This window comes from Arenibacter certesii DSM 19833, assembly GCF_000429545.1.
GTDB lineage: Bacteria > Bacteroidota > Bacteroidia > Flavobacteriales > Flavobacteriaceae > Arenibacter > Arenibacter certesii.
The window spans coordinates 57,672-115,342 of sequence record NZ_AUCB01000008.1 but is presented as its reverse complement, the minus strand read 5'-3'; the positions used below and the strand labels follow the sequence as shown (position 1 = coordinate 115,342).

Annotated in this window: 50 protein-coding genes (2 of these 50 cut by a window edge); 24 read left to right on the top strand and 26 right to left on the bottom strand. The window is 37.0% G+C overall.

Features of this window, described 5'->3' with window-relative positions:
- The 3 genes in view from G466_RS0105000 to G466_RS0104990 are tightly spaced (each overlapping or abutting the next) and all read left to right on the top strand, a layout consistent with a single transcriptional unit that may run on beyond the window.
- Positions 1–789: the final stretch of a M1 family metallopeptidase gene (locus G466_RS0105000; RefSeq protein ID WP_229797173.1), read on the top strand. Its footprint begins 1,320 nt before the window's first position; the window shows 789 of its 2,109 coding nt (coding positions 1,321–2,109); the start codon falls outside the window, past its left edge; the stop codon is at positions 787–789.
- Positions 786–1,697 (top strand): patatin-like phospholipase family protein, encoded by a 912-nt coding sequence (locus G466_RS0104995; protein ID WP_026812670.1) that lies wholly within the window; start codon positions 786–788, stop codon positions 1,695–1,697. Before G466_RS0105000 ends, G466_RS0104995 begins: the two co-directional genes overlap by 4 nt.
- The gene (locus tag G466_RS0104990) at positions 1,694–2,611 is read left to right on the top strand and encodes a patatin-like phospholipase family protein (protein WP_026812669.1); all 918 of its coding nucleotides are present in this window, start codon (positions 1,694–1,696) and stop codon (positions 2,609–2,611) included. The genes G466_RS0104995 and G466_RS0104990 overlap by 4 nt, the downstream gene beginning before the upstream one ends.
- A 235-nt stretch (positions 2,612–2,846) precedes the next feature.
- On the opposite strand, the gene G466_RS0104985 is transcribed toward G466_RS0104990, so the two are convergent.
- The 3 genes from G466_RS0104985 to G466_RS0104975 form a co-directional block, all read right to left on the bottom strand.
- Positions 2,847–3,365, bottom strand: coding sequence for a DUF7935 family protein (locus G466_RS0104985; protein WP_026812668.1), 519 nt, complete (start codon positions 3,363–3,365; stop codon positions 2,847–2,849).
- A gap of 155 nt (positions 3,366–3,520) precedes the next feature.
- Positions 3,521–4,327 (bottom strand): OmpA family protein, encoded by an 807-nt coding sequence (locus G466_RS0104980; RefSeq protein WP_026812667.1) that lies wholly within the window; start codon positions 4,325–4,327, stop codon positions 3,521–3,523.
- Positions 4,328–4,553: 226 nt separating this feature from the next.
- Positions 4,554–5,828: an amidohydrolase gene (locus G466_RS0104975; RefSeq protein WP_026812666.1), complete on the bottom strand. Its 1,275-nt coding sequence runs from the start codon at positions 5,826–5,828 to the stop codon at positions 4,554–4,556.
- 328 nt (positions 5,829–6,156) lie between these two features.
- Between G466_RS0104975 and G466_RS0104970 the strand changes: the two genes are divergently transcribed.
- Positions 6,157–8,478, top strand: coding sequence for an ATP-dependent helicase (locus G466_RS0104970; protein ID WP_026812665.1), 2,322 nt, complete (start codon positions 6,157–6,159; stop codon positions 8,476–8,478).
- Between the two features lie 41 nt (positions 8,479–8,519).
- On the opposite strand, the gene G466_RS0104965 is transcribed toward G466_RS0104970, so the two are convergent.
- Positions 8,520–9,365: an alpha/beta hydrolase gene (locus tag G466_RS0104965; protein ID WP_026812664.1), complete on the bottom strand. Its 846-nt coding sequence runs from the start codon at positions 9,363–9,365 to the stop codon at positions 8,520–8,522.
- Positions 9,366–9,413: 48 nt separating this feature from the next.
- Between G466_RS0104965 and G466_RS0104960 the strand changes: the two genes are divergently transcribed.
- A complete protein-coding gene (locus tag G466_RS0104960) occupies positions 9,414–10,034 on the top strand; it encodes an L-threonylcarbamoyladenylate synthase (protein ID WP_026812663.1) in 621 nt (206 codons plus the stop codon).
- 248 nt (positions 10,035–10,282) lie between these two features.
- On the opposite strand, the gene G466_RS0104955 is transcribed toward G466_RS0104960, so the two are convergent.
- From G466_RS0104955 to G466_RS0104945, 3 genes are all read right to left on the bottom strand, one after another.
- A complete protein-coding gene (locus G466_RS0104955) occupies positions 10,283–11,131 on the bottom strand; it encodes an OmpA/MotB family protein (RefSeq protein ID WP_026812662.1) in 849 nt (282 codons plus the stop codon).
- Positions 11,132–11,231: 100 nt separating this feature from the next.
- Positions 11,232–12,236, bottom strand: coding sequence for a glycosyltransferase family 2 protein (locus G466_RS0104950; RefSeq protein ID WP_026812661.1), 1,005 nt, complete (start codon positions 12,234–12,236; stop codon positions 11,232–11,234).
- A gap of 157 nt (positions 12,237–12,393) precedes the next feature.
- The gene (locus tag G466_RS0104945) at positions 12,394–12,840 is read right to left on the bottom strand and encodes a type I restriction enzyme HsdR N-terminal domain-containing protein (RefSeq protein WP_026812660.1); all 447 of its coding nucleotides are present in this window, start codon (positions 12,838–12,840) and stop codon (positions 12,394–12,396) included.
- 26 nt (positions 12,841–12,866) lie between these two features.
- Here G466_RS0104945 and holA point away from each other — a divergent pair, with 26 nt between their 5' ends.
- Positions 12,867–13,868, top strand: a complete 1,002-nt coding sequence (gene holA / locus G466_RS0104940; RefSeq protein ID WP_026812659.1) for a DNA polymerase III subunit delta — start codon at positions 12,867–12,869, stop codon at positions 13,866–13,868.
- A gap of 9 nt (positions 13,869–13,877) precedes the next feature.
- Here holA and G466_RS0104935 read toward each other — a convergent pair whose 3' ends face one another.
- The 5 genes from G466_RS0104935 to uvrA all read right to left on the bottom strand — a co-directional run bounded on the left by G466_RS0104935 (position 13,878) and on the right by uvrA (position 23,444).
- Positions 13,878–14,240, bottom strand: coding sequence for a DoxX family protein (locus G466_RS0104935; RefSeq protein ID WP_026812658.1), 363 nt, complete (start codon positions 14,238–14,240; stop codon positions 13,878–13,880).
- Between the two features lie 131 nt (positions 14,241–14,371).
- On the bottom strand, positions 14,372–16,783 hold the full coding sequence (locus G466_RS0104930; protein WP_026812657.1) for an alpha-ketoacid dehydrogenase subunit alpha/beta: 2,412 nt from the start codon (positions 16,781–16,783) through the stop codon (positions 14,372–14,374).
- A 170-nt stretch (positions 16,784–16,953) separates the two neighbouring features.
- Positions 16,954–19,800 (bottom strand): gluzincin family metallopeptidase, encoded by a 2,847-nt coding sequence (locus G466_RS0104925; RefSeq protein ID WP_026812656.1) that lies wholly within the window; start codon positions 19,798–19,800, stop codon positions 16,954–16,956.
- A 12-nt stretch (positions 19,801–19,812) separates the two neighbouring features.
- A complete protein-coding gene (locus G466_RS0104920) occupies positions 19,813–20,499 on the bottom strand; it encodes an LOG family protein (RefSeq protein WP_026812655.1) in 687 nt (228 codons plus the stop codon).
- Between the two features lie 110 nt (positions 20,500–20,609).
- Positions 20,610–23,444 carry an excinuclease ABC subunit UvrA gene (uvrA, locus tag G466_RS0104915; protein ID WP_026812654.1) on the bottom strand — a complete coding sequence of 945 codons (2,835 nt, stop codon included), beginning with the start codon at positions 23,442–23,444 and terminating at the stop codon, positions 20,610–20,612.
- A gap of 121 nt (positions 23,445–23,565) precedes the next feature.
- Between uvrA and G466_RS0104910 the strand changes: the two genes are divergently transcribed.
- Positions 23,566–24,093 carry a hypothetical protein gene (locus G466_RS0104910; RefSeq protein WP_026812653.1) on the top strand — a complete coding sequence of 176 codons (528 nt, stop codon included), beginning with the start codon at positions 23,566–23,568 and terminating at the stop codon, positions 24,091–24,093.
- Positions 24,094–24,226: 133 nt separating this feature from the next.
- Here the strand turns inward: G466_RS0104910 and G466_RS21455 are convergent, their stop codons facing one another.
- Complete coding sequence (locus G466_RS21455) at positions 24,227–24,940, bottom strand: TIGR03915 family putative DNA repair protein (protein ID WP_051315527.1); 714 nt, start codon at positions 24,938–24,940, stop codon at positions 24,227–24,229.
- A gap of 2 nt (positions 24,941–24,942) precedes the next feature.
- On the bottom strand, positions 24,943–25,119 hold the full coding sequence (locus G466_RS23760; RefSeq protein ID WP_157373808.1) for a hypothetical protein: 177 nt from the start codon (positions 25,117–25,119) through the stop codon (positions 24,943–24,945).
- A 171-nt stretch (positions 25,120–25,290) separates the two neighbouring features.
- On the opposite strand from G466_RS23760, the gene G466_RS0104895 reads away from it, so the two are divergent.
- The 3 genes from G466_RS0104895 (at position 25,291) to G466_RS0104880 (ending at position 29,277) form a co-directional block, all read left to right on the top strand.
- On the top strand, positions 25,291–26,058 hold the full coding sequence (locus G466_RS0104895) for an XRE family transcriptional regulator (RefSeq protein ID WP_026812652.1): 768 nt from the start codon (positions 25,291–25,293) through the stop codon (positions 26,056–26,058).
- Positions 26,059–26,584: 526 nt separating this feature from the next.
- A complete protein-coding gene (locus G466_RS0104885; protein WP_026812651.1) occupies positions 26,585–28,573 on the top strand; it encodes a histidine kinase dimerization/phosphoacceptor domain -containing protein in 1,989 nt (662 codons plus the stop codon).
- A 23-nt stretch (positions 28,574–28,596) separates the two neighbouring features.
- Complete coding sequence (locus G466_RS0104880) at positions 28,597–29,277, top strand: metal-dependent hydrolase (RefSeq protein ID WP_026812650.1); 681 nt, start codon at positions 28,597–28,599, stop codon at positions 29,275–29,277.
- On the opposite strand, the gene G466_RS0104875 is transcribed toward G466_RS0104880, so the two are convergent.
- Positions 29,278–30,072: an SDR family oxidoreductase gene (locus G466_RS0104875; protein ID WP_026812649.1), complete on the bottom strand. Its 795-nt coding sequence runs from the start codon at positions 30,070–30,072 to the stop codon at positions 29,278–29,280. It lies immediately after the preceding gene.
- 48 nt (positions 30,073–30,120) lie between these two features.
- On the opposite strand from G466_RS0104875, the gene G466_RS0104870 reads away from it, so the two are divergent.
- The 3 genes from G466_RS0104870 to G466_RS0104860 are packed head-to-tail and all read left to right on the top strand — an operon-like array spanning position 30,121 to position 33,204.
- Complete coding sequence (locus tag G466_RS0104870) at positions 30,121–31,173, top strand: o-succinylbenzoate synthase (protein ID WP_026812648.1); 1,053 nt, start codon at positions 30,121–30,123, stop codon at positions 31,171–31,173.
- On the top strand, positions 31,137–32,123 hold the full coding sequence (locus G466_RS0104865; RefSeq protein ID WP_308427495.1) for a CPBP family intramembrane glutamic endopeptidase: 987 nt from the start codon (positions 31,137–31,139) through the stop codon (positions 32,121–32,123). Before G466_RS0104870 ends, G466_RS0104865 begins: the two co-directional genes overlap by 37 nt.
- Positions 32,107–33,204 carry an AMP-binding protein gene (locus G466_RS0104860; RefSeq protein WP_026812646.1) on the top strand — a complete coding sequence of 366 codons (1,098 nt, stop codon included), beginning with the start codon at positions 32,107–32,109 and terminating at the stop codon, positions 33,202–33,204. The genes G466_RS0104865 and G466_RS0104860 overlap by 17 nt, the downstream gene beginning before the upstream one ends.
- A gap of 292 nt (positions 33,205–33,496) precedes the next feature.
- Here G466_RS0104860 and G466_RS0104855 read toward each other — a convergent pair whose 3' ends face one another.
- Positions 33,497–35,125, bottom strand: a complete 1,629-nt coding sequence (locus G466_RS0104855; protein WP_026812645.1) for an acyl-CoA carboxylase subunit beta — start codon at positions 35,123–35,125, stop codon at positions 33,497–33,499.
- A 228-nt stretch (positions 35,126–35,353) separates the two neighbouring features.
- Here G466_RS0104855 and G466_RS0104850 point away from each other — a divergent pair, with 228 nt between their 5' ends.
- The 3 genes from G466_RS0104850 to ettA all read left to right on the top strand — a co-directional run bounded on the left by G466_RS0104850 (position 35,354) and on the right by ettA (position 38,603).
- Positions 35,354–36,328, top strand: coding sequence for a Gfo/Idh/MocA family protein (locus G466_RS0104850; RefSeq protein WP_026812644.1), 975 nt, complete (start codon positions 35,354–35,356; stop codon positions 36,326–36,328).
- Positions 36,329–36,409: 81 nt separating this feature from the next.
- Positions 36,410–36,592, top strand: coding sequence for a CAL67264 family membrane protein (locus G466_RS0104845; RefSeq protein WP_026809274.1), 183 nt, complete (start codon positions 36,410–36,412; stop codon positions 36,590–36,592).
- 319 nt (positions 36,593–36,911) lie between these two features.
- Positions 36,912–38,603: an energy-dependent translational throttle protein EttA gene (ettA, locus tag G466_RS0104840; protein ID WP_026812643.1), complete on the top strand. Its 1,692-nt coding sequence runs from the start codon at positions 36,912–36,914 to the stop codon at positions 38,601–38,603.
- A 76-nt stretch (positions 38,604–38,679) separates the two neighbouring features.
- Here the strand turns inward: ettA and G466_RS0104835 are convergent, their stop codons facing one another.
- A complete protein-coding gene (locus G466_RS0104835; protein WP_026812642.1) occupies positions 38,680–39,480 on the bottom strand; it encodes an MBL fold metallo-hydrolase in 801 nt (266 codons plus the stop codon).
- Between the two features lie 12 nt (positions 39,481–39,492).
- Positions 39,493–39,966 (bottom strand): GNAT family N-acetyltransferase, encoded by a 474-nt coding sequence (locus tag G466_RS0104830; RefSeq protein ID WP_026812641.1) that lies wholly within the window; start codon positions 39,964–39,966, stop codon positions 39,493–39,495.
- A 164-nt stretch (positions 39,967–40,130) separates the two neighbouring features.
- Here G466_RS0104830 and G466_RS0104825 point away from each other — a divergent pair, with 164 nt between their 5' ends.
- The gene (locus G466_RS0104825) at positions 40,131–41,018 is read left to right on the top strand and encodes a hypothetical protein (protein WP_026812640.1); all 888 of its coding nucleotides are present in this window, start codon (positions 40,131–40,133) and stop codon (positions 41,016–41,018) included.
- A 72-nt stretch (positions 41,019–41,090) separates the two neighbouring features.
- On the opposite strand, the gene fumC is transcribed toward G466_RS0104825, so the two are convergent.
- The 3 genes from fumC to G466_RS0104805 all read right to left on the bottom strand — a co-directional run bounded on the left by fumC (position 41,091) and on the right by G466_RS0104805 (position 45,416).
- Positions 41,091–42,491 carry a class II fumarate hydratase gene (gene fumC, locus G466_RS0104820; protein WP_026812639.1) on the bottom strand — a complete coding sequence of 467 codons (1,401 nt, stop codon included), beginning with the start codon at positions 42,489–42,491 and terminating at the stop codon, positions 41,091–41,093.
- Positions 42,492–42,658: 167 nt separating this feature from the next.
- Positions 42,659–43,108, bottom strand: coding sequence for a thiol-disulfide oxidoreductase DCC family protein (locus G466_RS0104815; protein ID WP_229797175.1), 450 nt, complete (start codon positions 43,106–43,108; stop codon positions 42,659–42,661).
- A 130-nt stretch (positions 43,109–43,238) separates the two neighbouring features.
- Positions 43,239–45,416 (bottom strand): endonuclease MutS2, encoded by a 2,178-nt coding sequence (locus G466_RS0104805; RefSeq protein WP_026812637.1) that lies wholly within the window; start codon positions 45,414–45,416, stop codon positions 43,239–43,241.
- 324 nt (positions 45,417–45,740) lie between these two features.
- On the opposite strand from G466_RS0104805, the gene G466_RS0104800 reads away from it, so the two are divergent.
- Complete coding sequence (locus tag G466_RS0104800; protein WP_026812636.1) at positions 45,741–46,790, top strand: DUF6340 family protein; 1,050 nt, start codon at positions 45,741–45,743, stop codon at positions 46,788–46,790.
- A 66-nt stretch (positions 46,791–46,856) separates the two neighbouring features.
- On the opposite strand, the gene G466_RS0104795 is transcribed toward G466_RS0104800, so the two are convergent.
- The 4 genes from G466_RS0104795 to G466_RS0104780 are packed head-to-tail and all read right to left on the bottom strand — an operon-like array spanning position 46,857 to position 51,949.
- A complete protein-coding gene (locus G466_RS0104795; RefSeq protein ID WP_026812635.1) occupies positions 46,857–48,677 on the bottom strand; it encodes an ABC transporter ATP-binding protein in 1,821 nt (606 codons plus the stop codon).
- Positions 48,677–50,386, bottom strand: a complete 1,710-nt coding sequence (locus G466_RS0104790) for a phospho-sugar mutase (protein WP_026812634.1) — start codon at positions 50,384–50,386, stop codon at positions 48,677–48,679. The genes G466_RS0104795 and G466_RS0104790 overlap by 1 nt, the downstream gene beginning before the upstream one ends.
- A gap of 43 nt (positions 50,387–50,429) precedes the next feature.
- Positions 50,430–51,389 (bottom strand): glycosyltransferase family 2 protein, encoded by a 960-nt coding sequence (locus tag G466_RS0104785; protein ID WP_026812633.1) that lies wholly within the window; start codon positions 51,387–51,389, stop codon positions 50,430–50,432.
- Between the two features lie 35 nt (positions 51,390–51,424).
- A complete protein-coding gene (locus G466_RS0104780; protein WP_026812632.1) occupies positions 51,425–51,949 on the bottom strand; it encodes a DUF4199 domain-containing protein in 525 nt (174 codons plus the stop codon).
- A 168-nt stretch (positions 51,950–52,117) separates the two neighbouring features.
- Here G466_RS0104780 and G466_RS0104775 point away from each other — a divergent pair, with 168 nt between their 5' ends.
- From G466_RS0104775 to mtaB, 3 genes are all read left to right on the top strand, one after another.
- On the top strand, positions 52,118–52,369 hold the full coding sequence (locus G466_RS0104775) for a type B 50S ribosomal protein L31 (protein WP_026812631.1): 252 nt from the start codon (positions 52,118–52,120) through the stop codon (positions 52,367–52,369).
- 68 nt (positions 52,370–52,437) lie between these two features.
- The gene (locus tag G466_RS0104770; protein WP_026812630.1) at positions 52,438–53,613 is read left to right on the top strand and encodes a GlmU family protein; all 1,176 of its coding nucleotides are present in this window, start codon (positions 52,438–52,440) and stop codon (positions 53,611–53,613) included.
- Positions 53,614–53,940: 327 nt separating this feature from the next.
- A complete protein-coding gene (gene mtaB / locus G466_RS0104765; RefSeq protein ID WP_084418741.1) occupies positions 53,941–55,275 on the top strand; it encodes a tRNA (N(6)-L-threonylcarbamoyladenosine(37)-C(2))-methylthiotransferase MtaB in 1,335 nt (444 codons plus the stop codon).
- 111 nt (positions 55,276–55,386) lie between these two features.
- Here mtaB and G466_RS0104760 read toward each other — a convergent pair whose 3' ends face one another.
- On the bottom strand, positions 55,387–55,680 hold the full coding sequence (locus tag G466_RS0104760) for an N-acetyltransferase (protein ID WP_026812628.1): 294 nt from the start codon (positions 55,678–55,680) through the stop codon (positions 55,387–55,389).
- 157 nt (positions 55,681–55,837) lie between these two features.
- Between G466_RS0104760 and G466_RS0104755 the strand changes: the two genes are divergently transcribed.
- The 3 genes from G466_RS0104755 to cls all read left to right on the top strand — a co-directional run.
- On the top strand, positions 55,838–56,500 hold the full coding sequence (locus tag G466_RS0104755) for an alpha/beta fold hydrolase (RefSeq protein ID WP_026812627.1): 663 nt from the start codon (positions 55,838–55,840) through the stop codon (positions 56,498–56,500).
- 116 nt (positions 56,501–56,616) lie between these two features.
- On the top strand, positions 56,617–57,582 hold the full coding sequence (locus tag G466_RS0104750; RefSeq protein ID WP_026812626.1) for a lytic transglycosylase domain-containing protein: 966 nt from the start codon (positions 56,617–56,619) through the stop codon (positions 57,580–57,582).
- Positions 57,583–57,671 carry the beginning of a cardiolipin synthase gene (gene cls, locus G466_RS0104745; RefSeq protein ID WP_026812625.1) on the top strand. It continues 1,375 nt past the right edge of the window, so the window shows 89 of its 1,464 coding nt (coding positions 1–89); it begins with the start codon at positions 57,583–57,585; its stop codon lies beyond the right edge, outside the window.

Genomic DNA, 57,671 nt, shown 5'->3' with positions numbered 1-57,671 from the left:
TGGTTAAACGGTACGGAATTTCCCTATCCTGAAGCCAAGGATATATTGATTTCCGAATCCAAAGTGTTAAGAGATTTCTTTACACTTCAAGATGAGTTAGCAACTTCAAAAGTGCAAAAGGAGTCCGTTATACTCAAATATTGGAACCAAGCTGAATCGGTACAACTAAAAGCTAAAATAATCTCTACCTATTATGAACTCTTGACCGAAGAGTTTATTAAAGCAGCAATTGAAACAGGTGACGTTACCATTAGACAAGCCATTGCAATTGCGGCCGTACAGATTCCAATGGGATTAAAAGAGGAATTTGAATCCCTTTTAGAAGATAAAAGTTACCTTACTTTAGAGCATATATTGTATAAATTATGGATATATTTCCCAGAGGATAGAGCGAATTACTTAAAAAGAACCAAAAATATCTTTGGCTTTTCCGATAAAAATATTCGGATATTGTGGCTGACTTTAGCCTTGGTAACCAAGGATTACGAAACTCAGAAAAGCAGGAGTTACTATGAGGAGCTCAGTGGTTACACTGATGCAAGCTACCCTTTTGATGTACGACAGAATGCTTTTGGAATGTTGCAGGAGGTGATTGGGTTTTCTGATAAAAATCTATTGGATTTGATAGAAGCGGCACAACATCACTCTTGGCAATTTAAACAGTTTTCCCGGAGACTGATTGACCAGCTTTTGTTAGAGGATGGAATGAAAAAGAGAATGGAAAGTTTAAAGGGAAAACTAAAGGGCGAGGAATTGCGTTATGTTAATAATAAATTAATAGAGGAATGAGAGCAATGATAATTTCGGGTGGTGGTAGTAAAGGTGCTTTTGCAGGTGGCGTGGCTCAGTATCTTATAGAGGAAATGAATCTAAACTATGATCTGTTTCTTGGAACTTCTACCGGAAGTTTATTAATTTCACATCTTGCCCTTGATAAGATTGAAAAGATAAAACAGGTTTACACTTCGGTAGATCAAAATCAAATCTTTAGTAATTGTCCATTTGTAATCACTAAAAAACATGGAATAGAAACCATTGCGATTAGTCATTATAACGTAATGAAAAACTTTTTAAAGGGGAGTAAAACCTTTGGAGAAAGTCATAATTTATTAAAATTGATAAAACACACGCTTTCGGTAAGTGAATTTGAGGAATTAAAGCGGAAAGCCCTAGATATTGTAGTTACCGTTTCTAACCTATCTTTAAATCAGGTAGAATACAAGTCCATTAAGGATTATACCTATGAGGAATTTTGTGATTGGATTTGGATATCCTGTAATTATACGCCATTTATGAGCTTGGTTAAGCGAAATGGTTGTGAATATGCAGATGGTGGTTTGGGCTGTATGGTACCGATAGAAGAGGCTATAAAAAGAGGAGCAAAAGTAGTAGATGCAATTATATTGCAGACTGAGATTACCCAACTTAATAGAATGCCTTCTAAAAATGCTTTTTCACTGCTTACCAATATGTTTGCTTTTATGTTAGATAGGATAGAACAACAGAACATTAGAATAGGCAAGTTTTCTGCTACCCACAATGATGCAATAATTAATTTTTATTACACGCCTACGGTACTCACTACCAACTCTCTTATTTTTGAAAAAGAAAGAATGACACTGTGGTGGGAAAGTGGCTTTAATTTTGCCAAATATAAAAATGCAGAAACCAATCAAATAGAAACCGCAATAGTATGAGGGCATTGGTAATTAGTGGGGGAGGGAGTAAAGGCGCTTTTGCTGGGGGAGTGGCACAGTATCTTATGGAAGTAGAGAAACGGGAATATGATATCTTAGTGGGTACCTCTACCGGAAGTCTGCTGATTCCCCAATTGGCATTGGACAAAATTGATAAACTTCATGATTTGTATACCAATGTTAATCAGCGCTCCATTTTTAGTCTTAACCCTTTTGTGGTACGGAAAAAGGAGGGTAGGGAGTATGTATCCATAAATTACCTGACCTCTATTCTTCAGTTTGTAAAAAAAAGAAGGACTTTTGGCGAAAGCAAAGCACTGCGCAGGACCATTAAAAAAAACTTCTCCCTCCAAGAATTCGACGCTATTAAAAGAACAGGAAAGGAAGTAGTGGTCACCGTATCCAACTTGTCTAAAAACAGGGTGGAATATAAATCAATAAAAGACTTTACCTATGCCGAATTCTGCGACTGGATATGGATATCTTGCAATTATATTCCTTTTATGTCCTTGGTGAAAAAGGATGGATTTGAATATGGTGATGGTGGTTTGGGTTGTGTAGTTCCAATAAGGGAAGCTATAAGACGAGGTGCAACGGAAATCGATGCCATTGTATTGGAATCAGAAAATATGGAACATAATAAAGTATTGGGTAAAAATCCGTTCTCCTTAATGTTGAGTATTTATGGTTTTGTACTGGATCAAATAGAATATCACGATATTTCCGAAGGTGTATTAGCAGCAAAACATCGTGGCGTTCAATTAAATCTGTATTATACGCCTACTAGGTTAACAGAAAACTCTCTGATCTTTAATAAAAAATTAATGACCAAATGGTGGCAACAAGGATATAGTTACGCCGAGGATAAATTTTCTAGCTCCCCAGAAAAAGATTTAAGTCCAACAGGGAAATAGAATTATCTAAACACTATAGTTATATCGCACTAAGCTTAAAGTGGGATAAAAATAAAAATTCGCACTTGTATAGCTAAGGGGTTTAATGCTGCTGTTCATTCTCCTGTAGCGATATCGTAAAAGTGTGCTAGAAGAACTATGCTCACTTAATTCTACTTCTTCTCATCTGCTCAATTGATTTAGATATAAGTCAAGTTATATTCTAATTTTAGTATGCTCGTACCAATAAGTAAGTCTACCATAGATCACTAATTTCCTTTTTTACATAGGAAAGTGCAGTAGCAGAGGGTGAAGCCTTGTCCATGCTAGCATTTAAAATATCCTCTCTAAATTTATCGGCAGTATCAGATTCGCTCATACCTGCTTTGCGAATAATCTGAATAGTAGCGCTTTTGGCAGCTTTTATAATGTTCCAACATTCATCGGTCATGTATATCTGTTGGGAAAGATTATGATCAAATTCGTTTTCTATGCTCTTAATCAATAAGTTTTCATAATCGTTCTTGTTGTTGGAGGTTGGGGAAACACGTACTACTAAACTTGGAATGGAGATTCTTTCTAGGAACAAAGCCATTCTTTCGTAGGCCTGTAAGCGTATGGGAAGTGTTTTGGTTTGTGAATCTTTATGTAATAAGTATCTTCTTCTGCCGTCTTCATTTTTGGTATGTAGTCTAAAAAAGTAAAATGCTACTACGCCTGTCACCACAGCTGGTAAGAGATACGCAAAGAGTTGCAAAATATCAACTTCGTTCATAATTATTTAAGTGTTTTTGGTTTGTAGTTGATTAAACGGGTTAATCTCTAAAAAATTATGGCCCACTCAAATAATTTGCGGGCCATAATTTTGATTCTTAGTTGTGCTTTCAGGAATTTAATGTCTTCTGAAATTCTTTGAAATAAGGTTATTACCTATTTCATGGTATCTTTTACCATTTGATAGAACTCATAAAATTTTGGTTGAACGATGATTTCTGTGGCGGTTTCAATGCTATACAGTCCTAGTTCTGATTTGCCGGTTGCCCGGATTCTCTTAGGTTCTACTTCGTATTTGTCTTCCAAAACGTATGCAACTGTAGCAGCCTGCTGGGTAGCTATCTGCCAGTTGTTGTTTTTCTTTCCATCTGAATTAACTAAATTACTGTTGGTAACAACTTCTATATCCATGGTAGGATTCGCTTTTAATATATTACCAATCTTACTTATTATAGTCTCTGCCGAAGGAGATACCTTTCCACTTTTAGATTGACCTCCAAAAAGGAAATCATTATCTAAACTTACTGTAATGGCACCTTTGCTCATGGTAATTTTAGGATCTGGGCCTAAAGTTTGTTTGAATAAGGTAAAAACAGCCAAGTTTATGGAGTCCCTACTCGTTAAGGCATCTTTTATCGTACTCAATTGCCCTTCTTTTTCCCGTAGACTAGTCAAAGTGCTGTTAATGTTTTCAGATCGTCTGGTAGAGGCTTCTGTGAAATTGTTTAAGTTTTGCAAGAGACTATTATTGGTAGATTTTAATTCCTCTACTTGCGCTTCGTATGAAGCTGCTTTAGCAAAATTAATCCTTTCTTGACGCCTAGCTTCGGACAATGCATTTTCGGCTTCGCGCAAACGCAATTCAAGATCTTCTACTTCCTGTATTAACTCCCTTCTGTTTTGGGCCTGTGTAATTGTAATCGTAAGCAATAAGACTACGGCTGTAACTATATTCTTTTTCATATATAATATAAAATTTATTTTTTTATTGAAAAGAGCAAATTTAACCAAATACTTTAATTATAAGGGTTAATTTAAAACTAGAAATAGTATCGATGCTCCTAGTTTCCATTAGGGTAGTTAAGTTGGTTGATTAATGAACTCTGGGAGCTATAGGGATCAAAAGGAAAAAGAAACTTACTTTCGGTATCCTTGCCTCTTTTTTAATTATGGATTAATCTGAAATTTATTATTGATTCAAAAAGTCCAAACTCATTTCTGTCATAGCCCTTACGCCAAGTAGCAAACCACTGTCATCTATCATAAAATCGGGGGTGTGGTGGGGAAAGGATTCTTTTGATCCGGGCGTCATACCACCCAAAAAGAAAAAGAAACCTGGCACTTCTTTCTGATAGTAGGAGAAATCTTCGGCTCCAGTTACCGCTTTTTGAGTTTGTACGTTGGTGTTGCCAGCTACCCTATTAAGGGTGGGGAGCATTATATTCACCAAGTCAGGGTCATTATAGGTAATTTCCGTGGCTTCTTTAATTTCTATGGTAGCTTCTCCACCATAAGCCTTAGCAATTGCAGGGACCATTTCCTTCATTCTGCGATTTATTAGCTCTTTCATATCGTAATCCAATGTTCTGATAGTGCCTATCATTTCGGCAGTTTCGGGGATAATATTAAATCTTACCCCTGAGTTAATTTTACCTACGGTTATAACAGCAGCCTCATTTGTAAGTTCTGCTTCCCTACTTATAATGGTCTGTAATCCATCAATTATCTTGGCACTTATCAATATGGGATCTATTCCCGCCCAAGGTTGGGAACCATGACTTTGTTTGCCTTTCACATTAATCTCAAAGCTTTGAGCGGCGGCCATAGTGCCTCCAGATTTATATCGGATAACTCCAACTGGGGTCTGGGAATTAATGTGCAATCCAAATATGGCGTCAACATCTGGATTTTTAAGTACACCCTCTTTCACCATCAATAAGGCACCACCTTCTTCTCCTGGTGGAGGACCTTCCTCTGCGGGTTGAAAAATGAACTTTACAGTGCCTTTAATCTTGTCCTTATTCTTGGACAGAATCTCCGCTACACCCATTAAGATAGCAGTATGGGTATCGTGTCCGCAAGCATGCATAACGCCTACCTCTTGTCCTAAAAACTCGGAGACTACAGTTGACTTATATGGAAGATCGTTTCGTTCTACCACAGGAAGGGCATCAATATCGGCGCGTAAGGCGATTACTTTTCCGGGTTTATTTCCTTTGAGCACTCCAACAACGCCAGTTTTAGCTACTTCTGTTTGTATCGCTACTCCTAAGGATCGAAGATGGGTGGCAATTTTTTCTGCAGTTTTAAACTCTCTATTGGAGAGCTCTGGGTTTTGGTGAATATCACGCCTCCAATCAATCACCTTCTGTTCAATTCCTTTGTAATCTTTTTCTAAATTATATTTTTGGGCGGTCATACAAAAACTGTAGAGAAATACGGTGGCGATCAAATAATGCTTCATATAAATTTGTTCTTTAAAATCGATTATTTACTTATACCTTATCAGCAAAGAAAAACATAGATAAATAATCCTAGAAATTCGGATTTATAACAACGCCATCCTTTAACTTCCAATAATCGAATGGCTAGGTTTTTTAAAACTCTTTACATGCTGTAATTTTTAAAATGGGGTTAATGTGGAGAATTATACATCTAAATTGTTTTATAAATATATTGAAATTAGGGATAGCTTTTAAAAGTGATGTTCATAATTAATGAACATTCCATTTTTGGATAAGGCTATTTATGGCTAAATTCACCGCTCCTAAAGGATTAAATCTAATAGACAGTTGGAGAAATATTTAAATGAGTTGAATGAGGCTCAAAGAGCCCCCGTCCTTCATAAGGACGGCCCATTAATGGTGATTGCCGGAGCTGGTTCGGGAAAGACTAGGGTACTTACCTATCGTATCGCTTACCTTATGAACCAGGGGGTAGATGCCTTTAATATTTTGTCACTTACCTTTACCAATAAGGCTGCTCGGGAAATGAAGAGTCGTATTTCCCAAATCGTGGGTACGTCAGAGTCCAAAAATTTAATGATGGGAACCTTCCATTCTGTTTTTGCCAAGCTATTACGCTTTGACGGAGATAAATTGGGATTCCCTAGTAATTTCACTATTTACGATACCCAGGACTCTCAACGTCTTATTTCAGCAATCATAAAGGAGATGGGGCTTGATAAGGATATCTATAAATACAAACAGGTGCAGAATAGGATTTCTTCCTATAAAAACAGTCTGATTACAGTAAAAGCATACTATAATAACCCTGATCTTTTAGAAGCCGATGCTATGGCGAAAAGACCCCGAATGGGAGAGATTTATCAGAATTACGTAGATCGCTGCTTTAAGGCAGGAGCAATGGATTTTGATGATTTACTTTTGCGTACCAATGAGTTGCTTACGAGGTTTCCTGAAGTATTGGCAAAATATCAAGATAGGTTTCGATATATTTTGGTGGATGAGTACCAAGATACCAACCATTCTCAGTATTTGATTATTAAGGCTTTGTCCGATAGATTTCAAAATATATGTGTGGTAGGGGATGATGCTCAGAGTATCTATTCTTTTAGAGGTGCTAATATTAGTAATATTCTGAATTTCCAAAAAGATTATGACAATGTGGGTATGTACCGTTTGGAACAGAACTACAGGTCCACTAAAAATATTGTAAATGCGGCCAACTCCATAATCGCTAATAATAAAAATCAGCTAGAAAAAGTGGTTTGGACCAGCAATGACGATGGACCGTTGATTAAGGTGCATCAGAGTCCCACCGATGCTGAAGAGGGCAGGTTTGTAGCTGGTTCTATTTTTGAGCATAAAATGCAAGAGCAATTGCCCAATGGAAACTTTGCTGTTCTTTATAGAACCAACTCCCAATCTAGGGCAATTGAGGACGCATTACGTAAAAGAGATATACCGTATCGGATTTATGGTGGACTCTCTTTCTATCAACGCAAGGAGATTAAGGATGTACTTTCTTATCTTAGGTTAGTTATCAATCCGAAGGACGAGGAGGCAATAAAACGTGTTATAAACTTTCCGGCAAGAGGAATTGGGCAGAGCACCATGGATAAACTAACCGTGGCTGCCAACCACTATAACCGATCAATATTTGAGGTTATAGAGAACCTAGATCGTATAGACCTTAAAATTAATGCAGGTACTAAAAGGAAATTGAGCGATTTTGTAAACATGGTCAAAAGTTTTCAGATTATGAACGAAAGCGCAGATGCTTTTGAACTGTCCGAACATGTTGCCAAAAAAACCGGCCTGTTATTAGAGTTTAAAAAGGACGGTACGCCAGAGGGAATTGGCAAAATGGAGAATATTGAAGAACTGCTGAACGGGATAAAGGACTTTGTAGAAGGCCAAAAGGAGATTGCAGATGCCAAAGGGGATATTGGGGAATTTTTGGAAGATGTAGCTTTAGCGACGGATTTGGATAAAGATACAGGAGATGATGATCGAGTTGCATTAATGACTATTCACTTGGCAAAGGGATTAGAATTCCCTTACGTATATATTGTGGGAATGGAAGAAGATTTATTTCCATCAGCCATGAGTATGAGTACCAGAAGTGAATTGGAAGAAGAGAGAAGATTATTTTATGTTGCCCTTACAAGAGCTGAAAAGCAAGCGTACCTCACTTTTACTCAGAACAGGTATCGATGGGGGAAATTGATAGACGCGGAACCGAGTAGATTTATAGAAGAAATAGATGAGAAATATGTGGAGAATTTAACTCCCATAAAAAGTCATAGATATACACCACTAATTGACGTAGATATTTTTGGCGACGTGGATAAAAGTAGGCTGCGACAGGTAAAACCAGTAAAAGGAAATCCGCCAAGTGTAAATTCTCCTAAGGAAAGTCAACTGCGTAAGCTACGCAAGTTGAAACCAGAATTGGGCGTTCCCGTGGGTAATACCAATACTATAAATCCAGATCTTGCAGAAGGGGTTATGGTAAATCACACCAGATTTGGTAGAGGGCAAGTGATTAAAATAGAAGGGGTAGGCGATGATAAAAAAGCAGAAATAAAATTTGATAAAGGGGATGTAAAGAAACTATTGCTCCGCTTTGCTAAATTGGAGGTGCTTTAGGTTATTATGAAATTAGAAAATTTATTTCCCGATGTAGGCGTCTATAGGTTTTCTTGTATAAAAGCCTTTAATTTTAGGGAGGTGTCCATGAGGTCTATTCCAACCCACCCATGACCACCTTCAGGGTATAGGGTAAATTGGTGTTTTACATTTAATTCCATTAATTTGTCTCTTAAATCTATTCCCTGCGAAATGGGAATTAATGGATCTTTAGCTCCATAAAACAGTATGGTAGGCGGGGCATTGGACGTTAATTGGTATAATGGACTTGCCTCTTTCAATAACTCTGAACTATTCCCAAACTGATCTAAAAGACCCCTTAAATCTTGATTAGTGGTGTTTAGATAGGCCTTGTCTAAAAAATTAGTGGGGCCTACTATGCTACATACCATCTTTACTTGTTTTTGGGTATCATGGGCGTAGCTCCATAAAAGGGATAGATGTGCCCCTGCACTGGCGCCAATAAATCCTATTTCAGTGGAGATATGAAATTCTTTTGCTTTTTTTCGTAATTCGTTGACTACGTTATCTATATCATTTATTTGCATGGGATATGGAGGATGGTTCATATCGGCCAATCTATAGTTCATATTCACCACCGCAATTTCAGGCAATTGTTCTCTAATAAAATCTTTAAATGCATCCATTTCGGACTTGTCACCAGCGTTCCATCCCCCTCCATGGATCAAAATCAACACTTTAGTGTCTTTAGTTCTATTTTTTGGAAGATAAATGTCATATTTTTGATGTGAGGAGGAACCGTATTCCACATTCAGCATGCTTTTTGCTTCCAGCGGACTTGTATCCGTATCATCATTATCTTTTGAACAAGATGTAGAAATGCTTAAAAGGAAGCTTAGAATAAGGATAAACGGTATTTTACGCATAATACTTTGATTTCTTATTATTCATAACGTTTATTTTGAACATTTAATATGTCTGAATTTATTAAAATTTATCCAGAGAACCCTAATCCTAGAGAAATTAATAAGGTAGTCAATGTTCTGCGCAAAGGCGGATTAATCATATACCCTACGGATACGGTGTATGGTTTGGGTTGTGATATTACCAATACGAAAGCCTTGGAAAAGCTTGCTCGGATTAAGGGAATAAAATTAGCCAAGGCAAATTGGTCCTTTATCTGTGCGGACTTAAGTAATTTGTCTGACTATGTGCGACAGATAGATACGGCCACTTTTAAGGTTCTTAAGAGAGCTTTGCCTGGTCCCTATACCTTTATACTTCCAGGGAACAATAACCTGCCAAAAGCGTTTAAAAACAAGAAAACCGTCGGGATAAGAGTTCCAGATAATTCTATTGCCAGGACTTTGGTAGAGGCATTGGGAAACCCTATAGTATCTACCTCTATTAGGGATGAGGATACGTTAATAGAATATACTACTGATCCAGAATTGATTTACGAAAAATGGAAGAATCTGGTAGATATTGTTATAGACGGTGGCTACGGTGACAATGTTGCCTCTACAGTAATAGATATGTCCGAAGACGAACCCATAATTGTTAGGGAAGGCAAAGGAGACATAGATGTGTTTTAACTTAAACAGTCTGTAAACCTAGGGATACACTAAAGAATTATCGAATATATCATCGTTACATCTGGTTTTTGAATTTATAGGAGATGTAGAAGTGGTCCTAATAAAATTTGTATTATTCATATCAAACCAGCTGAAGGCAAAAAACTAATGGTTGTTAGACTTCATTTTAAAGAAATTATATTTAAACAAGGCATAAAAAAAGCGACCATTTGGTCGCTTTTTAATTTATATTTTATAGGAAGTACTCCTTAGTTGATTGCAGGATCTTTCATTCCTTCTTCGATCATACTGTAGAACTGATCAATTTTTGGAAGTACTACAATACGAGTTCTTCTGTTCTTAGCTTTATCCGTATCAGATACAGGGATGTACTGAGATCTTCCTGCAGCAGTCATACGAGTAGGATCTACCTTGTAATCATTCTGTAAGATACGAACAACAGAGGTAGCGCGCTTAACACTTAAATCCCAGTTATCCAATAATACACCGCTTCTGTATGGAACAGGATCGGTATGACCTTCAACCATAAATTCGAAATCTGGCTTGTTGTTCACTACTTGGGCAACTTTTCCTAAAATATCCTTAGCCTTGTTAGTAACAGTATAACTGCCACTTCTAAATAGTAATTTATCAGAAATAGAAACAAAAACAACACCTTTTTCTACACTAATTTCGATATCCTCATCATCCAAGTTTCCAAGCACCCCTTTTAAACTTTGAACTAAAGAAAGGTTAACAGAATCTCTTCTTGTAAGTGCGTCATTAAGTTTTCTAATAGTAAGATCTTTTTCTCTAAGACTCTCTAAAGATTTCTCTAAATTATCAGCTCCTTTACTAGTTAATGTAGTAAGGTTACCCATGTTGTTGATTAAATCTTGATTGTTTGCCTTTAAAAATGCGTTTTGATCTTCTAAAGTCTGCATTTTGGACATTGCTGCAGCTTTGTCCTCTAAACATGTATTTAACTTAACAGTTGCAGAATTCAGTAAATCTTGAGTTTCTTTAGCCTTGGCTTCTAGGTTAGCATACTTTTTTTGTGATACACAGGAGGACAATAAAAGTGTTGCTCCTAAACAGCCTAAAATAATTTTCTTCATAGTTATTCTAATAATTAATAATGTTTTTGATACTTTCAAAAGATGTTTTAGCACGGAACCAAAAATATATAAAATGTTCACATTTTAAGGGCTAAGATAGTTAATCTTTTATTAAAATGTTAAAAAAATTAATGTGCTTGAAAAAATGGGACCATACTATAGAATAAGTGCTATAATATTCCATAGTAAAATTATGACGTTCTCGTTTTTTATACATCGTATTACAGTGCTTGTAAAAACTGAAATGCGCGCGTACAATAGCCCAGCAGTGCTGAGGTTTTGCTTGCAGTACAAATCGAATCCCTGCTATTCCGTCCAATAGGAATCGTAAAAAAATTATAGGAAAACTTTTCTTGGGAGGGAGGTTTTTTAGGATAGAAAACAAGGAGTTTCTAAAGTTGAAAAAGGTTTTTTTGGGGTCCATATTACTTAAAGTAGCACCTCCTAAATGGAATATTTCAGAGCTTCCCACATAATATACAGCATACCCCTTGTTTTTAGCTCTCCAACAAAGATCTATTTCCTCTTGATGGGCAAAATAATCTTCATCAAAACCCTGTAGTTCTTGAAAAACATTACTTCTTATAAACATACAGGCTCCACTTGCCCAAAAAATTTCTGAGGTATCATTGTACTGACCATTGTCCTGCTCTAGTTCTTGAAAAATGCGACCTCTGCAAAAGGGATATCCAAATTTATCAATAAATCCACCTGCGGCTCCAGCATACTCAAAATGGGTCTTTTTCTTATAATCCAATATTTTGGGCTGAATGATAGCAGCCTTCGGATTGTTTAAAAATTCATTGGTAATGGGCACTAGCCAATCCTTGGTAACTGCAACGTCTGAATTTAATAAACAATACACGTCAGCCTTGATATGAGCTAAGGCCTCGTTATACCCCTTGGCATATCCGCCATTGCTGTTATTGCGAATGATTTTAATCTCTGGATAGTGTTTTCTTAAGAACTCTATAGAAGTATCAGTGGAAGCATTATCCGCCACGTAAATTTCGGACTCCTTGGAGTAAGCGGTTACCGATGGTAGAAACTTTTCTAAAAGTGCTTCCCCATTCCAATTTAGTATTACAACTGCAATTTTTAACATTTAATAATTCCCAGTATGTTATGGGATTTTTAAGGATTTGTAAAGGATAAATTAACGTGGCAAAGTAAGTGAATATTTTTTAGCGAGATTCTATTTTGCGCACCTTTCGCTAACGTAACTATTAGTTAAATTAAAAAAAATAAAATTTCTTGATTGTTTATGGGCCGTACTTGGGGATCGTTTTGAGAAAGGTGTACATCTCCTCTTCTAAATCCATTTTGCAATAGTAATGATTCTGACCGTTAGTCACCATTAGATAATTTGCTTTTAGTTGAAGGTTGTATCTGGCTATTTGATCAAAAACATCTTGTGATATATTAATTTGGGGTGATTTACACTCTACTAATAATAGAATTTCACCATCGGGGCGATAGACCACCACATCATATCTTTTTTTTAAATTGTTGACTAAGAGTTGCTTTTCTACATTGATATGACTTAGCGGGTAATTTTTGTCGTTTAGTAAATAATGCACTACGTGTTGACGCACCCATTCTTCTGGTTGTAAGACCACGAACTTTTTGCGGATTACATCAAAAATATAGAGTTTATTTTCCCTATTTTTGAAGCGAAACGGATATGATGGAAAGTTTAATGGCTCCATGATGCAAAGTTGACGAATTTTTTTAAATGGACGAGGTAAAACAAATTGTAGGCAATATAAAAAAAGGAAATATAGCACCAATATATTTCCTGACCGGAGAAGAACCTTTTTATATCGACAAAATTTCGGAGTTTATAGAAAAAAATGTGCTTACCGAAGAGGAGCGTGGTTTTAATCAAGTGATTCTTTATGGAAAGGATATAGGTGTAGATGATATTGTAGGGAATGCTAAGAGATATCCTATGATGGCCGAAAGACAAGTAGTAATTATAAAGGAGGCTCAGCATTTGTCCCGAACTATTGAAAATTTAGTTTCCTATGCATTAAACCCGCAACCATCTACTGTTTTGGTGATTTGTTATAAGTACAATAAGCTTGATAAACGCAAGAAGTTGTACAAGGCTATCAATAAAACTGGGATTATATTTGAAAGTAAAAAGCTTTATGAAAATAAGGTAGCAGATTGGATTAGAACTGTGCTAAAATCTAGGGGGTACGATATCACCTTTAAGGCAGCCAATCTTCTGGTTGAATTCTTGGGTACGGATTTGGGAAAAATAGACAAAGAACTAGAAAAACTATGTCTTGTAGTGCCTAAGGGTACGCAAATTACACCAGAAGCTATCGAAGAAAATATAGGAATTAGTAAAGACTATAATAATTTTGAGTTGAAAAAGGCTATTGGGGAAAGAGATGTAGTGAAAGCTACAAGAATAGTTAACTATTTTGCTCAGAATCCCAAAGACAATCCCTTTGTATTGACAGTTACCTTACTCTATTCCTTTTTTAATCAGTTGTTAAACTACCACGGTTTAAAAGATCATTCGCCTAAAAACGTATCTAGTGCCTTGGGAATAAGACCCTTTTTTGTTGAAGAGATCCAGATCGCCGCGAGAAATTATCCTATGAGACGGGTTAGCGAAATTATATCGGAGCTCAGGGAGTTGGATTTAAAAGGTAAGGGGGTGGGTGCTAGTATTTCCCACCAAGACCTATTGAAGGAATTGGTGGTGAAGCTATTCCGATAGCCATTTCCACTATTTTTTGTCCAGACTAAATTTGCCAGGTCCCAACAATAATATACTGGTGAAACCAATCAGAAATAAAAGTGCCTTTTCCTTAACTGAAAATGGATCATTGGCGTGAATCAAAAATGCAGCTACTAACATGGTGATGATAACTGGTATAGAGGCCCAACGGGTCTTTATGCCTATGATAACCAAAATAGGACATATTGCCTCTCCAATAACGGCTAAAAATAGGGAGGGAGCTGCTCCAATTCCGAAAGGGTCGCCAAACTCAAAATTACCTTGTATTAGTTTTAAAAACTTTGGAATTCCGTGGGTAAGCATTAATGCAGAAAAACCAACTCGTAAAAGCAGTAAGCCAAAATCTTTCATTAGGGGGTGTATTTGGATTATTTATTATTTTTAGTTGCTAAAAATAACTAATTGATTATAAAAAGCAGATGTTTTTTTTTGATATAATTTAGTACTTACAGGGAAATTATCCCTATTTAGATTAATTCACCTCATCTTAATTTTGGAAATTCATCGGGATTGGATTCTCGCATTATAGAGTAGACTTTTTCAAACATATCTTCTGCATTGGGTTTGGAAAAATAATCCCCATCTGTAGCGTAAGCTGGCCTATGTGGTTTAGCGGTCAAAGTTTGCGGGGCGCTATCCAAATACTGATATGCACCTTGTTTTTCCATTATTTCGTGAGTTAGATAAGCAGAACAACCCCCAGGAACATCCTCGTCTATAATCAAAAGTCGATTGGTCTTTTTAATACTCTTTAAAACGTCGTGTTTTAGATCGAAAGGCAGAAGGCTTTGCGCATCTACTACTTCTGCATCTATCCCTACTTGTTTAAGTTCCTGGGCAACCTTCATCACAATTCGCAAGGTAGACCCATAAGACAGAAGGGTTATATCTTTTCCTGGCTTTATTACTTCTACAACTCCTATTGGAGTACATAATTCGCCTAAATTGTTTGGTTTTTCCTCTTTAAGGCGATATCCGTTTAAGCTTTCTATTAGTAGAGCAGGTTCATTTCCTTTCATTAAGGTATTATAAAAGCCTGCTGCTTTAGTCATATTTCTGGGGGTTAAAATATACATTCCTCGTAACAAATGAATTAAACCACCCATTTGTGATCCGGAATGCCATATGCCTTCCAATCTATGGCCTCGGGTCCTTACGATTAATGGAGCGCGTTGTTTCCCTACAGACCTGTATAATAAGGTTGCCAGATCATCGGTTAAGGTATATAAGGCATAAAAAATATAATCTAAATATTGAATTTCGGCAATTGGACGTAGTCCACGCATAGCCATACCTATACCCTGGCCAATAATAGTTGCTTCTCTAATCCCCGTATCGGCGACTCTTAGTTCACCATATTTTTTCTGTAAACCTTCTAGTCCTTGGTTAACATCCCCAATGGCCCCTGTATCTTCCCCAAAAATTAATGCTTCTGGATACTTTTCAAATAATCGATCAAAATTATCCCTTAATATTACCCTACCATCAACGGCAGTAGCATCTTGGTCGTAAGTGGCCTTTACCTCAGGCACAAATAGAGCGCTATTTTCTTGTTCATTGTAGAGGAAGGAACTGAATTTAGATTGGGATTCCTCCATGAAAGTGTCTATCCAATTGGCCAAAGCTTCTTTTTCCTTGGTGTTTTCACCCAATAGGTAGCGCATAGATTTTCTTGCGGCAGAGGCTAGATCCTTTTTTATTGGGTCCTCCTTAGCAATTAGGTCATTCTTAAGTTTTTCAATAAAATTTTTATTAGGGCTAGAATTGGCGACATTATCTAGTAGGTTCACCAATGTTTTTTTATGCTCCCTATGTGGAGACAGAAATTCTTCCCAAGCTTCTTTCCGTGCGCTTCGTACCAGTCTTTTTATATTCTTCTCTATATTTTTTAATTCCTCTTCCGTTGCAATTTTATTGGAAAGGATCCATTCTCGAAACCGTTTATTACAATCGTTATCCCTTTCCCATGTTAACCTCTCTTCGCTTTTATATCTTTCGTGGGAACCAGAGGTGGAATGTCCCTGTGGTTGGGTTAGCTCTATAACATGGATAATTACAGGAACGTGCTGTTCTCTCGCAATATCTGCGGCATTTTCATAAGCGTGTATCAGCGCTGTATAATCCCATCCCTTAACCTTAATAATTTCATATCCTGCATCCTTTTTGTCCCGTTGAAAACCGGCTAATATTTTGGATATATCTTCTTTTGTGGTTTGGTGTTTGGCATGGACGGATATACCGTATTCATCATCCCAAATACTGATTACCATCGGTACTTGGAGAACTCCAGCAGCATTTATAGTTTCAAAAAACGCACCTTCACTTGTACTGGCGTTTCCAATGGTTCCCCAAGCAACTTCGTTACCATTTTTAGAAAACTTTTCACTATCAATTCCTTTAACGTTTCTATAGATTTTAGAGGCTTGTGCTAAGCCTAAAAGCCTGGGCATCTGCCCTGCTGTACAAGAGATGTCCGCGCTACTATTTTTTTGCTCGGTAAGATTTTTCCAACTACCATCTTCATTTAAGCTGAAAGTAGTGAAATGCCCTCCCATTTGCCTGCCGGCACTCATAATATCTTTGGTGATATCGGTAGTGGCATAAAGACCATGAAAAAATTGCTTGGGAGTGAGTAGGCCTAAAGCCATCATAAAGGTTTGGTCCCGGTAATAGCCACTTCTAAAATCCCCGTCCATAAAGGACCGTGCCATAGCGAGTTGTGGCAGCTCCTTCCCATCACCAAAAATTCCAAATTTTGCCTTTCCCGTTAGAACTTCCCTTCTCCCTAATAAACTACACTCCCTACTGGTTACTGCAATTTCGTAATCCTTCAAAATTTGAATTTGAAAATCATCAAATGAAATGTCGCTACTTGTTTCAGAATCTGTATTCATTACGGAATCAACGGAATTTATGGTTTACGCAAAAGTATCAAATCATTATGGTTTTTGCAACCTGTAAAATACGATATCACTTAATAATTCCCTAACGTTTTGGGTGTTGAAAAATAAAATATTGTTAATATAGCAAAAAACAGGGTATATTCTAAGAATATAGCAATGTTTTAAAACCATTTCCTCGTAAATAACCCGGTTAGGGTCCTAGGACTAAAAGTAATGACAAACCTAATTTTTTGGTCGTACTGAGGTTGGGATATTTCCCAACCGTTGTTGGAGTAGATTGGGAAGTACAGCTCAAAATAATCGGTCAAGAGGTTTAGCCGTACCCCAGAATCGTATACGAACCGTTCGTTTAGCCCCCTGTTCTTTACCAAGCCAATATCACCATAAAGTTCTATCCACCTCCATACGTTGACACTAGAGTTTATAGTGGCCATCCAGTCATTGGCAAACGGGTTTTCAAATTTGGATTTAAATCCTCCTTCTGCCACAATAATTTGCTGACTATAAATTCCAGACCCTTCAGACCTACCCAGGTAATTGTAATCAAACAGATAATCTGTAGGCCTATCCAAAGAAAAACTGAAAAAGTTGCTATCACCCGGGGTCTTGTTGCTTATAAATTTTCCAGCGAAGAATCGTATATTAAATTGGGTGTTGTTTTGAAAAAGCTTACGATACTCCAATTCATAAGCCACTTTTGTAAAAACATTGGAATGCTGCGCATCTAGAGACCAAGAAAGATAATTTAAAATATTGTTGGTAGTATGGGTGTACTTTGCATTAAAGACATTGTAATCTGGATCTGTCTCTAGACCAGCACTCTCTAAGGTATTATCAATTGTTCTAAATACGTTTACAGACCTAAAAACCAATGAATTCCGTTTGTTTAATAACAAGTTGTCTGGCCTCCAGCCAAATCCAATTGATGGGCTAATAGTGGTGTAGCGTGAATTTCTTTGAAAATGAGAGGTAGATCCTCTAAGTGAGTAATTGGTAACGTATAGTCTTTTTTTTCCGTGGTACTGTCTGAAATTAAAATTTCCATAACCAACAAAAGTTTTTTCATTGGGGGCATAGGTAGGGGCAAAATCAAAAACGAAAGGCCGCTCTAATAAGGTTTTGTTATGGAGGCGTATTCCAGGGGATAGTCCGTCGTATTTATTGAAATTGAGTACCGGAACATAAAAAACCTGATTAAAATAAGGATCCTCTGCGTCCTTAAAGAACTGAAATTTCAGCCTTTTATTGCTAGAAAAGAATCCATTGAGTGATTTCCAATTATCTCGCTGGTTAAATTCTGGAATCGTCTGATCGTAATTTAGCACCAATCTCTCTTCCTTTTTTCTAGGGATATGGAAGGTTTTTTCATCTTTAATATTGGTGAACCAATATTTAGAGACTACAGAATCATTCTTAATTCCAAAAAGTGATATGGGTACATTTGTGCCTTGTTTGTTTCTTAAAGTTACCGATAATGAATCCTGAGTTTTAAGAACCTTGGTTATTTTAAAATCGATTTTCTTGGTAGTAGATACATATTCGTCAAAAAACCAATTGATATCCTTTTCAGAGTTTTCTACTACAATAAATTTAAAATCTGCTGCAGTGGACTCTTTCAGTCTATAGAATTCATAAAACTCCCTAACACTTTGATCTACGTTGCTTTTACCTGTATAATCTGCTAAATAGGCTAAACCTAATCCAGCCTTATATCTGTTTGCGATTTTTTGGTTGAATTTGATCAAGGAATCATTGGGGGTAGTCAATGCTTGATCAACATTTCTACGAGCAGATAACATATGCAGTAAGGGATATTGCTCGTTAAAACTCATTTCTGCCAAGTGAAAGCCACGTATACCCCAAATGTTCGATAGTTTTCCCAGTAGTTTTTGATCCGGATAATGTTTCATCACAAAATTTATCATTAGATAATTTGTGATGGCATCGGTTACCCATTTTTCTTTTCTTGGGTTTAGGAACATGGTTTCCTTAACAAGACTGTTTAGGGCAGTTTTTAAAAACTTCATTTCAAACTGAAACTGCTCCTCGTAGGGCCTTATGAATTTCGGTAATTGGTTTATTCCATATAGAGGATCCTTATTATAGTCCCATTCGCTAACGAGCAAATGTGGATGAGGAAAATCCCCTAAACTTTCCTGCAGGAATTTAGTAATTTTATTTATTGAAATTCCAGAGGATATTTCATCATATCTAATGGATTGTAGATCTGTAATTACCGTAAGCTCTGGTGTAATATGTTTGGTGAAACGTCTATTAGGACTAATAATTAATTCCCCACTTTTTTGATCTGATCCGAGCAGGGTAATTTGTTGTTTATTTTCAAATATCGACTTTTGTGATTCGTGAAAATTGGAAACCACGTATAAATCCTTTGGTAAAGTGAATTCTATGGAAGTATTGGTAATTACCGTGTACAGATCTTCCAAATTTTTATTGGAATACAAGTGCCACTCTCCATCATATACTGCGGGAGTTAAATACCAGTCTTTAAGAAAGTATTCCCTATTGCTACTAAAACCATAGGGGGTAAACTTATTGGGAGGTAGTTTAACCTTATAGGTGATAAATAATTTAATAGCGGACTTCGGTGGCAAGGGATGGTTAAGATCTATCTTAACGAGGTCTCGCCCAGAATTATAGTTCCAAGCTAATCCTTTTTGTTCGTGATCTACCGCGCTTATTATTTTAGTATGTCCCCGTTCTTCCTCCGTTGCCAGGTGTAGGCTTTTTTTAAACTCCTCGGCAAACCTTTTGGCCAATACCGTATTCTTGTCGGCATAGGCATTGGCCCAATCATTAAAATATATACTATTTAAGGTGTCCTGGGATTGATTGTAATATTTGAGTTCTTGTTGGATAATAATTTCCTTTAATTCCTCATCCAATGCAGCAGTAATCTTATTGCTGTGTTGGGAATAACCAAGTTTAGCCCACAACAAAACGATTAGGGTTAGGATAAAAAGGTTGTTTTTCAACAATTTTTTCAAGTAAAATGGATTTTAGAAGTTTGGGGTAAGTAGGTTGCCTTTGTAAAATGCATCTATAATATCTACTACTTCTTCCTCAGAATCCACAATTTGAACTAAATCTAGATCGTTTGGACTAATATTTCCAACTTTAAGTAAAGAGCTTTTAATCCAATCGAGCAATCCGCCCCAAAACTCCGTCCCTACCAAAATAATTGGAAATTTTTCAATTTTATTGGTCTGTATAAGGGTAATGGCCTCGAATAGCTCATCTAATGTGCCAAAGCCACCTGGCATTACCACAAATCCTTGAGAATACTTTACGAACATCACCTTACGAACAAAGAAATAATCGAAATCCAAACTTTTATCGCTATCAATATAAGGGTTGTCGTGCTGTTCAAAGGGCAAGTCTATATTTAATCCCACCGATGTGCCACCAGCTAAATGGGCTCCTTTATTTCCTGCCTCCATAATTCCTGGACCCCCTCCCGTGATAATTCCATAACCAGCTTCAGAAATACTTCTAGATACCCTAACGGCAAGTTCATAATATGGATCTCCTGGTTTGGTACGTGCAGAGCCAAAGATGGAAACACAAGGACCAATAGCGCTCATTTTTTCAAAACCGTTTACAAATTCACCCATTATTTTAAAAAGGGCCCATGAATCATTGGTCTTAATCTCGTTCCATCCCTTGTGATGCTGTTCTTTTCTCATAATATATCGTAAATCTTTTATTTTAAACTCTGCTAAATGTGCTAAAAATTCTTTCTCCGTCCAAAATTAAGTTGGGTATGGCAATTTTGCTGATACCAAATCCACTAAAGTTACAAACCTAATTCTTTTCTCAGATACTTGGAAGTATGACTTTTTTTATCCTTTGCAACCTCCTCAGGAGTACCTTTTGCAACGACCATTCCACCACTTCTGCCACCTTCATAGCCAATATCCAAAATATGGTCCATCATTTTGATAACATCCATATTGTGTTCTATTACTAAAACAGTATTACCTTGGTCTACAAGCTTGTTTAAGACATTCATGAGCACTCTAATATCTTCAAAATGCAGCCCAGTTGTGGGTTCGTCTAAGATATAGAATGTATTTCCAGTATCTTTTTTCGATAATTCAGTGGCCAGTTTAATACGTTGTGCCTCTCCTCCAGATAGGGTGGTAGATTGCTGTCCTAGTGAGATATAACCTAATCCCACATCTTGTATTGTTTTAAGTTTTCTATGGATTTTAGGGATGTTTTCAAAAAATCCTACCGATTCATTAATGGTCATTTCCAAGACATCTGCAATAGACTTCCCTTTATATCTAATTTCTAGGGTTTCACGATTGAATCGTTTTCCGTTACATGTTTCGCAATCAACATACACATCTGGCAGAAAATTCATTTCTATAACCCGTAAACCTCCGCCTTTACAGGTTTCACAACGTCCGCCTGTAACATTAAAACTAAATCGCCCAGGCTTGTAGCCCCTAATTGCGGCTTCTTGGGTCTTAGCAAACAAAGCCCTAATTTCGCTAAATACTCCGGTATAGGTGGCAGGATTGGATCTTGGGGTCCTACCAATAGGAGATTGATTAATATCTATAACCTTATCTATATGCTCTAGGCCACTTATTTTTTTAAAGGGCATTGGTTCTTTTACCCCATTAAAATAATGAGCGTTCAAAATAGGATATAATGTTTCACTTATCAAGGTAGATTTTCCGCTTCCCGAAACCCCAGTTACCCCTATCATTTTTCCTAAAGGGAATTCAACTGAGATATTCTTAAGGTTATTGCCGGTACAACCGGTTAGTTTTATAGATTTACCATTGCCTGGCCTTCTAGATTTGGGAACCTCAATTTTCAGGTCCCCGTTTATATATGCTGCGGTAAGGGTATGTTGGTTTTTAAGCTCAGCCGGACTTCCTTGTGAAATTATTTCCCCACCGTGTTTCCCAGCCTTTGGACCAATATCTATAACATGGTCTGCACGCTCTATCATATCCCGGTCATGTTCTACTACAATCACGGAATTTCCTATATCCCTAAGTGATTCTAAGGATGTTATTAACCGTTCGTTGTCCCTTTGATGCAATCCAATGCTGGGTTCGTCTAAAATATAAAGCACCCCCACTAATTGCGAACCTATTTGGGTAGCTAATCTAATTCGTTGGGCCTCCCCACCAGATAAGGACTTGCTGCTACGGTTTAAAGAGAGGTAATTTAATCCTACATCCAATAAAAATTGGATTCTGCTCCTAATTTCTTTAATTATCTCTTCAGCAATCTTTAATTGATTTCCCGATAGTTTAGTTTCTAAATCCTTGAAAAATTTCGCTAGTTCGGAAATATCTAAATTGGATAATTGGGCAATGTTTCTGTCATCTATCTTAAAATTTAAAGATGCTTGTTTTAAACGAGTGCCCTCGCAGGTTGGACATTTAATTTTGTCCATATACTCTTTAGCCCATCTTTTGATAGAAGTGGTATTAGCTTCGTGGAACTGACTTTTTATAAAATGTGATATGCCTTCATAATCAATTTTATACTGTCTTTTTACACCTAGTGCCTTTGAGTCAACTTCAAAGCTCTCCTTGCCACCATATAACAATATTTTAATGGCTTCCTCAGAAATCTCAGAAATGGGGTCGTCTAGTTTAAAATTATAGCGTTGGGCAATGATCTCTATTTGTTTAAAGGCCCAAGACTTTTTATAAGGTCCTAATGGAGCGATGCCCCCAGCAGTAATCGATAATTTTCTATTGGGGAATATTTTGTTTTCGTTCACCTCATAAACATGTCCCAAGCCATTGCAATCGGGGCACATTCCTTTGGGAGAATTAAATGAAAAGGTATTTGGTTCTGGGGAGGGATAGGAAATACCTGTTGTGGGGCACATTAAATCCCTGCTGAAATAGCGGGGCTCTTCAGTGCCTTCCTCTAAAATCATTAATATATTGTCTCCACTGTACATAGCGGTATTGATACTCTCGGAAATACGCTTGTCCAATTCAGGACTGGGTGTAATTTTAAGTCGGTCTATGACAATTTCAATGTCATGGGTTTTGTAACGATCCACTTTCATGCCCTTTACAATATCCTTTATTTCGCCGTCTATTCTTACTTTAACAAACCCTTGTTTGGCAATTTGTTCAAAGAGTTCCCTATAGTGTCCTTTTCTGGACCTAATTACGGGCGCTAGAATATTAATCCTTTTGTCTTCGTAAGTTGTTATAATGAGGTCCTTTATCTGCTCATCATCGTAACTTACCATTTTCTCCCCAGTATTGAAACTGTAGGCGTCGCTGGCTCTAGCGAACAACAATCTAAGAAAGTCATATATTTCTGTGATGGTGCCTACTGTAGATCGTGGGGATTTAGAAGTAGTTTTCTGCTCAATAGCGATTACAGGAGAAAGTCCGTCTATTTTATCGACGTCGGGACGTTCCAATCCTCCTAAAAATTGTCTTGCATAAGCCGAAAAGGTTTCAATATATCTTCGTTGCCCTTCTGCATAAATGGTGTCGAAGGCCAAGGAGGATTTGCCACTGCCGGAAAGACCGGTAATTACAACTAGTTTTTCCCTAGGGATAGTAACATCTATATTTTTTAGGTTATGTACCCGGGCTCCCTGAACCTCAATATTTTCTTCGTATGCCATCATTTTTGTCATCAATGCGCGAAGTTACGATATTGACCTTTAAAAATGAAGACGGCAGAATTTAGTTTTTTGTTATTTAATGGCTTAGCTATAAATTAGCGAGATTAATTTAAAATAATATTATATGCAGCTTTTAGGAATAGGATCACGAATCCTTCATAAGGAATTAGGCAAAGGGGTAGTCACCAATGTAACCTCCAAACATTATTGGATTACATTTATGGATAGTGGACTTGAAACAATTGATATTGATTCAGATTTTGAAGTTATTGAAGCCTTGGAAAGTGAGGTAGATTCTATAAGTTTTTCTGAAGTTGAACAATCTTTAATAGGGATACTTAGAAGATGGAGCGATGCCAGTTCGGTAACACCCATAGCAGATAAATGGAAGGGTGGGTCTTTAGTGTTAATGCCTGGGGAAGCCAATTTGTCGGAAAAGAAAATTCCAATTGATACTTTTTTTCATAAAATTGTTATGGTACGAGATCGTATAAGGGTGATGGAGCAGAAAATTAATAGTAGTTCTAATTTGGACGATCAAGAAAAAATTGATTTGCAACAATACATTACCCGTATTTATGGTAGCTTAACTACTTTTAATGTCTTGTTTAAGAATCAAAGCGATAATTTTGTAGGAGAGAAAAGTAAATAGATCCATCAAAAAATATCCTGAAACCTAGTGTCTATATAGTCGCTTAAATTATAATTTTACGCTGTTTGGTAAAAGTTGCCAATCGTCTTTTGGTGAAATTTAGGCTATAACTTAGACCAATGTCTTACATTTTTTAGACGGCAGTTTTTTGACTGTAAAAGTGAGCTGCGTGGGAAGTAATGTGGTGAGCAATTAGCTCGGTGGTGATCAAGGGTTGTATAGTTGTGTTGGATAGTGGCCCAGAAGTATGGATGTGGGAAAGATCTAACTTAATGATCTGTGTTGTTTCTAGGTCATAATAAATGGCATAGCGTCTTTTAAGATCGTAGATCACAAACTCCTTATGCGGAAATTTTGATCGGTAGTATTTGGATATCAATGGTAATACATCGTAATGAGGAGAGACAGCAGAAAAATAAATATCATCTTGGGAAACTCTGAATTTCGCGATTGACTCTATTCGGAGTTTCTCCCTAGATACCATGCCTGCATACTGGTACAGTTTTATTCTAATGGCATGCAATTCTTCCGATTCGTCTTCAGAGGAAGTAATGTAAAGGGAACAGATGTATTTATATAGCTGTATTTCAATACCCTTGGTTTCGCTCAAAAAAGAAAAATAGATTGTTTTGACCGCAACATTATTTTTTTTCTGTATCCCGGTCCATACACGTCTGGCCTTATTTATATCCGTAAAAACTGTCTCTACTTCTGTAAAGAGGCCTTTTTGAGACTTTTCGATTTTCTGAATATCTATTACTCTTAATTTCGATTCGAAGGCCCGGTATACCGCACATAAGAATCCATTTAAACTTCCATCATATCGTAAAATTTTTACATTTTCCATATTTAATCGAATAAACTAATTTGTATATAGGTTTTAATTTCTGCCTTTTTAGGTTTGGATGTTCTACGTCTTTTTACTATAGATTCTCCATTACGCGGCTTATGTAGGGCAAAGGGTTCATCTCCAATTGCAGAAAACGCTAATTGGCTTAATTTTAGGTGTAGCTCATCAATAGTCATAATTAACATGATTTGTAATTAATCCAAATATATGGAATATTTCCTAATTATGGAAATAATCCAATATAATTTTTGGATATACTCCAAAACACGTATATTTGAATCTGTCAATTGATTATTCCAATTTAGCGCTTGGGATATTATTTGGCATTGTAATTTAAACTTTGGAATATGAACGATAACTTAGAGATTGCAGTCAAACGTTTTACAGAAGTACGTAGGGAACTTGGATTTACACAAGCAGAATTCGCTAAGCTATTAGGGGTTTCCAATACCACCGCTGATATAGAGCGAGGTAGAACTAAATTATCAGGAACTGTAGTTGCCCAGTTGCTTAAGCAATTTAATGTAAATCCGCTTTGGTTGTATGGAGATAGTATTCAAAGACACTTATCTACTTCAAACAGTAGTGTTATGCCAAAAGTAGTAACCGTAGATTCATCGGACAATGAGAATATGGTATTGGTAAATGCAAAAGCTGCTGCGGGATATCCTCAAAATATTCAAGACACAAGTTGGTATAGGCAGCTTCCCGCATTCGATATACCGCTTCCGGAATTTAGAAATGCTACCTATCGGGGCTTCCAAGTAGAGGGGGACAGTATGTTGCCAAATTTACGCCCTGGGGAATGGGTGTTGGCTAAAGCAGTGGAAGGGTTACAGGACATTAGCCCAAATAAAATCTACGTAGTGGTTCTGCAAGATGCCGTCTTAGTAAAGAAATTGGAGAAATCCCCGGATCCTACTGAAATCTACCTAATCTCCATTAATGAGAATTATCCACCCTATCGAGTTAAGACTAATGAGTTGCAAGAACTGTGGCAAGTGGGAAGTAAAATAACCTTTGGCGTAGATGCTACTTCAGAAAGTGGACTGTTGAGGCAATTGCAGGAATCCATGGAGGAGTTAAAAAGCCAGATTAGAAGGGTGAATAATTAGCAATTAATGGTGTAGGTATTGTTAAAATTTTTAGAAAACCAAGATTGTAATTTTGTGGTAAACACTAAAGTTCACCACAAAACTGGATGGTTACACAACAATATTGTAGCTTTATAACCAACTAGAACTTATTTTTAATCCCGATTAAAGATCCCAAATCTTATCATTTCACATATATTTAAAGGCACTGCAATTTATTTGTATTGCCTTTTTTATTGATTGTTCTAGTATAGAAAGATCAATACTATATGGAGTAATGCGATAATCTAAATTGCCAATTATTTAAATGGTATGACGAAGTTGTTCGCACCTATATAAATAGATAGTAAAGCGAATAGTGTGCACCATACTATTTAATTGCAAAAAAAAAACATGCTATAGTGTTGAAATACTTAAAATTAACCTTCCCATTTTTTGATTTAATTGTGGCAACAATACAGGTTATTTTACGTTGGATTATAAACTTAATTTGTACATCTTTACTGTTAGCCAGAATTAGCATAGAATATAGATGGGATAAATAACTATGAAGCACAACTATACAACGAATAATTTCTTAATAAAAATGCTGATGGTAAGTGTCCTGTACTCCTTGAGTCTATGGGGCGCCTTGGCACAAAAGGAGGTTGTGGAGCCCAATATTCTTCAGGAATTTCAGAGTATGCAAATCGCTGAAGACAAATTTCAACATTTCTTTAATACCGCTAATCGTTATAAAGATAACTCTGCCTATGATTGGCAGGCTATGGTAAATAAGTATCATAAGGATGCTCAGCTGATCAATGATTCATTAAGTGTATTGAAATATGAGATAATGCAGGCGCAGTTGTTTTATGATATAGGAGATTTCAGTAAAAGTGTAGCCATTGCTAACGAATTATACGACAAGTGGGAAGCTATGGACTTAGAGTCCAAAAGGATTATTTTGGACTTGATAGACAACAATTATGCAAAGCTAGGTCTTTATGATCGCCAATTTGAGATAAGGAATAAAAAAAGAGAATTAGGACTTTCCGAAAAGGTAGTTTTTTATGACATCTACTCCAATCTAGGCCTTCATAGAAAGGCGATGGACGATTACATTAAGGAGATGTTGAAAACAGTGGGCGAGTTCGATTATTATGGGCAAGCAGAATATCATAGTAATGTGGGGACCTATTTATTTTTAGATATGTCTACGCCTACCGCACTTACCTACTATAAAAAAGCCGAGAGCTTTATTAACATATATTTAAATGATATTACTAGACAAAAAACTGAACAGGAAATAGAAAAAGGCAATTTGCTAAAGGCAATTATTCAGGGAAATATAGGTAAATGTTATGCGCTCTTGAAAGAGTTTGATCTTGCCATTCCTCTGTTAGAAACTTCCATTGCTGCTCTAGAAGAATATAATTCAGGATATTCCTCTAATGAGTTGATGGTAAATACCTTGGAGTTGTCCGACTGTTACCTGCAAAAGGAAAAGTATGACAAGGCAAAGAATTTGCTACTAAAGGTAGTAGCTCCTACGAATATTGAAAATGCCATTAGAAGAAATGGATTGTTGGCTGCATATTTCGCTAAAACCAGTGATTATAAAAGTTCTGTAGATTATTTAAAAAGAAATGTGCGAATAAATGATTCATTGGTTAAAAATGAATCTTCAATGAAAAAACAGCAGTTGGCCGCTGTAGCTGGACAGGAAATTGAATACTCTAAAAAAATGATGGAGGAGCAAAAACTGGATCTGGATAAATCTAAAATTGACCTCCTAGCAAAGGAAGAACGAATAAATATTGTATTTATCTCTTTAATATTCACTCTTTTAGGATTTGCCGGATTAGTGTATGCATATATAAAAAGTATTAAAAATCAACGACTTATTGAGAATCAGAAAGAGATTATAGAAGCTTCATTAGTAGAAAAAGATTCGCTTCTAAAAGAAATACATCACAGGGTAAAAAATAATTTACAAATGGTATCTAGTCTACTTAGTCTGCAGACAAAAAATACTAGGAGCAAAGCTGCAATACAGGCGCTTGAGGAAGGGAAGAGCAGGGTTAAGGCAATGGCATTGATTCATCAAAAGTTGTATCAAAACGAAGATCTTTCCGTAATTGAAATGCAGGGATATATAGAAAGCCTAATAAATAGTGTGCAATCTGTATACAAAAAGGGAGGTCATAATATTAATATAATCATAGATGCAGAAGGCGTGGAATTGGATATCGATAGGGCCATACCTTTTGGACTTATATTAAACGAATTGGTTTCTAACTCCTTTAAATATGCATTCCCGGATGAACTAAGGAAAGATTCAGGAGAAAAGATAACTATCTATTTGAGTAAAAATGCCGAGAAAGGCTATTTTGAATATTCTGATAATGGAGTAGGCTTACCCGATGAAACCGATACAAATCACAATGGTTCTATGGGAATACGCCTTATGAATCGATTGGTTAATCAACTGCAATCCACCCTAAATGTCGATAAAACTTCAGAAGGTGTTCGTTATTGGTTCAATTTTAAATAACTTTGGGTTAAAACTAGTTCTATATGCAAATTACATTTTTAGGTCATGCTTCCCTATTAATAACCGTAGGAGGGAAGACACTTTTGGTGGACCCATTTATATCTGGAAACGAAAAAGCGAATGGGATAATAAATATAAATGATCTTAATCCCGATTATATTCTGATTACTCATGCACATCAAGACCATATCTTGGATGTTGAAGCTATAGCTAAGAGGAGCAAAGCGGTTGTAGTCAGTAATTTTGAAATAGCCTCATATTACGAGGATAAAGGTATCGCCATTCACCCCATGAACCATGGTGGTAGTTGGAGCTTCGATTTTGGGGATTTAAAATATGTGAACGCTATCCATACTTCTTCTTTTCCCGATGGCTCCTATGGGGGGCAGCCAGGAGGCTTTATATTAAGTTCGGAAAATAAGCATATCTATATTGCCGGGGATACGGCCTTATCCATGGATATGAAACTGATACCGTTATTTGCAAAATTGGATCTAGCTATTTTACCCGTCGGGGATAATTTCACCATGGGTCCCAAAGACGCAGTTATAGCAGCAGACTTTGTAGACTGTAATAAGGTTTTGGGATATCACTTCGATACCTTTGGCTTCATAGAAATAGACCATGAAAAGGCAATAAAAACTTTCGCCGATGCGGGGAAGGAGCTTGTTTTATTGAATATAGGGGAGAATTTGGATATATAATTAGCGTACCGGACTCTTTAAAACCATTCGGTGTAAAAGCTTGGGAAAAAAGCGTTTTACATATACGCCCATTATTTCCCGCTTACCAATATAGGCTTCAAACTTCTTGTTTTGTATTGCCCTCACCATTTTATTTGCAAATTTCTCTGGGGACATTCCATTCTGGGTAGCATTGTCATTCTCTTTTTGGGGTGTTCCCGAAGCGGTGAGCGCATTTCTGGCTACCTCGGTATTTATAAATCCTGGACAGATCAGTGTAACACTTATATTGTCTTTGGCATGCTCCATTCTAAGGGCATCAAAAAAACCGTGCAACGCGTGTTTGGCTCCACAATAACCAGACCGATAGGGAGAGCTAAACTTGCCCATTAGACTGGTTACAGTAACAAAGTGACCTTGCTTTTGGCTTACAAAATGGGGGAGTACGGCTTTGGTCAAAGCAATGGTTCCCATATAATTTAAATCCATAAGCCTTTGATAGACGCATATCTCCGTATCTATAATTAGTGAGCGTTGACTTATTCCTGCATTGTTGATTAAAATGTCAATTGAGCCATAAATTCTTAGCGCTTTATCCACTTGAATGGGCATTAAACTAAGTTCCTCCAAATCTAGAGGGAGTACCTCAATATTTTCCGAATTAGAGCAACTTCTTTTTACTTTGTGGAGTTGTTCTTTGTTTCTAGAAGATATAATTAATTTATGGCCTTCCTTGCTAAGCGATGACGTTAGCGCTTTGCCTAGTCCGGAGGAGGCTCCTGTGATCCAAATGATCTTATTTTCGTTTGTTGCCATTTTATCAGATTAAAAAGAAAAAGATAGTTAAATTTGGCCTTATTGATTATGAAAGCTACTTATAAAAAATATATTCTGGAGTTTAAAAGACCCAGCGGCACTTCTAGAGGAATAATGACCCAAAAAGAAACCTGGTTTCTTATTTTGGAAAATAACGCCCGTTTCGCAATTGGTGAATGTGGCATCTTAAGAGGGTTAAGTATTGACGATGTTCCTAATTATGAGGAGAAACTAAGATGGACCTGTGATCATATACATCTAGGGAAAGAAAAACTTTGGGAAGCACTTATTGATTATCCTAGTATACAATTCGGAGTGGAGCAAGCGTTTCTATCGCTTAATGCCAAAGATATGTTCTCTCTATATCCTTCGGAATTTACAAAAGGAGATATGGTAATTCCCATAAATGGCTTGGTGTGGATGGGGAATGAGGAGTTTATGCACCAGCAAATAAAACAAAAGCTAGACGAGGGTTTTCGTTGTATTAAAATGAAGATCGGAGCGATTGAGTTTGAAAAGGAATTATCAATATTAGCTTCTATACGAGAAGCCTATGATCAAAACCAAATCGAATTAAGAGTTGACGCCAACGGTGCGTTTTCGCCTTCCGAGGCTATGGAGAAGTTACATCTTTTGGCGCCTTTTGATATTCATTCTATAGAACAGCCAATTAAAGCAGGCCAAGCTGCAGCGATGAAAGAGTTATGTAGTAATACCCCAGTCCCAATTGCCTTGGATGAAGAACTTATTGGGGTTAGCGATGTAACAAACAAAGAAAAATTGCTACAAACTATACAACCGCAATATATAATCTTAAAGCCAAGTTTGGTAGGCGGATTTATAGGAAGTGAAGAGTGGATTTCTGTTGCAGATAAATTCAATATTCAATGGTGGGTAACCAGTGCCCTAGAAAGTAATATTGGGCTAAATGCTATTGCACAGTGGACATATACTTTACAAAACAACCTGCCTCAGGGTCTAGGTACCGGTGGGCTATATACCAATAATTTTACTAGCCCGTTAAAGGTTAAAAATGGTCATTTGGGATATGCAAAAAATATAAATTGGGAAGAAAAGTTATTGAAAAAAATATGTATATAGAACAGGGATATAAAGGAAATCATGATTCTTGGAGGTATTTAGTTGGCGTCTTATTAATTTTTGTGGGTTGGCAGGTAATTGGAATGATTCCACTTATGGTTGCCTTAGTTGTCAAATCCATAGGATCCGGAACGATGCCCATGGATATAGGGGGAATGTCCGAGCTACTAGGAAGTAATATGTTTTTATTTCTGATGTTACTATCTTTTGCTTTTGGATTGCTGGCAACTTTTATTACCGTAAAATTTTTACACAAACAAACGATTGTAGCGCTAACTACTAGCAGGAGTAAGATAGATTGGAAGAGGGTGTTTTATGCCTTCGGGATATGGGCTGTAATTACGCTAGTGATATTAGGTATCGATGTTTTCCTTTCCCCAGCGGATTATGAACTCAATTTTAAACTGGGACCATTTTTAATCCTTTGTGCTATATCTATTTTTTTTATTCCCTTACAGACTAGTTTTGAGGAATATTTTATGCGTGGATATCTAATGCAAGGTATTGGCCTTTTGGCAGGAAATAGATGGATACCCTTGGTTATTACCTCCTTAATTTTTGGACTGTTGCATCTATTTAATCCCGAAGTGGAAAAATTAGGGTATGGCATTATGGTCTATTATATAGGGACTGGATTTTTCTTGGGAATAATAACTTTAATGGACAAAGGACTAGAACTTGCTATTGGTTTTCATGCCGCTAATAATTTACTTACTGCTTTATTAGTTACGGCAGATTGGACCGCCTTTCAGACAGAATCAATATATAGAGATGTGTCCGAACCTGTACTGGGGTGGGATGTATTTGTCCCGGTATTAGTGATTTATCCTATCCTTATATATGTGTTTTCTAAAAAATATGGCTGGAGCAATTGGAAAGAGCGACTATCCGGAAAGGTTATGTCGAAGGAGGAATTTCTATCACTAGAAGAAAATGGAGTTAACTTATAAATTTATTCACCCTAAGTTTAAATTCAACGGGAACCATTACGATTATCAGGAGCTTTTAGAGCTAGCATATAGCTTAGTTAAAGAAGGCGAAGATTATGAGATGGCCATTGGAGATTTTCTGTTGGATTGGCTTGATGGTTCTAAAACCGTACATGTGAGTACCTCTGGTTCTACGGGTGTTCCTAAAATAATTCCCTTGCAAAAAAATCACATGGTCAATTCTGCATTGGCTACAGGTGAATTTTTTAAAATGAAGGCAGGAACAAAAGCACTACATTGTTTGCCCACTAGTTTTATTGCGGGTAAAATGATGTTAGTTAGGGCTATAGTGCTGGGATGGGATTTACAGTGTGTAGTACCCAATTCCCATCCAATGGATTTGGCTAAGGGATATTACGATTTTGTGGCTATGGTACCACTACAGGTAGAAAATTCCCTTACGAGTATAGATCAAATTGACACCCTAATCGTTGGTGGAGCACCCATGTCGGGTAAATTAATATCTAAAATGGCCTCAATTTCTACGGTAGTATTCGAAACGTATGGAATGACGGAAACCATTACCCATATAGCTGCTAAAAGAATAAATGTTGCCCAGGAAAACAATATTCATAATGAAAGTAGTTTAAACTTTAATGCGCTACCCGAGGTTGCATTCTCTAAGGACCATAGAGGATGTTTAGTTATAGAGGCCCCACATATTTCTGATGTTGTTGTAGTAACAAACGATCTAGTAAACCTAATTTCCAATACGGAATTTGAGTGGTTGGGACGATACGATAATGTGATTAATTCTGGAGGCCTAAAATTAATCCCCGAGCAAATAGAAACCCAATTGGCTACAATAGTAACGAATAGGTTTTTTGTTACTGGGATTACAGATGCCACCTTGGGACAAAAATTAATTCTTGTGGTGGAAGGACAGGTAGACAGTTCTTCCTTATTAAAGGATATTAAATCCATGAATTCCCTTAATAAATATCAAATTCCTAAGGAAATTTACACCCTCCCCAAGCTTATAGAAACAGGAAGTGGTAAAGTAAATAGGGCAGAATCGCTACGAGCTTTGGGACTAAATTAAAGTATTCTGGATTCAGTAAACGGTAATCCATAGCTGGTCGCCAATAATCGGTAATCAACGGGTAGTGGGTCAGTATTGGGTATTCGGTAAAAGGTCTTCAGTAGGGCGGTAACCATTAAGATTTAAAGTTTTATTATTGATATGGTTGCTTTTTCTTGCATTATACTTTCAAATCATCAAATCATCAAATTGATACATATTCACATTAACGACATTGGTTCATTTTCAAATTAATATTATTGCTTTCGGTAATTGGCACATTTTCACATTACTTCATTCTACATTACATCCATTACACCTGAATCACACCTAAATTAAAGGGTTTCTCTATAGGAGCGTGGTTGGCGGCTTCAATACCCATAGAAATCCATTTTCGGGTTTCCAAGGGATCAATTACCGCGTCTGTCCACAACCTCGAGGCAGCGTAATAGGGAGAGATTTGATGGTCGTAACGTTGTTTTATTTTATTGAAAAGTTCCTCTTCTTTTTCTGGGGTAATTTTTTCTCCTTTTTTCTTTAGAGACGCTGTTTCTATTTGCAATAATACTTTTGCTGCAGAATTTCCGCTCATCACAGCTAATTCTGCACTAGGCCAGGCTACAATCAACCTAGGGTCGTAAGCCTTTCCGCACATAGCGTAATTCCCAGCACCGTAACTGTTCCCTATAACAATGGTAAATTTAGGCACAACGGAATTACTTACTGCATTCACCATTTTAGCCCCATCCTTAATAATACCGCCATGCTCGCTCTTGCTGCCTACCATAAATCCTGTCACATCCTGTAAAAATACAAGGGGAATTTTCTTTTGGTTGCAATTGGCAATAAATCGGGTGGCCTTATCTGCAGAATCGGAGTAGATTACACCCCCAAATTGCATTTCTCCTTTTTTTGTTTTCACCACTTTACGTTGGTTGGCTACGATTCCTACTGCCCATCCATCTATGCGGGCATATCCGGTAAGTATCGATTTTCCGTAGCCTTCCTTATATTGTTCAAACTCCGAATCATCTACCAAGCGTTTAATAATTTCTAGCATATCATACTGTTCGGATCTAGATTTGGGAAGTATACCATAAATGTCCTTCTCCTTCTCCTTTGGCCTATGGGATGCTGTTCTATTATAACCAGCCTTGTTAAAGTCCCCAATTTTATCAACAATATTTTTTATGGTCTCCAATGCATCCTTATCGTCCTTTGCTTTGTAGTCTGTTACTCCGCTAATTTCACAATGCGTGGTAGCGCCACCTAGGGTTTCGTTGTCAATTACTTCTCCAACAGCGGCTTTTACTAAATAGCTTCCAGCCAAAAAAATACTACCAGTTTTATCAACTATCAATGCTTCATCGCTCATTATGGGCAAGTAGGCACCCCCAGCTACGCAGCTACCCATTACCGCTGCAATTTGGGTAATTCCCATACTGCTCATAATGGCATTATTTCTAAAGATCCTTCCAAAGTGTTCTTTGTCGGGGAAAATTTCGTCCTGCAAAGGAAGATACACACCGGCACTATCTACCAAATAAATGATGGGAAGGCGATTTTCCATGGCGATTTCCTGTGCCCGTAAATTCTTTTTAGCAGTTATAGGAAACCAAGCGCCCGCTTTTACTGTAGCATCATTTGCTACAACAATACATTGTTTCCCTTTCACGTATCCAATTTTTACAATGACCCCTCCAGAAGGACATCCACCATGTTCCTCATACATTCCCTCCCCTACAAAAGCGCCGATTTCTATACTATCCGAACCCTCATCCAAAAGGAAATCTATACGCTCTCTAGCACTCATTTTTCCAAGGGCATGTTGTTTTTCCAAGCGCTGTTTACCTCCACCAATTTTTACTTTGGCTAGTTTGCGCTTTAATTCTGAAAGTAATAGTTTATTGTAGTCTTCGTTTTTGTTGAAGTTGATATCCATGTAGTAGTGGGTTTACTTTGCGCCCTAAAGATAAGGAGTTATATTTATTAACTTAAATTAAATAATTGTCATTAATTTCATTTTCCATAATAGATGGATTCGCTTATTAATGTAAGGGCGCTGTGAATTAAGGATTTTGAGGATGCGTGTTATTTTGTTTTGAGATGAAAAATTCAAGATAGTAAGTAGTATAAAATGCAGAACAACGTTTAAATTTTTAAAAATAAAATGGGTAAAAAAATTAGATGGGGAATTTTAGGTTTGGGCAATATTGCAAATTCTTTTGTTAAGGACTTAGCATTGGTTAACGATGCTGAGATCGCTGCAGTAGCTTCCAGAAGTATTGAGAAAGCTAAATTATTCGCTAAAGAATACCAAGTGCCCTTAGCATTTGGGAGCTATGAAGAGCTTTTAGAATGCAAGGATGTGGATATAGTCTATATTGCCACTCCGCACAGTTTCCATGCTAATTTATCTATTATGGCGATGGATTATGGAAAACATGTGCTCTGTGAAAAACCTATGGGTATAAATAGGGAGGAGGTTGAAAAAATGTTAACATCGGCAAAGAAAAATAAGGTGTTTTTAATGGAGGCGCTTTGGAGTAGGTTCAATCCTGCCATACGCAAGGTAAAATCATTGGTTGAAGCTGGGGAAATTGGTAATGTCACCTATTTACATGCCGATTTTGCTTTTTATGCGATGGATAGGGATCTGCAAGGCCGCGTTTTAAATCCAAAATTGGGGGGAGGATCACTTTTAGATATCGGTATTTACCCAATTTTTCTGGCGTATCTCCTTTTAGGAAAGCCTAATGAGGTCATATCTACCTCCAGTTTTCATGCAAATGGTGCCGAGATCCAAACTTCCATGATTTTTAAATATCCAGAAACCCATGCTGTATTATATTCTGGATTTACTGGTAAATCAGCCATGATGGCGCAGATATCAGGAGAAAAAGGGACTATTACTATTCCTAATAGATGGCACCAAGCCCAAGGATATAGGGTGCATAAAGAAGACGTTGAGGAAGCGTTTGAATTGCCCACCCAAGGAAAGGGGTATTTTTATGAAATTAAAGAAGTGCACGCCTGTCTTGCAGCGGGGAAATTAGAAAGCAATCTTTGGAGCCATCAAAATAGCTTAGATCTTATCGGATTAATAGATACGGTGCGAGGTCAAAATGGGATACGCTTTTCATAGTAGGAATAAAGTGCATTTTGACAGATATAATCTTATAAAAATTACGATATTTGACCTTCTACAAATTAAACCAAATTTAATATGGGAATGAATAAGAATACGGTGCTTGCATGGGCAACCTTTATAATGATAATAGTAGGGCTTGCACTTATCGCATTGGGTGCATTTAGGTACGATGATGTTGCCGGTTGGGGCTTTGCCTCGGTTGGGATCGGTTTTTTTGCCATTGCATGGGTATTTAATGCACTTAAGGGCAGGGTGTAGCTTATTTTAACAAGCAAAAACACCTTTTGGATTATAGAGGCATTGGTTATATACGGTATAATAAAAGGAGTTGATAGGATGGTTAACTAAATTGCTGGAATAGTTTTTCAGTGTCCAACTTAAGAGTAGTGCACAAGATTTTCTTTATAACCAAATGCCAATCGGGATAGCCCCTCTAATAATTTAAGAAAATCCAATGCTACATTTGGTCTTGAATAATAGATTCAAAGCAACGCAGTAGAGCCATTATAAAAATTTTGAATCCTAAGGATAAGTGTCCTAAGAATAATAATTTAACAATTAATACGAAAATTAAGATATGTCAGACGATAAGAAAGTAATATTTTCCATGTCTGGGGTAACCAAAACCTATAAGACTGCTAATACCCCAGTATTAAAGAATATTTATTTGAGCTTTTTTTATGGAGCTAAAATTGGAATTTTAGGGCTTAACGGTTCGGGTAAATCTACCCTATTGAGGATTATTGCTGGTGTGGATAAAAATTTCCAGGGTGATGTAGTTTTTTCTCCGGGATATAAAGTAGGATATCTAGAACAAGAGCCACAACTAGACGAGAATAAAACCGTCTTGGAGGTGGTAAAGGAAGGTGTTGCAGAGACCGTTGCAATATTGGACGAATATAATAAGATCAACGATATGTTCGGTCTTCCAGAGGTGTACGAAGATGCAGATAAGATGCAAAAACTAATGGATCGTCAGGCCGTACTTCAGGATCAGATAGATGCTAGCAACGCATGGGAATTAGATACAAAATTGGAAATTGCGATGGATGCCTTGCGTACCCCGGATTCCGATAAAAAGATTGGTATCCTCTCTGGAGGCGAGCGTAGACGTGTTGCCTTATGTAGATTGTTATTGCAGGAACCAGAAATCTTATTGTTAGATGAGCCAACTAACCACTTGGATGCGGAATCCGTACATTGGTTAGAGCATCATTTAGCAGCATACAAAGGTACGGTGATCGCAGTAACTCACGATAGGTACTTTTTGGATAATGTGGCAGGATGGATCTTGGAGCTAGATCGCGGAGAAGGAATTCCGTGGAAAGGAAATTATTCTAGTTGGTTAGACCAGAAGTCGAAACGTATGGCTCAGGAAAGCAAGACAGCTTCCAAACATCAAAAGGTACTGGAAAGGGAGCTAGATTGGGTAAGACAGGGTGCTAAAGGTCGACAGACAAAGCAGAAAGCCCGTTTGCAGAACTATGATAAATTATTGAGCCAAGACCAAAAACAACTGGACGAAAAGTTGGAAATATATATCCCTAACGGTCCTAGATTGGGAACCAATGTTATTGAGGCCCAGGGAGTAAGTAAGGGGTATGGGGATAAATTGTTATATGAAGACCTCAACTTTAAACTTCCGCAAGCTGGTATAGTGGGGATTATAGGACCTAACGGGGCGGGTAAAACCACTATCTTCCGTATGATCATGGGAGAAGAAACTCCGGATAAGGGTGTGTTTATGGTCGGAGAAACAGCTAAAATAGCCTATGTGGATCAAAGTCATTCCAATATTGATCCAGAAAAAACGATTTGGCAAAATTTTAGTGATGAGCAAGAGCTTATCCTAATGGGAGGGAGACAGGTAAATTCTAGGGCTTATTTAAGTCGATTTAATTTCTCTGGAAGTGAACAGAACAAAAAAGTAAGTATGCTTTCAGGGGGGGAGCGAAACCGTTTGCACCTTGCTATGACCTTGAAGGAAGAAGGAAACGTATTGCTCTTAGATGAGCCTACTAACGATTTGGACGTAAATACCCTACGTGCGCTGGAAGAAGGATTGGAAAACTTTGCGGGCTGTGCAGTGGTTATTTCCCACGACAGATGGTTTTTAGATAGAATATGTACCCATATTCTTGCCTTTGAAGGGGATTCACAGGTTTATTTCTTTGAAGGATCATTCTCTGAATATGAAGAAAATAAAAAGAAACGACTAGGAGGAGACCTTGTTCCGAAGCGTCTAAAGTATAAGAAGTTGATTCGATAAATTGTAATTACTATAGCACTAAATCCGCCTTCACCTTTAACTGGTGTATGGCGGATTTTTTTTTCTATTGGTAAATTTAATAATCCTCCCTAGGGTACCAATCTAATTGTACGACTTCTATATCTGGTCTTTCTTTTTTAATTAATTCATTAAATAAGGTTACATCGCTTACATCTGGTTTGCCACGGTAGTGATAGGGGTAGACCTGTTTGGGTCTAAATTCTAGTACCGCATCAGCAGCACTTTCAACAGTCATCGTATAGGGAAGGTTCATACATATAAAAGCCTTATCAATATGTGAAAGTCCTCTCATTTCAGGGATATCTTCGGTATCTCCGGAGAAATAAATGCGTTGGTTGTTTTTACTGATTACATAACCATTGCCCCTGCCTTTAGGATGAAAGTCTTTTGCCTCTTCTCTTAAATTATACATTGGAATGGCCTCAACATTAATTCCAAAACGTTCTTTTTGGTCTCCATTGTTTAATATATCAATTTGTGGTGTAAATTTTTCTGGCAGTTTTTCGGCCACCGCCTGAGGAAGGATTATTTTAGATTTCTGGGTATTTAAAGCCTCTAGGGTCTCTAAGCTAAAATGATCCCCATGAATATCGGTGATGAGTATTAAATCTGGTTCGGGAACATCATTATAATAGTCTATTTTCCCAACTGGGTCTATATAGATGGTTATATCGTCCATTATGAGGACCGCCGATGCATGCTCAATGGGAATAATTTCGATATCAACAACTGGGTCTTCCTTGCTTGCTACAGTTTCGTTTATTAATGTGGAGGCAGATTTAGACTTTTCCTTACAGCCTAAAATAAGAACTGTGCTTAATACTAGTATTGCTCTAAATAGATGGATAACATTCATATTCTTGTATATTTAGGTTAAAACCAATTCCATTTTAATATCACTTCTGCTATAAGGCAAATTTTCTTCTAACAGAATTTCCTTAAACCCATGCTTTTTATACATGTAGATGGCGTTTTCCAAGAGGGTGTTGGAATATAATATAATCTTTTCCCATTTGTTCCGTTGACCAACCTCAATGGCATGTTTTAATAGAGTTTGACCTATTTTTAATCCTTGATAGGTAGGGTCAACTGCCATTTTACTTAATTCATATTGCCTATGATGGTAAGGTAAAAGCGCATAACAACCAACAATATCCCCATTATATCGGGCAAAATAAATATATCCGCCTTTATTGATTATATTAGCTTTAGAATCCGATAATACCTTACTATCATTTAGTTCTAGAGAGAAGTACTTTTTTAACCATGCTTCATTCAACATCCTAAAACTATCAATATGCTCGGAATTATTGGATTCAAAAGATACAATTTCTAGGGACATGGTGTTTGATGTTAATTTATATTAAGTAAAGATAAGCATCTTAATATTTTAGCAATAAATTATTTTTAATGCTAAAAAAATCCAAGAATGAAACTATTTCGTATATAGTACTGATACAAACAAACATTAGAGTTAATCAAAAGAATTATTTAACATTTTAAATTATGACTGAAACAAAAAGCAATAACGGATTGAAAGTTATAGCCGGATTACTAGCGGTAATCTTACTAGGTGTAATTATCTACACTGTAAGTCTTTATCAGGATAAACAAAAGAATACTGCTTTACTGACTAAAGAAAAAGAATTGGTGGTTGAAGACCTTACCAGTTTGAAATCTGAATACGATAAAGCAATTTTAGAAAGCAATGCTACTAATGAAGAATTAGTTAGCGCTAGGGATAATATAGCAAAATATATTGATTCCGTAAAAACCATGAAATCTGATATTGCTAGCTTATACAGATATAGAAAACAAGTAGGTATACTTACCAAAGAACGAGAGCAGTTACTGAGAAAGGTAGATTCTCTAACCAGATCCAATACTTTTTTAGCCATGCAAAGGGACAGTACTTATGTAGAATTAGAAAAACAAACTGTTTTTAATGATTCTTTGGTTGTCCAGAATACCCAATTGGCGGATGTAGTTGAAAAAGGATCTACTTTAAACCTTTCTAAGTTTAGTGTAGATGCGGTAAAAGAAAGAAATAGTGGTAAGCTAGTTTCTACTTCAAGGGCTAGGGCTACAGATAAATTAAAAGTTTGTTTCACTGTTGCTGATAATGTTATTGCACAAGCAGGTGATAGACAGTTTTTCATTGAGGTGTTAGATCCACAAGGAAATGTTTTGGGAGTTAGCTCTTCCCAGACTGCTGATTCTGGGGCATCTGTAACCTACAGCAAGAGTACCGACTTTTATTATGAGAACCGCGCTTTGGATGTATGTGATTTTATAGATAAGCCTGCCGGAGATTTTCAAAAAGGAAATTATATGGTTAATGTTTATGACAATAGTTTAAAGCTATTGGGAACTTCCAAGTTTGAATTAAAATAACACACCCTACCATATACAATTAAAAAGGCCGATCTGTTTTAGATCGGCCTTTTTATTTATTGGTGTTTTGGTTTACTTATTAAGTGTTCCCACCATTTCTTCAGGTTTAACCCATTCGTCATACTGCGCTGCAGTTACATACCCTAAGTTAATAGCCTCCTCTTTTAAGGTAGTCCCATTTTTATGGGCCGTATTGGCAATCTCAGCAGCCTTATAATATCCTATTTTCGTATTTAGGGCGGTTACCAACATCAAAGAATTATTCAATAACTGCTCTATTACACTATGGTTAGGTTCTATTCCTACTGCACAATGCTTATCAAAACTTACGCACGCATCTCCCAACAATTGTGCAGATTGTAGTAAATTGGCCGCCATCATTGGTTTAAAGACATTTAACTCATAATGTCCTTGTGTTCCGCCGACAGAAATAGCTACATCGTTCCCCATTACTTGGGCGCACACCATAGTTAAAGCTTCACATTGGGTAGGATTCACTTTCCCTGGCATAATGGAACTACCAGGCTCATTAGCCGGAATTATTATTTCGCCAATTCCAGACCTAGGACCAGAAGCCATCATTCTTATATCATTGGCAATCTTATTTAAAGCTACGGCCAGTTGCTTTAATGCACCGTGAGATTCAACAAGGGCATCGTGGGCTGCTAAAGCCTCAAACTTGTTGGGAGCTGTTTTAAAAGGCAATCCAGTAAATTTCGCAATGTACTCTGCTACTAATACGTCATAGCCCTCTGGGGTATTTAGACCAGTTCCAACAGCGGTACCTCCTAAGGCTACCTCACTTAAATGGTCTAGCGTATTATTCAGTGCCCGCAGACCGTGGTCCAATTGCGAAACGTAACCAGAAACTTCCTGTCCCAAGGTTAGGGGAGTGGCATCCATTAGATGCGTACGTCCTATCTTTACCACCTTAGCAAATTCCTTAGCCTTTTTGTCCAATGTATTTCTAAGCTGCGTAATACCCGGAATGGTTGTTTCCACAATTTTTTTATATGCAGCAATATGCATCCCGGTAGGGAAAGTATCGTTAGAGGACTGGGATTTGTTTACATCATCATTGGGTTGAATGGTCTTTTCCCCTTCGCCAATTTTTTTTCCGGCCAGTTCATGAGCCCTATTGGCAATAACTTCGTTCACATTCATATTGCTCTGGGTGCCAGAACCTGTCTGCCAAATTACCAACGGAAATTGGTCATCATGCTTGCCTGCCAAAATCTCATCGCAGACCTGCGCTATAAGATCTCTTTTTTCTACTTCTAAAACACCAAGTTCGTGATTTGTAAAAGCAGCCGCTTTTTTTAGATAGGCAAATCCATAAACAATGTCCAAGGGCATAGAGGCCGGTGGACCAATTTTAAAATTGTTTCTGGAGCGTTCGGTCTGTGCACCCCAATACTTATTGGACGATACCTTTACCTCGCCCATGGTATCCTTTTCAATGCGATATTCCATAATTAATATTCCGTTTAGTGATAATTACAAATTTACGTTTATATGCCCAAGAAATAAAGTTTATTGCCGAGCATTCTATGCTATAGCTTTTCTTAAAAAGCAATTTAATGTATTCGAATTTAGGGTATGCGGTATGGGTGGTCCATACATTTTGCCATCCTTTTATCTCAATCTAAAAACTTGGCTTTTAATTCTGGGGTAGGTATCATGCAGTTGTCTTTTTTGCCATACCAACGATAGCGATTCCTGGCCACAAAATCATATACCTTATTGCTTATACTATCCGGGATCCATTCCAAAATGGCAACCAACCCCCAAATTCCACCGAAGGACTTGGCTATTTTCAATGCGGCGGCAGATTTGGTATAATAGGCTACCCCGGGCTCTATTAATATTATAGAGTCTACTTGAGAGGTATCAATATGTCGTTCGGAAGTAAGTTTGCGACCTATATCACTCTGCAAAGCTGCATACCTATATAAATCGTCCTTATCTCTTTTAATTACATATTGAACAGCATTGTTGCATAAATTGCAAACGCCATCAAATAATAAAATTGTTTTTGGGTTTGTTTCCATGGGACAAAGATACTGTGGTAGAAAGAATAATACTAACATTAAAAAGCATATCCGTTTTATGAAAAAGATAGCTATTGAGTTTAAACTTTGGTAGTGATATTGATGTAAGTCACCCTTTAAATTACAATTGAAGGGAGTAATTTAAAGGGCTATTGCGAAATAGGGACTATCACTTTTTTTTAGCTGCTTTTACTAATTCTAACTGATCTACATTTACATTAGTGGTGAAAATACCGTAATTTACTATAGCTTTGTTTTTTTCTAGATTATCTATGGTGCCTACCGCCTTGCCATCTACCATTCGTACACGATCGCCAATTTTAAAAATAGGTCGGGGCTTATTTTTCTCCTTGACTTCTGCCTTCGTTTTTTCTACTTTTTTCTTTTCGCGTATTACTTCCACTTTTTTTATGACGTCCTGTTCTACTTTTGCCTTTTTCTCCCTTTGAACTTTTATCTCCTTTGGGGATTGTTTTTTACGTTTGCTGTTTTCCGTTTCTACAATCTTAAGTAATTCGGATACTAAGGGTCGCCTTTTTTTATCCTGAAAATACTTTTCGGCAGCAGTATTTAATTTGTTGCCCAAATAGATCATGCGTTGGTTATGGTCGTAGAGTTCTTGGTAATTCTCCAACTTGGATTTGATCCTAGAGTTGAGGTCTTCCAACTTTTGAGCTTCAATCCTAGCCTTGGATTCCTCTTCTTGTAGCTTGGAACCAGTTTTCTCCATCTTGCTTCGCTCTTTTTGCAGTTTCGCAATGGTGGCATCAAAACGTACTTTTCCGCGTTCTATTTTCCTTTTTGCTTTGTTAATTAGGCTATAGGGAATCCCATTTTTTTGGGCCACCTCAAAGGTAAAGGAACTTCCTGCTTGTCCTAGGACCAATTGAAAGGTGGGTTCCAGTGATTTTCCATCAAAAAGCATATTAGCATTGGTAACATGTGGTAATTCATTAGCTAATAGCTTTAGGTTTGAATAATGAGTGGTGATAACACCATAGGCGCCGCGCTCATAAAACACTTCTAAAAATGTTTCTGCCAAGGCTCCACCAAGTTCCGGATCACTACCAGTACCAAATTCATCTATCAAAAACAAAGTTTTGTCGTTGCACTTACGCAAAAAATTATTCATGTTTTTTAGTCGATAACTATAGGTGCTTAGGTGATTTTCAATAGATTGGTTATCCCCAATATCGGTCAATATATTGTCGAACAGGCAAACTTTAGAACGTTCATGCACCGGGATAAGTAACCCGCTTTGTAACATTAATTGTAAAAGTCCTATGGTTTTAAGGGTAATACTTTTTCCTCCTGCATTGGGGCCCGAAATAACAATTATCCTGTTTTCTGGATGAAGGGTAATCGTCTGCGGGTATGTTTTTTCTTTTTTATACTTGTTATTCAGGAATAGTAAGGGGTGATATGCGTCTCTCAAATAGAGTTCCCTTTTTTCTGTGATTTCTGGCAATAGGGCGTCCATTTCCAATGCATATTTAGCTTTTGCCGCTGTAATATCCATGTACGCCAAGAAATTTTGATAATCGTACAAATGTGTGGCAAATGGTCTAGTCTTATTGGTTAGGTCTTTCAATATTTTCTGGATTTCTTCCCTTTCCTCAAATTCCAGATTATTAAGTTCCCTACTGTACCTTAGGGTAGCTTCCGGTTCTATGTAAACAATACTTCCCGTTTTAGAGGACCCCATTACAGAGCCTTTAATCTTTTTTCGGTACATGCTTTTTACGGCCAAGACACGTCTATTATCTACGACGGATTCTTTTATTTCATCCAATAAGTCTGCAGCCTGATAAGTGGTAAGAGCAGAGGCAAAACTTTGGTTTATCTTTACCTTTACAACACTCATTTGTGATCGAATATCCTGTAAATCTGGGGAAGCGGTATTTTTTATTTCTCCAAATTTATCGATGACGATATCGATAGACTTAGCAATCTCCGGATGATAGGTGATAGATTCGGTCAGTTTAAGTAGCAGCGGATAGTACGCTTTAAACTTTGTAAAAAATTTGATATGTGTGGCTACCGTATTACAGATGGTGGTTATCCTTCTAAATCCACCTATTTCTAAAGTGGTGTTTTCAATTCTCATCAGTTTTAACTCATGGGTTATGGCATCAAAACCGTGATTAGGAATTGTATTGTCATTAGAAAAGGACGATAGGTATTCCGATGTTTGGCCGAGGGTGGCCATAAGTTCTTCCTTAGACGCTATAGGGCTTACATTAAGCACATTTTCTTTTCCCAGTTCCGTATTACATCTAACGGATAACTGTTGAAGTACGGTATTGAATTCTAAATCTTGAAGGGTTTTGGTGCTTATTTTTGCCATAGTTACTTTTAAACACTTCAAAGGTAAGGAATAGGAGTGATATGAAAAGCTTTAAGAAAGTAAGTAATGTTTTGCTTTTGTTGGTTTTTAATAGGGTAGTGTTACTTAATAAGGCATCAAAAAAGAATTTTGTTGTTTTGGAGCAATATAATAGGTGCATTACGTGTTTTAGGGTAAGGTTAAATGGGGCGCTTTTTCATTAAGTGAGATTTTAAAGCTCCAACGCTTGTGTAAAAATGTTATGGTTAATTTCCGTTCAATGCCTCAAAGCTTTGTCCGGAAATAATTGACTTTTTGCCAAAGAATTCCATATAAAATATACCTATGAAAAACTTACGAAAATTATTCAGTTACACTACTGTTTTTTTACTGCTAATATCGTGTAGCGCTACTAACACTTTAACAATGGGAGGTACTAAGCCCGCATTCGTAACTATTCCCGAAGGGGTGGCTAATATTGGTATTATAAATAGGAGTCTGCCTTCCGAAAGCAATCAGGCCTTAGATAAAATAGATAAATTACTATCTGCCGAAGGCCAACACCTAGACGAAAAGGGAGCCGAGGCTGCAATATTGGCTTTATCCGATGCTTTGGTGGCAACAGATAGATTCCAGAAAATAAGAATATTGGATGGTCCTCCTGAAATTAGAAAGGGTTTAGGGGTGCTTCCAGCACCCCTTCCTTGGGATATAGTAGAAAAACTATGTGAGGAGAACGACGTAGACCTACTATTTTCAATGGAATTTTATGATACGGACACTAAGGTTTCCTATAGTGTGGGGACCTATGAACTTCCTAATCCGCTTGGGTTAAAAGTGTCCGTGCCAGGCCATGAAGTTACCTTAAATACCCAAATTGCTAATGGATGGCGAATTTACGATCCTAAAAATAGGGTAGTATTAGACCAGTTTGTGTATACGGATGGGTTAGTATCTTCGGGTAGGGGTATAAATCCTATGAAAGCGGTAGAGGCTATAGTAAATAGGAGCGAGAGGGTTATTGAATATAGCAAAAACATGGGAAATACTTTTGGATTGCGACTTTCTCCAGTTAGGCAAAGGGTAAAGAGAGATTATTTTGTGCGAGGCACAGATAATTTTAAAGTAGCAAAAAGAAGAGCCCAAACGGGAGACTGGGAGGGAGCTGCGCAACTTTGGGAACGAGAAATAGATAACCCAAAATCTAAAATTGCGGGAAGAGCTTACTACAATATGGCTATTATAAATGAAATTAATGGGGATCTAGAACTTGCGATGGATTGGGCCTCAAAATCCTATACAGATTATGAAAATAAGGAAGCCCTAAGATATTTAAAAGTGCTGCAGTATAGAGTGGCTCAAAATAGGTTATTACAAGATCAAGCTTCCCGATAAAAATTAGCCCCTAGACAATTTATTTTAATTATCTAGGGGCTAATCACAAATGAAATGGCTAATTTCTTAAAGAGACTGCATAGCCACCAATTTTTTATATATGCCGTTTGCTGCCAAAAGATCGGTATGGGAACCTTGTTCCACAATCTCTCCTCTTTGAAGGACCACAATAGTATCTGCATTTTGTATGGTAGATAGTCGGTGAGCAATAACAATAGAGGTCCTGTTCTTCATCATTTTTTCTAATGCATCCTGTACCAAACGTTCACTTTCTGTGTCTAGGGCAGAAGTAGCTTCATCCAGTATCATGATAGGCGGATTTTTAAGGACGGCTCTAGCAATTGATAAACGTTGCTTTTGACCCCCACTTAATTTATTTCCGCTGTCACCAATATTAGTGTCATACCCATTAGGAAGTCCTACAATAAAATCGTGCGCATTGGCAATCTTCGCAGCGTCAATAATTTCTTCCTCTGTCGCATTTTCCTTTCCTAATCCAATATTGTTTTTTACGGTGTCATTAAATAGGATCGAGTCTTGCGTTACTAGTCCCATTAAATTCCGAAGGGATTTTTTAGTAAGATCCTTAATATTGGTCCCATCAATTAGGATGTCTCCTTCGTTTACATCGTAAAACCTGGTCACTAAATTAGCGATGGTACTTTTACCACTTCCAGATTGTCCTACTAAGGCTACTGTATGGCCTTTGGGTACGGTAAGGTTAAATTTCTTTAAAACGTATTCATCCTCGTATTTAAATGAGATATCCTTTATATTGATTCCGGTGTTGAAATCTTCTTTAGCGATGGCATTTGGCTTTTCAATAATAGGGTTTTCTGTTTCTAAAATTTCGAGAACCCTTTCTGCAGCGGCATTTCCTTTTTTAACTCCAAAAGACGCTTTGCTTATAGATTTTGCTGGGGTAAGAATGTTATAGGCCAACCCCATATAGGCAATAAATGAAGATGCATCTAGCGTTTTATCTATCAATACCATTTTTCCCCCAAACCATAATAGTACTCCGATCACCAAAATACCAAGGAATTCTCCCGTAGGGGAAGCAAGGTTCTGCCTGTTTAGAAGCTGATTGGAATATAGGAAAAATCTGCTAGTAGAATTACTAAAAGTTTTGTAGAATCTAGACTCGGAATTAAACGCTTTTATCACTCGGAGACCGCCCAGCGTTTCTTCTACAATAGAAAGGAATTCACCCTGTTCCTGTTGCACTCGATCCGATTGCTTTTTAAGAGATTTACCTATTCTTGAAATAATCATACCCGCGATGGGGATAAAGATAAAAACAAAGAGGGTGAGCTCCGTACTGATACCGAACATAATTAGGATAGTGAATAGAATGGTTAACGGTTCTCGTACAATGAGTTCCAACACAGAAAGAAAGGAGTGTTGAATTTCTAATACGTCAGAAGTTATCCTAGCAATCACATCGCCCTTTCTCTTTTCAGAATAAAAGGAAATGGGCAGATTTACTATTTTCTGATACATGCTGTTCCTGATATCCTTAAGCACCCCATTTCTTAAAAAGGTGATGAAATACATCGCCAAATAATTAAAGAGGTTCTTTAGCAGGAAAAGCACCAAAACTAACCCAATAACTAAGATCAGACCTTTCATTTCATCGTCTCCAGAAAAGGCCGTTACCTTATAATTGATGTAATCTTGCAGATAATCCTTCAACTGTCCAAAACTGGTATAAACCGGTTCTTCCAATACCTTTTTATCGGGCGTGAACAGCACGTCTAACATAGGAATCAACGCCGCAAAGCTCAGTGCGCTGAAAAGGGCGTATAAGATGTTAAAAAAAATATTTAAAAATCCGTATTTACGGTATGGTTTCGCAAAGCGAAGGATCTTTTTAAAGTACTCCATTAATCAATTTTCAGTTCATTTAGAATTCTATCGATCTTTGCGTCTAATTGGGCATCTACTTTTTTAAAGTCGGCCGCCTTTTCCAAAGGAGCATTGATACTGAAATAGAATTTAATCTTAGGTTCCGTTCCGCTAGGTCTTGCTGCCATTTTGGTGCCATCCTCAGCAATGTAAATCAATACGTTAGACTTGGGGATGTCAAGGGTAGTAACCTCACCGGTTACCACGTTTTTAGAGGTAGCTGTATTATAATCCTCAACGGTAATTACTTTGGAGCCGTCAATGGATTCAACAGGATTCTCCTTAAAATCGATCATCATTTGCTTTATCTCTTCGGCGCCTTGCATTCCTTTTTTAGTTAGAGAAATTAGCTTTTCCTTGTAAAATCCATACGCTACATAGCAATCGATTAAGTCTTTGTAGAAAGAACTACCTTTTGCTTTGGCACTTGCACCTATCTCACAGGCCAGCAGAGTAGACGTTACTGCGTCTTTATCACGAACAAAATCGCCTACCATAAAACCAAAGCTTTCTTCACCACCACCTATAAAGGGCTGCTCTGGGAAGTCTTTAATCATTTTGGCGATCCATTTGAAGCCTGTTAGTGCAGTTTTGCATTCCACGCCATATGCTGTGGCAAGAGAATCCATCATTGGGGTAGAAACAATGGTGGAAGCGACAAACTCGTTTCCATTAATTCCTTTGGCCTTTCGCTGATCCAATAAGAATTTAGTCATCATGATCATGGATTGGTTTCCATTCAAGATTTCCATTTCCCCTTCTAGATTACGTACTGCAACTCCCAAACGGTCACAGTCGGGATCTGTACCAATAACGATATCGGCCCCTATTTCTTCTGCTTTTTTTATGGCCATAGATAAGGCTTCAGGTTCTTCGGGATTAGGCGATTTTACTGTTGGGAAATCCCCATTTGGTTTAGCCTGTTCCTCAATCACTGTAACATTTTTATAGCCTGCTCTTTTTAAAACTTCAGGTACCGCAGTAATGGACGTGCCGTGAAGGGAGGTGAAAACCACCTTAAAGTCATCCTTTCCCTTGGCATTAAAATTACCGTTTTCAACACAGGCATCAATAAAAGCCTCGTCTACTTCCTTATCTATAAATTGTATAAGATCTTCATTGGCCTTGAACTTAATGTCTTCAAAAGAAAGACTGTTTATTTCTGCAACAATTTTTCCGTCCTGTGGGGGCACAATTTGTCCACCATCGGTCCAGTATACCTTATATCCGTTATATTCAGGTGGGTTATGGGAAGCGGTCAATACAATACCTGCATGACAATTTAAGTGGCGTACAGCGAATGAAAGCTCTGGAGTGGTACGCAATTCAGAAAAAAGGTAGACCTTAATTCCGTTTGCTGAAAATACTTCCGCAACTGTCCGTGCCAAGGTATCACTGTTATGCCTACAGTCATATGCAATTACCACTTTTATATCGGTCTTGGGATATGCTATTTTAAGGTAGTTGCTAAGTCCTTGCGTGCTCTTGCCCAAAGTATATTTGTTTATACGGTTGGTGCCGGCACCCATAATACCACGCATACCACCGGTACCAAACTCCAAGTCCTTATAGAAGCGATCTTTTAATTCTTCGGTATTGTTATCGATAAGATTTTTCACTTCAGCTTTGGTTTTAGGGTCAAAAAAATCCGTCAACCAGCTTTTGGCATTGTTCATTATAGCTTCCATAGTTTCTTTGGTTTGATTATGTATTTAAAAATACAAAGATTTATTATTTATTTTGATTAAGGTTTACACCTTCAGAAATGGTATATCGCGTTTCATTTTTTCTGTTCCTCACCATAATTTCTCCCAGAAAACCTGCTAAAAATAATTGAGAACCTATTACCATGGCTATCAGTGCAAAGAAGAACTGTGGACGATCGGTAAGGAGACTCCCTAAAGGATTTATAAATAATTTATCCACTCCTAAATAAATAGCGAATCCAAATCCAATGGTAAACATCAACACGCCCAGTGCCCCAAAGAGGTGCATGGGCCTACGGGCAAATTTGGACACAAACCAAATGGTGATTAGATCTAGGAATCCATTGATAAAGCGTTCCATTCCAAATTTTGTCTTTCCATATTTCCGTGCTTGGTGTTTTACTACTTTCTCGTCAATTTTAGAAAATCCTGCCGATTTTACCAAAACAGGAATATAGCGATGCATTTCTCCAGATACTTCAATGGTCTTTACTACCTCTTTTTTGTAAGCTTTTAATCCACAATTAAAATCGTGAAGTTTAACCCCAGAAGTTTTTCTCGCCGCCCAATTGAATAATTTAGAGGGCAGGTTTTTAGAGAGGATGGAATCATATCTTTTTTTCTTCCATCCTGATATTAGGTCATAACCATCTTCGTGGATTAACTCATATAGTTCTGGTATCTCTTCTGGATTATCCTGAAGATCTGCATCCATAGTAATGATTACATCACCTTTGGCTGCTTTAAATCCAGCATGTAAAGCTTGGGATTTACCAAAGTTTTTTAAAAACCGAAGTCCTTTTACATTGGGATTGCTTTTTCCTAGATGGGTGATAATTTCCCAGGATCGATCCGTGCTCCCATCATCAATAAAAAGGATTTCATATGTAAATTGATTGGAATGCATTACGCGTACAATCCAATCGTGTAGCTCTGTTAACGATTCTTCCTCGTTAAGTAAGGGAATTATTATAGATATATTCATTCGGTACTAATGCAAAATCTTTTCAAAAGTACAAATTACTGAATAGTTTCTGGTCTTTTTAAAATTAATGCAGGGAATAGGGAAAATATAAAACTACTTACTACACTATAAATAAGCCCAAATGCAATTTGCATTGAGGGTGTAGTAAATTTCTTCCCCGATTCTATTTGGGCATCCACTTGCTCTGAAGTCATTTCGGTGGTTTCTAATAGCACCCCTTTCTGGTAGGTCATTGCCTTTTCCATCATATCTGGGTCTATTACCCCAGCCATCAGTTGATTAAATAGAATTCCTACAATACCTCCTATTAAACCAATACCTACTCCAATTCTTAGCGCTTGGCTAAAGGACATATAACCGTTGTTCGCTTTTCTAAATTGGAACATCCCTAAAACAATTACGCAAATCGTTAAAATGATACTAACCCCAATAACCATCATACCTCCTTGGAAATGCATATCTAATGAATATAACATTAATGCAAATACTACACTTAGTGCTCCAAGCAATAGTCCGTATGATAATGCGAATTTGCCAGTATTGGGTTTATCTATTTCCATGATTTTTTTATATTTTAGTTGTTTTCAAATATGTATTTGTTTGCCTATATTTGTTACAAATAAAGGTAAGTTATATTTATTTTTTCTTTTTTGAGAATATAAATTGTTCATATCAGAAAAATAATTAAATTTGCACCTCGAAATCAAGAAGGAATTAACGTTTTTACAATGAAAAAAGATATACATCCAGAAAATTATAGATTGGTAGCCTTTAAGGATATGTCCAATGAAGAGGTTTTTATCACGAAATCTGCAGCAGATACCAAAGAAACTTTAGATGTTGAGGGAGTTGAATACCCGTTGATAAAATTAGAGATTTCTAGGACTTCTCATCCGTTCTATACTGGTAAAGCTAAATTATTGGATACGGCTGGTCGTATCGATAAGTTCAAGAGCAAATACGATAAATTCAAAAAATAATCTTTTTTTTTATTAAAAAGATCAAAAGTCACGCATTAGCGTGACTTTTTTTGTTTTAAATTAGTTTTATGAACTATATTCTTTTTGACGGTACAGTACGAAAAGCATTATTACCTTTTACATATACTAGGCCAGTAGCAGAAATACGGATTGGGATTTTGACCATTCGTGAAAAGTGGGAGAAGTACCTTGGTAGTGCCACTACCACGATTACCGAAGACTATTTATCGGAAAAATTTCCCTTAGTAGAAATGGAAGAAAACGTATTGATAAATGCTTCCTTTTTACCTAATCCCTTATTGGTAGATTTAATTTCTAACTTAAAGCAAAACGAGATTATTTTATATAATGAGGAGATTCTTGCTTTTTATGCTGCAGAGACACAAGAAGAAATAGACTTTTCTACCTATAGACATATAGATTATGTGGGAGATGTTTTAAGAATAGAAAACACCTGGGATATATTTTCTAAAAATGCCGAAGCTTTACAGGCAGATTTTGATCTAATTACTCATGGTAGGAAAAGTGCCCCTATTTCTAAAACAAACGACCTTATATGTCCCGAGAATATATTTCTTGAGGAGGGGGCAAAAGTGGAGTTTAGTGTGTTAAATGCCACTGATGGGCCTATCTATTTAGGGAAAAATTCCGAAGTGTGGGAAGGTAACCTTATTCGAGGTGGCTTTGCCTTATGTGAAAAGGCTGTAGTTAAAATGGGAACTATGATTTATGGGGCTACCACTGTGGGGCCCTATAGCAAGGTTTCAGGTGAACTCAGTAATTCTGTAATTTTTGGTTACTCCAGTAAGGGGCATGAAGGTTATTTAGGAAATTCTGTTCTAGGGGAATGGTGTAATATTGGGGCAAGCTCCAATAACTCTAATTTAAAAAATAACTATGCGTTGGTACGGTTGTGGAACTATCAAACAGAAACCTTTGAGCCAACTGGGTTGCAGTTTTGTGGACTTATGATGGGAGATCATAGTAAAACAGCAATAAATACCATGTTTAATACGGGGACTGTGATTGGGGTAAATTGTAATATATACGTACCAGGATTCCCAAGAAATTTCATCCCTAGCTTTAGTTGGGGCGGAGCTACTGGTTTTAGTACCTACCTACCTGAAAAAGCGTTTGAGGCCGCCAAAGTGATGATGGCTAGAAGAGAAGTGGAGTTTAGTGATATGGATGCCAAAATCCTGACCCATGTTTTTGAGAAAACAAAAAAATGGCGCAATGATTAATGATGTACACTGTCTTAATTCAATTTTATAAATACGCTATTACTTTTCTTATTCTACTTTTATTGGGGCATATTATGCTTTGAGCTAAGGCTTTTATACAATATAAAACTTTCTTTTGATGGCCTATTGTTCTTTAAAAATGATTTGAACCCTAAAGCTATAAACTGGATTTTTGGCCAGGTTCGTCACAAAAACTAGGATTGCACGTCTAGTTATTTCACCATAAACTTACCGTTAGGTTTTGGATTATTGGTATATTTGCATCGCATTTAGCAGAATTTTAAAGGAAACCATATTGGATGGCAATTTGGTGAAAGAGAGATGGATATGAAAAAAAAGGTCGCTTTCTACACATTGGGCTGTAAGCTCAATTTTTCAGAAACTTCAACGATTGCTCGTAATCTGGTAGACGAGGGTTTTACACGTGTAGATTTTACAGAACATGCAGATATGTATGTTATTAATACCTGTTCCGTAACCGATAATGCGGATAAGCGTTTTAAAACCATTGTAAAACAGGCCCAGAAAGTAAATCCGGATGCATTTGTTGCAGCTATAGGTTGCTATGCCCAGCTAAAGCCGGAGGATTTGGCAGCAGTGGATGGCGTAGATCTTGTTTTGGGAGCTACTGAGAAGTTCAATATAGCCAATTATGTTAACGACCTTTCTAAAAATGATTATGGGGAAGTTCATTCCTGTGAAATAGAAGAGGCCGACTTTTACGTGGGAAGTTATGCAATTGGAGATAGAACTAGGGCATTTTTGAAGGTTCAGGATGGTTGCGATTATAAATGTACCTATTGTACTATTCCTTTGGCAAGAGGAATATCGCGTAGTGATACCTTGGAAAATGTAGTAAAGAATGCCAAGGAAATTTCGGAGCAAGGGATTAAGGAGATTGTATTAACCGGAGTTAATATAGGTGATTATGGGAAGGGTGAGTTTGGTAACAAAAAACATGAGCATACCTTCTTGGATTTGGTAAAGGCATTGGATACAGTAGATGGTATCCATCGTCTAAGAATTTCCAGTATTGAACCCAACTTGCTAAAAAATGAAACCATAGAATTTGTTGGTAGTAGCAACACCTTTGTTCCCCATTTTCACATTCCTTTACAGAGTGGAAGTGATGTGGTGTTAAAATTAATGCGTAGGCGTTACTTGACAGATCTATATGTGGATAGAGTAAATAAAATTAGGGAGGTAATGCCAGATGCCTGCATAGGGGTAGATGTAATAGTAGGGTTTCCGGGCGAAACTGAGGAGCATTTCCTAACAACATATAACTTTTTGAACACTCTGGATATTTCCTATCTGCATGTTTTTACATATTCTGAAAGAGATAATACAGTGGCTGCAGAAATGGAAGGGGTGGTTCCTAAAAGGGTAAGAAGTAAAAGATCTAAGATGTTACGTGGGCTCTCAGTAAAAAAACGTAGGGCATTTTATGAGCAGCAGCTAGGTACAATGCGCACAGTGTTGTTTGAAAGTGAAAATAAGGAAGGGTATATACATGGGTTTACCGAGAATTATGTTAAGGTAAAGTTCCCTTGGGACCCCGAGTTGAGTAATACCTTGCAAGAGGTAAGATTAGATGCTATTGCAGAAGACGGACTCGTTAAGTGTACTATATTAGAGCAAGCAGGTGCAACCTTGCGTTAATGCTTTTGTGTGCGCTAATTATAGTTAAATTCGTGCATATTGATTTTTGCCTACAGGAATTTCATGATGGGAAATATGAATTAATAAGCCTTTCACGTTGAAGGGCTTTAATTATATTTTAATTCCAACGGGTAGCATTTCTCTGTATTGCTTGTTTTTTCTTAAAAAACCCGCAATTTCTGGACTGGTAGGAACCACCCGTAGATTTTGTTCCTGAAGGTGATTTAAAACACTTTTAATAAAGTTATCCCTAAAACCTGTACTATCGATCTCTTCTGGGATAACTAATTTGGTTAGGAAAACCTTGCGCTCCTGAGAGGAGTACTCTATTTTGGCCAAATGCCCATTAAGACTAGTTTCAAATTGACGTAAGAAACTATTGTCCTTAATTTCTACTTCATTCATATAGATTGATTTTATTAATTCATTAGTTTTGGATCAAGATATGTAATATAATAGTCCAAAATGAATAGTTAAAAATAAGTAGTTTCAAAAAAAACCAGAGTGTAAATTTAGTAATAAAAAAGCTATTTTCCTATTTATATAGTATATCCTTAATTTAATGAGCGATAATAGTATACATGTTTATTTTATGCCTGGAATGGCTGCGAATATTTCAATTTTTGAAAACATTCAACTCCCTCAAGAAAAGTTTGTCCAGCATTATCTAGACTGGGTAATTCCAACGAAAGATATTTCCTTGGAGGATTATGCCTTAGAAATGTGCCAGCGTATAGCACATCCTAATCCAGTACTTATTGGGGTTTCATTTGGTGGAATACTTGTGCAGGAGATGGCAAAGCATATCCCAGTGCGAAAGGTAATTATTATTTCCAGTGTTAAAACTAAATCAGAATTGCCTAAGCGGATGATTTTTGCTAAATACACTAAACTGCACAAGCTGTTGCCAACAGGATTGGTGAATAATGTAGAGCTAATGTCCAAGTATGCCTTTGGGGAAATGGCAACAAAAAGATTGGCACTTTATGAGCGATATCTTTCTGTGAGGGATAAATATTATTTGGATTGGTCCATTGATAAAATTGTCAATTGGAATCAGACCGAATATGCTGCAGATGTAATTCACATCCATGGAGAAAAAGACCCTGTTTTTCCATTTGCATATATTAAAGATTGTATTCCGGTTAAGAATGGTACTCATACCATGATTATTCATAGATATAAGTGGTTTAATGAGCACTTACCCTCAATTATTTTGCAATAAGGCAATTGTATTTAATATCTTTGACTTGGTTGTGGGTGTTCAGGTATAAGTAGATTATGAGACAGTGCTAGGAGAAACCCGATTATAAGTTTAACAAAAATAAAACTACGTACGATATGAAAATCTTAAAGAATATTTTAATGATATTGGGAGTGCTTTTTGTAGGTAGCACATTAATCTTTGCCGTTCAAAATAATAATGAGGATATGGCTATGGCAGAGGAATCAACTAGTGTTACAAGTAATAGTAATGTAAATGCCAATAATTCTGGTTATCGTATTACAGCCATAGATATTCCTGAGGGTTTAAACTTTGCGGGAGAAGTAGTTCCTTTTGAAGATCCAGAGATATTGGAGCGGGTAGATCGGGAATTTTTGGTTAATACCTATTGGCAGTCAAATGCGCTATTGTTTATGAAGAGGGCCCATAAGTACTTTCCAATTATAGAACCTATTTTGGCCAAGAACGGTGTTCCCGATGATTTTAAATATTTGGCACTTGCCGAAAGTGGTCTTCAGAATGTGGTTTCTCCTGCGGGGGCAACTGGATTTTGGCAAATAATGAGCGCTACAGGAAAAGAATACGGTTTAAAAATAAATAAAAATGTGGATGAGAGGTATCATATAGAGAAATCTACTGAGGTAGCTTGTAGATACTTAAAGCGTTCTAAAGAAAGATTCGGTAGCTGGACGATGGCCGCTGCTGCATATAATGCAGGCGCAGCAGGAATGCAAAGATATATGAGGACTCAGAAAGTAGAAGATTATTATGATCTTTTACTAGGGGAGGAGACTGGACGCTACGTATTCCGTATACTTGCGATTAAAGAAATCCTTTCAAATCCTGAGAAATACGGGTTTTATATAGAAGAGAAAGATCTATACAAGAAGGTGCCTACATTTACTATTGAAGTTGATGAACCTATCTCTGATTTTGCGGATTTCGCCCATGATTATGAAATCAATTATAAGATTCTAAAACGTCATAATCCGTGGTTAAGGGAGCCACATCTTAACAATACATCAAAAACAAAGTACGCTATTGAAATTCCTCAAAAAGGATATTATAAACTTTCAAAATAAATGTTTAGTTTTCTAGAAGGTAATATTTGGAAAATCCTTTTAGGAATAAATTATTTATTGGTCATATTGTTTTCTGTTTTTATCGTTCT

Bases quoted from the DNA above. Each gene is read 5' to 3' on its own strand.
- G466_RS0104780 (WP_026812632.1), bottom strand. From the start codon at position 51,949: ATGGAAATAGATAAACCCAATACTGGCAAATTCGCATTATCATACGGA.
- G466_RS0104935 (WP_026812658.1), bottom strand. From the start codon at position 14,240: ATGAAAGATTTTGGCTTACTGCTTTTACGAGTTGGTTTTTCTGCATTA.
- G466_RS0104990 (WP_026812669.1), top strand. From the start codon at position 1,694: ATGAGGGCATTGGTAATTAGTGGGGGAGGGAGTAAAGGCGCTTTTGCT.
- G466_RS0104800 (WP_026812636.1), top strand. From the start codon at position 45,741: ATGAAAAACTTACGAAAATTATTCAGTTACACTACTGTTTTTTTACTG.
- G466_RS23760 (WP_157373808.1), bottom strand. From the start codon at position 25,119: ATGACTATTGATGAGCTACACCTAAAATTAAGCCAATTAGCGTTTTCT.
- G466_RS0104760 (WP_026812628.1), bottom strand. From the start codon at position 55,680: ATGAATGAAGTAGAAATTAAGGACAATAGTTTCTTACGTCAATTTGAA.
- G466_RS0104920 (WP_026812655.1), bottom strand. From the start codon at position 20,499: ATGAGAAAAGAACAGCATCACAAGGGATGGAACGAGATTAAGACCAAT.
- G466_RS0104785 (WP_026812633.1), bottom strand. From the start codon at position 51,389: ATGAATATATCTATAATAATTCCCTTACTTAACGAGGAAGAATCGTTA.
- G466_RS21455 (WP_051315527.1), bottom strand. From the start codon at position 24,940: ATGGAAAATGTAAAAATTTTACGATATGATGGAAGTTTAAATGGATTC.
- G466_RS0104830 (WP_026812641.1), bottom strand. From the start codon at position 39,966: ATGTCCCTAGAAATTGTATCTTTTGAATCCAATAATTCCGAGCATATT.
- G466_RS0104985 (WP_026812668.1), bottom strand. From the start codon at position 3,365: ATGAACGAAGTTGATATTTTGCAACTCTTTGCGTATCTCTTACCAGCT.
- G466_RS0104870 (WP_026812648.1), top strand. From the start codon at position 30,121: ATGAAAGCTACTTATAAAAAATATATTCTGGAGTTTAAAAGACCCAGC.
- G466_RS0104750 (WP_026812626.1), top strand. From the start codon at position 56,617: ATGAAAATCTTAAAGAATATTTTAATGATATTGGGAGTGCTTTTTGTA.
- G466_RS0104850 (WP_026812644.1), top strand. From the start codon at position 35,354: ATGGGTAAAAAAATTAGATGGGGAATTTTAGGTTTGGGCAATATTGCA.
- G466_RS0104980 (WP_026812667.1), bottom strand. From the start codon at position 4,327: ATGAAAAAGAATATAGTTACAGCCGTAGTCTTATTGCTTACGATTACA.
- G466_RS0104805 (WP_026812637.1), bottom strand. From the start codon at position 45,416: ATGGCAAAAATAAGCACCAAAACCCTTCAAGATTTAGAATTCAATACC.
- G466_RS0104875 (WP_026812649.1), bottom strand. From the start codon at position 30,072: ATGGCAACAAACGAAAATAAGATCATTTGGATCACAGGAGCCTCCTCC.
- G466_RS0104960 (WP_026812663.1), top strand. From the start codon at position 9,414: ATGTCTGAATTTATTAAAATTTATCCAGAGAACCCTAATCCTAGAGAA.
- G466_RS0104895 (WP_026812652.1), top strand. From the start codon at position 25,291: ATGAACGATAACTTAGAGATTGCAGTCAAACGTTTTACAGAAGTACGT.
- G466_RS0104930 (WP_026812657.1), bottom strand. From the start codon at position 16,783: ATGAATACAGATTCTGAAACAAGTAGCGACATTTCATTTGATGATTTT.
- fumC (WP_026812639.1), bottom strand. From the start codon at position 42,491: ATGGAATATCGCATTGAAAAGGATACCATGGGCGAGGTAAAGGTATCG.
- G466_RS0104795 (WP_026812635.1), bottom strand. From the start codon at position 48,677: ATGGAGTACTTTAAAAAGATCCTTCGCTTTGCGAAACCATACCGTAAA.
- G466_RS0104885 (WP_026812651.1), top strand. From the start codon at position 26,585: ATGAAGCACAACTATACAACGAATAATTTCTTAATAAAAATGCTGATG.
- G466_RS0104950 (WP_026812661.1), bottom strand. From the start codon at position 12,236: ATGTTAAAAATTGCAGTTGTAATACTAAATTGGAATGGGGAAGCACTT.
- G466_RS0104965 (WP_026812664.1), bottom strand. From the start codon at position 9,365: ATGCGTAAAATACCGTTTATCCTTATTCTAAGCTTCCTTTTAAGCATT.
- G466_RS0104975 (WP_026812666.1), bottom strand. From the start codon at position 5,828: ATGAAGCATTATTTGATCGCCACCGTATTTCTCTACAGTTTTTGTATG.
- G466_RS0104835 (WP_026812642.1), bottom strand. From the start codon at position 39,480: ATGAATGTTATCCATCTATTTAGAGCAATACTAGTATTAAGCACAGTT.
- mtaB (WP_084418741.1), top strand. From the start codon at position 53,941: ATGAAAAAAAAGGTCGCTTTCTACACATTGGGCTGTAAGCTCAATTTT.
- uvrA (WP_026812654.1), bottom strand. From the start codon at position 23,444: ATGATGGCATACGAAGAAAATATTGAGGTTCAGGGAGCCCGGGTACAT.
- G466_RS0104775 (WP_026812631.1), top strand. From the start codon at position 52,118: ATGAAAAAAGATATACATCCAGAAAATTATAGATTGGTAGCCTTTAAG.
- G466_RS0104825 (WP_026812640.1), top strand. From the start codon at position 40,131: ATGACTGAAACAAAAAGCAATAACGGATTGAAAGTTATAGCCGGATTA.
- holA (WP_026812659.1), top strand. From the start codon at position 12,867: ATGGACGAGGTAAAACAAATTGTAGGCAATATAAAAAAAGGAAATATA.
- G466_RS0104995 (WP_026812670.1), top strand. From the start codon at position 786: ATGAGAGCAATGATAATTTCGGGTGGTGGTAGTAAAGGTGCTTTTGCA.
- G466_RS0104815 (WP_229797175.1), bottom strand. From the start codon at position 43,108: ATGTTAGTATTATTCTTTCTACCACAGTATCTTTGTCCCATGGAAACA.
- G466_RS0104755 (WP_026812627.1), top strand. From the start codon at position 55,838: ATGAGCGATAATAGTATACATGTTTATTTTATGCCTGGAATGGCTGCG.
- ettA (WP_026812643.1), top strand. From the start codon at position 36,912: ATGTCAGACGATAAGAAAGTAATATTTTCCATGTCTGGGGTAACCAAA.
- G466_RS0104860 (WP_026812646.1), top strand. From the start codon at position 32,107: ATGGAGTTAACTTATAAATTTATTCACCCTAAGTTTAAATTCAACGGG.
- G466_RS0104945 (WP_026812660.1), bottom strand. From the start codon at position 12,840: ATGGAGCCATTAAACTTTCCATCATATCCGTTTCGCTTCAAAAATAGG.
- G466_RS0104955 (WP_026812662.1), bottom strand. From the start codon at position 11,131: ATGAAGAAAATTATTTTAGGCTGTTTAGGAGCAACACTTTTATTGTCC.
- G466_RS0104910 (WP_026812653.1), top strand. From the start codon at position 23,566: ATGCAGCTTTTAGGAATAGGATCACGAATCCTTCATAAGGAATTAGGC.
- G466_RS0104790 (WP_026812634.1), bottom strand. From the start codon at position 50,386: ATGGAAGCTATAATGAACAATGCCAAAAGCTGGTTGACGGATTTTTTT.
- G466_RS0104855 (WP_026812645.1), bottom strand. From the start codon at position 35,125: ATGGATATCAACTTCAACAAAAACGAAGACTACAATAAACTATTACTT.
- G466_RS0104770 (WP_026812630.1), top strand. From the start codon at position 52,438: ATGAACTATATTCTTTTTGACGGTACAGTACGAAAAGCATTATTACCT.
- G466_RS0104880 (WP_026812650.1), top strand. From the start codon at position 28,597: ATGCAAATTACATTTTTAGGTCATGCTTCCCTATTAATAACCGTAGGA.
- G466_RS0104845 (WP_026809274.1), top strand. From the start codon at position 36,410: ATGGGAATGAATAAGAATACGGTGCTTGCATGGGCAACCTTTATAATG.